This window comes from Sphaerisporangium sp. TRM90804, from assembly GCF_029846175.1.
GTDB lineage: Bacteria > Actinomycetota > Actinomycetes > Streptosporangiales > Streptosporangiaceae > Sphaerisporangium.
In genome coordinates, this window is the sequence record NZ_JARWAC010000011.1 from 56,635 (window position 1) to 113,412 (window position 56,778).

Genomic DNA, 56,778 nt, shown 5'->3' on the forward strand with positions numbered 1-56,778 from the left:
GGCTGATCCAGGCCGTCCGGCAGGCCAGGAAGACCTCCGACACCGTCATCGTGCACCTGCACTGGGGCACCGAGCTGCAGAAGTGCCCGAACCCCGCGCAGCGCGGCCTGGCGCCCAAGCTGATCGCGGCCGGCGCCGACGTCATCGTGGGCGGGCACGCGCACATCCTGCTCGGCAGCGGCTACCTCAAGGGCCGCTACGTCAACTACGGCCTGGGCAACTTCGTCTTCTACAACTCCGGGCCGCAGACCGGCGCCACCGGTGTGCTGACCCTCACGCTCGACGGGCGCAAGGTGCTCAAGGACCAGTGGACCCCCGCGCGCATCAACGGGGGCGTGCCGATCCCGCTGACCGGCGCCGCCAAGCGGCAGGCCATCACCAACTGGGACTCCCTGCGCGGCTGCGCGGGCCTGCGCGCCGAGCCCTGACCGGTTCCCTCCCGTCTCCCGCCGGCTCGCGGGCCGTCCGCGGCGGCCTTTCCGGCCGGGAGCGCCGCTTCCACGGCCGGAGCTGTTGCGCGCCCGATCTTCGGGGTAGGAAGTCGCCGTATGCGGACCATCGACGCGGGTGACGTGCGACTGGCGCTCTACGAGCAGGGTGACCCGGACGCGGCCACGGTGCTGCTCGTCCACGGCTACCCCGACACCCACCGGGTGTGGGACGACGTCGCCGGCCTGCTGGCCACCGACTTCCACGTGGTGCGGTACGACGTCCGGGGCGCGGGGCGCTCCTGCGCCCCGCGCGAGCGCGACGCCTACTCCCTGGACCGCCTGGTGGACGACCTGGCGGCCGTGCTAAGCACGCTCGGCGACCGGAAGGTCCACCTCGTCGGCCACGACTGGGGGTCGATCCAGGGCTGGGAGGCCGCGCACCGCCTGTCCGGGCGCATCGCCTCCTTCACCTCGCTCGGCGGCCCCGGACTCGACCAGTGGGCCGCCTTCATCAGGACCGCCCCCCGCGCGCACGTCGCGGGCCAGCTGCTCCGTTCGTGGTACATCGCCGCGTTCCAGGCGCCCGGCGTGCCGGAGTTCGCCTGGCGTGCGGTCGCCCCCCGCCTGCTCGGCCGGGCGCGGCGGCGGTCCGGCCGGGACGATCAGCACGCGGACGGCCCGGGCGCCACCCTGGTGCAGGACGGGACGAACGGCCTCAACCTCTACCGGGCCAACCTGTTCGCCGGCCGCGCACCGCGCCCCGAGCCCTACGTCGAGGTGCCGGTGCAGATCATCGAGTCGCGCAAGGACGTGTTCGTCTCCCCCCGGCTGACCGCCTCCCTGGAGCGCTGGGCGCCGCGCGTGTGGCACCGCGCCATCCCCGCCGGGCACTGGGCCCAGCGCAGCCACCCCCGGACGGTCGCCCGGATGATCGCCGAGTTCGCCCGGCACGTCGAGCACGGCACGCCGCCCTCCCGCGAGCTGGGACGCGCACTGGTGACGCCCGGGCGCAAGGCGTACGACCGGCGGCTGGTCGTGGTCACCGGCGCGGGGAGCGGCATCGGCCGGGCCACCGCCCGCGCCTTCGCCTCCCACGGCGCCGAGGTGATCTGCGCCGACCTCGACCCGGAGGCCGCCCGCCGTACCGCCGGGGAGATCGGGCGGCGGTACGGCCCCGCCCACGCGGCCGAGGTCGACGTCGCGAGCGCCGACCAGATGGAGCGCTTCGCGCGGGACGTGCTCGACCGGCACGGCACCCCCGACATCGTCGTCAACAACGCCGGCTCCATCGTCGCCGGGCCGTTCCTGGACCACGAGCTCGAAGACCTGCGGAAGATGGTCGACGTGAACATCTGGGGGGTCGTGCACGGGTGCCGGCTGTTCGGGCGGCAGATGGTGGAGCGCGGCGAGGGCGGCCACATCGTCAACGTCGCCTCGGTTGGCGCCTTCGTGCCCTCGCGCATCCTGCCGGCGTACTCCATGGCCAAGGCGGCGGTGAAGATGCTCGGCGACTGCCTGCGCGCCGAGCTGGCGGGCCAGGGCATCGGCGTGACGTCCATCTGCCCCGGCATCGTCTCCACCGCGGTCGCGCGCAACGCGGTCTACCGGAGCGAGGACCGTTCCCTCGCGGAGAAGGCGGTCGAGTGGCGCCGGTACCCGCCCGAGCGAGTGGCCGCGCACATCCTGCGGGCCGTCCACCGCGACGACGCGGTGGTCCCGGTCAACGCCGAAGGCAAGATCGGATACCTGCTCTCCCGCCTGTCACCGGGCCTGTTGCGCGGCACGGCCCGCCTGTCGGACCCCGCCCTGTTCCTGCGCGGGCGCGGGGGACGGCAAATACGGACAGGGGCGAAAAGGGACGACCGACCGGGAAGGGACTGACCGCCGGGCCGGGAAAGGGCAATATGAGTCTGTGCCCGGCCTGCCGACCGACCCGCCCAGCGACGACCAGCAGAACCCGCTGCGCCGAAAGCCGTCACAGCGCCGCAGCGCGCGGCGCGTCGAGCGCATGCTCGACGCCTGTGCCGAGCTGCTCGACGAAGTGGGTTACGAAGCGTTGTCGACCACGCGCATCGCCGACCGCGCCGACGTGGCGATCGGCTCGGTGTACCAGTTCTTCCCCGACAAGAGGGCGATCACGCTGGCGCTGACCCAGCGCAACGTCGAGCTGTTCATCGCCAGGGTGGGCCGGCGGTTCATGACCGAGGACTACTCCGGCTGGTGGCACGCCGTGGACGCCATCATCGAGGAGTACGTCGACATGCACAGGACCGTTCCAGGGTTCCGCTCCCTGCGCTTCGGCGACGCCGTCGACCTCAACCTGCTCGACTCCGTGAGCGAGAACAACACCGTGATCGCCGGCCGGCTGCGCGGCCTGCTCCTGGAGGAGTTCGGCATGGCCGACAGCGAGGGGCTCGACGTCACCCTCACCGTCGCCGTCGAGGCGGGCGGCGCGGTGCTCGCGCTGGCGTTCCGCCGCGACCCGCAGGGCCATCCGCCGCTGGTGAAGGAGGCCAAGCGGCTGATCCGCGAGTACGTCTCCAGCCGCCTGCGCTCCCGGGAGATCGTCCACGAGCCCGCCGCGCCGCCGTCGTCCTGACGGGCGGGTGCTCTGCGGGGACGGATCGGCGGAGGCGTCCGCGTCCCCGGGCCGCCGCCCGGCGGTTACGGGCGCGGGAACCGCTCGGCCCGCGTGCCGGGCGCGGAGGCCGCCGGCCACCACGGGCTCACGACCCACCCCACGGTGTTCGCGGCGCGGACGAGCGCGGTGCCGTCCCAGTGGGCGGCGCTCGGGGCGCGCCGTTCGGCGCCGTGGGGCATGGGGAGGCCGCCGAGCCGAGAGGCGCCGCCGGCCGGGGCCGCGCCCGCCCGGGACGACTCGTCGTCCGCGGGGTCCAGCCGGCAGGCGGTGTCGACCTGCCGCACCGCGCCGCGCGCCGCGTGGAGCTCCGCCCGCAGGCGGACCACCTCCTGCCGTTGCCGGTCGGCGCCCTCGACCCGTGCCGTGGCGTATCCGAGGGTTCCGGGGACGATCGCGGCGAAGACGGCGGCGCAGGCGAGGGCGAAGGACGTCTGCCAGGACAATTCCATCGCAGCTCCTCGAACGGCGTGGATGACCATCAAGGCGAGGTGAATATGCCCGCTCGTCTCGTGCGACACACGGTCTGTAGTCGACGATGAGCCAATCGTGGTCGAAGTAATGCCTGCGGTTGGCCACACAAAATGGAGCGCCGCTCGGTAACCTCATCTCGTGGCACATGTGACACGCGAGCAGCTTGACCGGCTACTCGAACAGGCTCTTCTCGATGACGACCACGCCTCGTTGGCCGACCGGCTCGACGGCCTGGCGCGTGGTTACGCGTCCGGAGAGGTGTCTCGTGCCGCGATCCTCGTGCTGGCCGCCGAGGAGTGGCGGCAGGCGGGGCAACCGGCGCGGGCGCTGGAATGCTTCCAGCGGGCACTGGACGACGGCGGCGAGGTGAGCGTCGACCCCCGGGCCGGCATCGCCGACACCCTCTTCGAGCTCGACCGCCCGGCGGAGGCCCAGGAGCTCGTCGGCTCAATCAAGGCCGAGGGCGGGGTGGACGCCGCGACCGCGCTGCACGTGGCCGAGACCCTGCTGGCCTACGGCGACCTCCGGGGCGCGCACGAGTGGGCCACCGAGGGCGTCGTCGCGGGGGAGGCCGCGGGCGGCACCCGCGACGCGCTGCTGCGCACCCGTTACCGCATCCGCGTCGACCTCGGCCTGCCCGAGGACGACCTCGACGCGCTGCTCGACCTCACCCGCTGAGCGCGCCGCCCCTCCGGCAGGGCCGGTGGGGCGGCGGGTGAGGGGGCCGGTCCGGGCCGGTTTCGACGCGCCCGGCGGCCGCCCCGGCGCGTCAGCGGACGCGCACGGAGGGCAGCCGGTCGAGGTCGACGCGCAGCACGTGCTCCCTGCCGCGTCCCAGCGCCGTGCCGCCCACCCTGAGTGACACCGAGCCGTCGCGGCGGCCCGCGCGCGCCCCGTCCACCGTCACGGCGGCGGTGGTGACCGCGGGCGTCACGTCGACCGGGACGAGCGTCTCACCGCTGCGCGGGGCCGGCGTTCCCGCGGGCGGCAGGTAGGCGGGCGCCGGGGAGCCCGTGTACGCGTCGGCGGGGACGGTCACCGGCTCGACGGGCAGGCCGCCCGGCAGCTCGGGCGTCAGGTCGAGCACCGAGGCGGGGTCGACGTCCACGACGGGAAGCGGCCCGGTCACGGTCGCGGGGTCCAGGACGGCGCCGGGGGCGCCCAGGACGGACACCGGCGGCACCTCGATCGGCGTGGTCGCGTCCGTGGCCGGGCGGTCGCCGTACCGGGCCTTGCTCCAGCTGATGCCGCTGGTGTCGCCGGGGTACGCCCGCGTCTCGCGCAGGCCGCCGCGCGGCAGGCGCGGCATCCCGGTGCTCCGCATGACGGCCGGCAGGTCGTACAGGCCCGCCATCGCGGTGGTGCTCCGCGCACCGGACGGGTGGGTGACCTGCCTCAGGGCGACGAGCAGGTTGCCGGTCGACTTACGGACTCCCTGGTGCGCGGCGCGGGCCGGGGGAACGGCGGCCCGCCCGCACTCGCCGGCCACGCCGGAGACCGGCTCGACCGTGCAGGAGGCGGGCGGCGCGTCCGCCGCCGCCGGCAGGCAGGCGCCCGCGGTGAGCGTGCCCGCGGTGACGGCGGCCGCGGCCAGCACGCCGCGGATCGGGGTTGAGGTGCGCATGAAGACTCCCTGACTACTTCTCGTGCTCGGACGAGCACCGAAGGTAGTCATGGAGGCATGCCCCGGGCGGGTCGTTAACCGAAAGCTGGCGAAGTCCTTACCATGCGGACGGCCGGGTGGATGGCGGCCCGGGCATGCCTCCGCGCCCGCCGGCGCCGGGCCCGGCGCCGGCGCGGACGCCGGACGGGCCCGAGCCGGAACCGCTCACCGCGCGGGGCCGACGGTCAGGGTGTCGCCGTCGGCGTCCAGGTCGACGACGACCTCCTGCCCGTCGTGGATCTCGCCGCCCAGCAGGCTCGTGGCCAGCTTGTCGCCGATCGCCGACTGCACCAGCCGCCGCAGCGGCCGGGCCCCGTACAGCGGGTCGTAGCCGGTGAGCGCCAGCCAGTCGCGCGCGGCCGTCGTGACGGTCAGCGTCAGGCGGCGGTCGGACAGCCGGCGGGCCAGCCGCGCCACCTGCAGGTCGACGATCTGCGACAGCTCCTCCGAGCCGAGCGCGTCGAACAGGATGACGTCGTCGAGGCGGTTCAGGAACTCCGGCTTGAACGAGCCCCGGACGGCCTGCATCACCCGGTCGCGTTTGGCGGAGGTGTCGAGCGCGGGGTCGACGAGGTGCTGCGACCCGATGTTGGACGTCAGGATCAGGATCGTGTTGCGGAAGTCGACGGTGCGGCCCTGCCCGTCGGTGAGGCGGCCGTCGTCGAGCACCTGGAGCAGGATGTCGAACACCTCGGGGTGGGCCTTCTCGATCTCGTCCAGCAGCACCACGGTGTACGGCCGGCGGCGCACCGCCTCGGTGAGCTGGCCGCCCTCCTCGTACCCGATGTAGCCGGGCGGGGCGCCGACCAGGCGCGCCACGCTGTGCTTCTCGCTGTACTCGCTCATGTCGATGCGGGTCATGGCGCGCTCGTCGTCGAACAGGAACTCGGCGAGCGCCTTGGCCAGCTCGGTCTTGCCCACGCCGGTGGGGCCGAGGAACACGAACGAGCCGGTCGGCCGGTCGGGGTCGGCGACGCCGGCGCGCGCCCGGCGCACGGCGCCGGACACCGCGCGCACGGCCTCGCGCTGCCCGACGATCCTGCGGCCGAGCTCGTCCTCCATGCGCAGCAGCTTGGCGGTCTCGCCCTCCAGCAGGCGCCCGGCCGGGATGCCGGTCCATGCGGAGATCACCTGGGCGATGTCGTCGGCGCCGACCTCCTCCTTGACCATGGGGTCCTCGGGCTGCGCGTGCGCGCTGGCCTCCTCCAGCTCCTTCTCCAGCCGCGGCACGTCGCCGTACATCAGGCGGGAGGCGGCCTCGAAGTCGCCGTCGCGCTGCGCGCGCTCGGCCGCCGAGCGGGCCTCGTCGAGCTGCTTCTTCAGCTCGCCGACCCGGTTGAGGCCGGCCTTCTCGCGCTGCCAGCGGGCCACCAGCGCGTCGAGCTCCTCCTGGCGGTCGGCCAGCTCCTTGTGCAGCCTTTCGAGCCGCTGGATGGCCGCCTCGTCGGTCTCCTTCGCCAGCGCCAGCTCCTCCATCTTGAGCCGGTCGACGGCGCGCTGCAGCTCGTCGATCTCGACCGGGCGGGAGTCGATCTCCATGCGCAGGCGGCTGGCGGACTCGTCGACGAGGTCGATGGCCTTGTCGGGCAGGAACCGCGCGGTGATGTAGCGGTCGGACAGGGTGGCCGCGGCGACCAGGGCGCTGTCGGAGATCTGCACCTTGTGGTGGGCCTCGTAGCGGCCCTTGAGCCCGCGCAGGATGGCGATGGTGTCCTCGACGGTGGGCTCGCCGACGTAGACCTGCTGGAACCGCCGCTCCAGCGCGGGGTCCTTCTCGATGCGCTCGCGGTACTCGTCGAGGGTGGTGGCGCCGATCATGCGCAGCTCGCCCCTGGCCAGCATGGGCTTGAGCATGTTGCCGGCGTCCATGGAGCCCTCGGCCGCGCCCGCGCCGACCACCGTGTGCAGCTCGTCGATGAACGTGACGACCTGGCCGTCGCTCTCCTTGATCTCGGTGAGCACGGCCTTGAGCCGCTCCTCGAACTCGCCGCGGAACTTGGCGCCCGCGACCATCGCGCCGAGGTCGAGGGAGACCAGGCGTTTGCCGCGCAGGCTCTCGGGGACGTCGCCGGCCACGATGCGCTGGGCCAGCCCCTCGACGACGGCGGTCTTGCCGACGCCCGGCTCGCCGATCAGCACCGGGTTGTTCTTGGTCCTGCGGCTGAGCACCTGGACGACGCGCCGGATCTCGTTGTCGCGGCCGATGACGGGGTCGAGCCGGCCCGCCCTGGCGTGCTCGGTGAGGTCGACGCCGTACTTCTCCAGCGCGCGGTAGGTGTCCTCGGGGCTCTCGCTGGTGACCCGGGCGTGCCCGCGCACCTTGTCGAACGCTTCGAGCAAGGCGTTCGGGCTCGCGCCCTGGCCCTTGAGCAGGGTGGCGACCGGGCCGCCGTCGGTGGCGAGGCCGACGAGCAGGTGCTCGGTGGAGACGTACTCGTCCTCGAGCTGCTTGGCCCGCGCCGCGGCGGTGTTCAGCACGACCAGGAGCTGGCGTGAGGTGCTGGGCGCGCTCACGGTGGCGCCCTGCGCCTTGGGGATGCCTTCGAGCTGGTTCTCGGCCTCGGCGCGCAGCTTCTTCCAGTCGGCGCCGACGGCCTCCAGCAGGTGCACGGCGGTGCCGTCGGTCTGGGAGAGCAGGCTGGTGAACAGGTGGGCCGGTGCCACCTCGGGGTGGCCCTCGGCGGCGGCGCGCCGGATGGCGGCGGACAGGGCGTCCTGGCTCTTCCGCGTCAGCTTGTAGTCCACGCTTGCCTTGCCTTTCTCGCATGACGGCCCGCCACGCCTCCGCCGGTCGGGCGGGCGTCGCCACCGCGCTGTGTATGTGTGCGCCGCGTCCGGGGACGGTTGCGCGCCCCCGCGCGCGGCGTGCGGCCCCGGTTTCGCGCGGCCGCGCGCCGGCGCTCGCCGCCGCGCGGCCGGTGCTCAGGCGGGGGGAAGCTGGTACTGGATGAGGGCCCTGATCATCGCCATCTCGCCCTTGAGGCGGCCGATCTCCTCGCGCATGCGGAGGTTCTCGGTCTCCAGGACCAGGATGCGCTTGATCCCCGCCAGGTTGATGCCCTCCTCCTGGGACAGGCGCTGCACCTCGCGCAGCATCACGATGTCGCGCGTGGAGTAGAGCCTGCCGCGGCCGGCCGTACGGCCCGGGCTGACCAGGCCGAGACGGTCGTACTGCCGCAGGGTCTGCGGGTGCAGCCCGGAGAGCTGGGCGGCCACCGAGATGACGTACACCGGAGTGTCGTCGGACAGGTCGAAATAGTGGGCGTCCATCGGCGTCGCCTCCCTTCGGGTTACTCGCTACCGGCCTGTTTGAGCAGATCGGCGCGGGGGTCCTCCGCGTCGGAGACGGCGCGGAACTCCTCCAGCGCGGACTTCGCCTTGTCGTCCAGGTGCTGGGGGACGGAGACCTCCACCGTCACCAGCAGATCACCCTTGGTGCCGTCCTTGCGAGTGACACCCCGCCCCCGCACGCGGAATGTGCGGCCGTTAGGGGTGCTCTCGGGGAGGCGCAGGGTGACCGGCATGCCGTGCAGCGTGGGCACCCGGATCTCGGCGCCCAGCGCCGCCTCGGTGAACGTGACCGGCACCGTGATGGTGAGGTTGTCGCCCGAGCGGCCGAAGACGGCGTGCGGTTTCACGTGGATCTGTACGTAGAGGTCGCCCGCGGGGCCGCCGCTCTCGCCCGGGGCGCCCTTGCCCTTGAGCCGGATGCGCTGCCCGTCGGCCACCCCGGCGGGGATGCGCGCGTTCAGCGTGCGGGTGCTCTTGCCGCGCCCGCTTCCCTCGCACACCGGGCAGGGGTCGTCGACCAGCAGCCCCCGGCCCTTGCAGTCGCGGCAGGGCTCGGAGAATGCGAAGTTCCCGAGGTTGCGGCTGGCGGCCCCCGTGCCCTCGCAGGTCGGGCAGACCCGCGGGGTGGTGCCGGCCTTGGCGCCGGTGCCGTTGCACCCCGCGCAGGCCGAGGAGCTGGTCAGCCGCAGGGACACCGTGGTGCCCTCGACCGACTCGCTGAAGGACATGGTGACCTCGGACTCGATGTCCTGCCCCCGGCGGGGACGGGTCGTGGCCGAGGTGCGGGTGCCGCCGCCGCGGTTGAACAGCCCCCCGAACAGGTCGCCGATGCGCTCGCCCGTGCCGCCCTGCGCGGTGCCGCCGAACAGGTCGCCGAACTCGAACGGGAACCCGCCGGCGCCCCCGCGCTGGGCGCCGGCGCCCGCGAAGCCGCCCAGGCCCGACCCGAACAACGTCCGCGCCTCGTCGTACTCCTTGCGGCGCTTGACGTCGGACAGGATGTCGTAGGCCTCCGAGACCTGCTTGAACTTGGCCTCGGTCTCGGTGTTGCCCTGGTTGGCGTCGGGGTGGTACTTCCTGGCCAGCTTGCGGTAGGCCTTTTTGATCTCCTCGGGGGTGGCGGTCTTCGACACACCAAGGACCGCGTAATAGTCCTTTTCGAGGTAGTCCTTGGTGCTCATCTATCGCTTCCTTCGCCACCAAAGGGATGTGTCGTCGGTCAATTTTCCTCGGGCTCGGCCGGCGCCTCGCCCGCCTCGGATGAGGACTCCGCGGGCTCGGCGACCGCCACCCGCGCCGGGCGCAGGACGCGGTCGCCGATGCGGTAGCCGGGCTGCAGGATCTCCACGCAGGTCGGCTCGGTGACCTCGGCCGAGTAGCTGTGCATCAGCGCCTCGTGCACCGTGGGGTCGAAGGCGTCGCCCTTGGTGCCGTAGGTGGTGAGGCCCAGCTTGCCGACCGCGCTCTCGAGCGCCTCGCTGACCTTGGCGAACCCGCCGGTGAGCTCGCCGTGGTCGCGGGCCCTGCCGATGTCGTCGAGCACCGGGAGCATCTCGGTGAGCACGTTGGCCACCGCCTGCTCGCGGACGACGACGCGGTCGCGCTCCACGCGCTTGCGGTAGTTGGCGTACTCCGCCTGCAGCCGCTGGAGGTCCATGGTGCGTTCGGCGAGCTGTGCCGCCAGATCGGCGGCGTAGCCGTCGTCGGCCGCGGGCTCCGCCGGGGCGGCGGGCGACGGCTCACCCGCCGCCTTCGCCGCCCCCTCGCGCACCTGCCCCGTCTCGGGGTCGATGCGCCGGTTGTCGCGGATGACCAGGCCCTCGTGCTCGCTCCCTGAGGTCGGGGACGTCACGCGGCACCGCCCTCCCGCTTCGGCTCGTCGTCGACGATCTCGGCCTCGACGACGTCGTCGTCGGCCTTGCCGGAGCCGGTGGCGTCGCTCGGGGCGCCGGTGGCGTCGGCCGGGCCGTCGGCTCCGGCGGAGGCCTGCGACTGCGCGTAGATCGCCGAGCCCATCTTCTGGCTCACCGTGGCGAGCTTCTCGGCCGCGGTGCGGATGGCGGAGGAGTCGGTGCCCTCCAGGGTCTTCTTCAGCTCGGCGAGCGACTCCTCGACCTCGGTCTTGACCTCGGCCGGGACCTTCTCGTCGTTCTCGCGCAGGAACTTCTCGGTCTGGTAGGCGAGAGCGTCGGCGTTGTTGCGCGTCTCGGCCTCCTCGCGGCGCTTCTTGTCGTCCTCGGCGTAGGACTCGGCCTCGCGCATCATGCGCTGGATGTCGTCCTTCGGCAGCGCCGAGCCGCCGGTGATGGTCATCGACTGCTCCTTGCCGGTGCCGAGGTCCTTGGCGCCGACGTTGACGATGCCGTTGGCGTCGATGTCGAAGGTGACCTCGATCTGCGGGATGCCGCGCGGCGCCGGGGCGATGCCGGTGAGCTCGAAGGTGGCGAGCTTCTTGTTGTAGGCAGCGATCTCGCGCTCGCCCTGGAACACCTGGATCTGCACTGAGGGCTGGTTGTCCTCGGCGGTGGTGAAGACCTCCGACCGCTTGGTCGGGATCGTGGTGTTCCGCTCGATGATCTTGGTGAAGATGCCGCCCTTGGTCTCGATGCCGAGGCTGAGCGGGGTGACGTCGAGGAGCAGGACGTCCTTGACCTCGCCCTTCAGCACGCCGGCCTGGAGCGCGGCGCCGATGGCGACGACCTCGTCGGGGTTGACGCCCTTGTTGGGCTCCTTGCCGCCCGTGAGCTCCTTCACCAGCTCGCTGACGGCCGGCATGCGGGTGGAGCCGCCGACCAGCACCACGTGGGCGATGTCGGCCACCTTGACGCCGGCGTCCTTGATGACCTGGTGGAACGGGCCCTTGCACCGCTCAAGGAGGTCGGCGGTGATGCGCTGGAACTCCGAGCGGGTGAGCTTCTCCTCCAGGTGCAGCGGGCCGTCGGCGGAGGCGGTGATGTAGGGCAGGTTGATCGAGGTCTCGGTCTGGGCCGACAGCTCGATCTTCGCCTTCTCGGCGGCCTCGCGCAGCCGCTGGAGCGCCATCTTGTCCCGGGACAGGTCGACCCCGTGGGCGTTCTTGAACCGGGTCACCAGCTCGTCCACGACCCGCTGGTCCCAGTCGTCGCCGCCGAGGTGGTTGTCACCGCTGGTGGCCTTGACCTCCACGAAGCCGTGGCCGTCCTCCTGGCCGACGTCGAGCAGCGAGACGTCGAAGGTGCCGCCGCCGAGGTCGAAGACCAGGATCGTCTGGTCCTTGTCCTTGTCGAGCCCGTAGGCCAGGGCGGCCGAGGTGGGCTCGTTGATGATGCGCAGCACGTTGAGGCCCGCGATGGTGCCGGCCTCCTTGGTGGCCTGCCGCTGGGCGTCGTTGAAGTACGCGGGGACGGTGATCACGGCGTCGGTGATCTTCTCGCCGAGGTAGGCCTCGGCGTCGTCCTTCAGCTTCTGCAGGATGAAGGCGCTGATCTCCTGGGGAGAGAGCTTCTTGCCGTCGATCTCGACCGACCAGTTGGTGCCCATCTCCCGCTTGACCGAGCGGATGGTGCGGTCGACGTTGGTGACGGCCTGACGCTTGGCCACCTCGCCGACGAGCTTCTCGCCGTTCTTGGCGAAGGCCACCACGGAAGGCGTCGTACGCGAGCCCTGCGCGTTGGCGATGACGGTGGGCTCACCGCCCTCGAGGATCGAGACGACGGAGTTGGTCGTCCCAAGGTCGATACCTACCGCACGTGCCATGAGTACGTCCTTGTAGTCAAAGTTGAGTCCTGATGACTCAATGGTGGAGAGCGCTGACGTCTTTGTCAAGCGACTTGAGTCTAACGGGCTCAACCCTAATGCGTGGCACGTTGTTCCCCCGCGCCGGGGGTCCGCGGCGGCGACGACCCGCCGGGTCAGGCCTTCGCGCCGTCCACCACCTCCCGGTCGCCCAGAGGCGCCTTCAGCTTCACCGTCGTGGACTTCTGGAAGGAGATCGCGATGCACGCGGTGTCCGCGGGCCCCTCGCGGCCCTCGTAGAGGGTCACGGTCACCTCGCGGGCGGTCTCGGCCACCTCGACGCGGTCGAGCACGAAGCACGGCTCCACGCCCGAAGACCAGACGACCGTCAGGGTGCGCCCGTCGGGGGAGGGCTCCACCTTGTCCCACTCGACCTTCCGCACCGCCCGCATGCCCGGCTTCGGGCGGACGGGGGAGGGCACGGGCGCCGCCTCCGGGGGCGCGCCGTCCGCGGGCGGGCTGATCTGCGTGGCCACGGGCGGGGCGGGGGTGGCGACGTCCGCTCCCGTGGAGGCGCCGCCGCAGCCGGCGGCGAGGAGCAGCATCGTGGTCCCGAGCACCGTCGTCGTCGTCATCCTCATATCCATACTCCTTTCCACGTATTCGATCTCACCGGGGTTCGGAGCGGCGACCTGTCGGGCGCGCCGCCGGGTCGTAGGCTTGGAGGTCTCCCCACCGTCTCCGTGCCGGGAAGGGTGCCAATGGTGGTGCGCCGGGTTCTGCTGGCAGCTTCGAGCAGCGACCGCGTCGAGAGCCTCGTCAGGTCGGCGAGGATGACACGCGAGCTGATGGGCCGTTACGTCGCCGGCGACGCCGCCGAGGACGCCGCCTCGGCCGCCGCCGCGCTCGCCGCCGCCAACGTGCCGGTGACGCTCGACCACCTCGGCGAGGAGGTCCACGCCCCCGGCCACGCCGTCCGCGCCGTCGAGGCGCACCTGGCGGTCCTCGACGCCCTGGTGCGGCGCGGCGTGGCGAAGGGGGCCGACATCACCGTGCGGCTGCCCGCCATGGGGCTCCACCTCGGCGAGAAGGTCGCCCGGGAGAACGCCGCGCGCGTCTGCCGCGCCGCCGACGACGCCGGCGCCACCGTCACGCTCGACATGGAACGCCCCGCGCACTCCGAAGCCGCCCTCGCGCTGCACGCCGGGCTGCGCACCGAGCATCCCGCCACCGGCGTCGTCATCCCGTCGAGCCTGCGCCAGGCCGTCGAGCACTGCCGGTCGCTGGCCTCGGCGCGGGTGCGGCTGAGCCGGGGCCCGGCCGGCGACGACGACCCCGCCGCCTACGCCGACGCCGGCGACGTCGACCGCTCGTACGTGCGATGCCTCAAGGTGCTCATGGCCGGCCAGGGCCACCCCACGGTGGCCACGCACGACCGGCGGCTCATCGAGGTCGCCGCGGCGCTGGCCGTCCTGAACGAGCGCGAGCCCGACGGCTTCGAGTACCTGGTGGCGTACGGCGTGCGCACGCCCGCCCAGCGCAGGCTGGCCGGGCCCGCCGCACGCGTGCGGGTGCGCGTCCCGTTCGGGCCCGGCTGGTACGGCCACCTGGTGCGCGATCTGGCCGAGCGCCCCTCTCACCTGCCCCTCCTCACGCGGTCGCTCATCGGCCGCCGGGCCTGACTCCGCACGGGAACCGGCCGGTGGGAAGTCGGTAGGCTGCGCATGTCTCCCGACTCCTACCCGAGGTGCCCCTGAGATGATCGCGATTCTGGGAACCGGCAAGATGGGCGAGGCCCTGCTGTCGGGGCTGCTGCGGGCCGGCGTGGAGCCGGGCGGCATCATGGCCACCGCGCGGCGCGAGGAGCGCGCGCAGGCCCTCCGCGACCGCCACGGGGTGCGGGTGGTGTCCAACAACGAGGCCGCCGAGACCGCCGACACGCTGATCCTCGCGGTCAAGCCGCAGGACATGGCGGCCCTGCTCGACGAGATCGCCGGCCACGTCCCGGCCGGGCGCCTGGTGGTGTCGGTGGCGGCGGGCATCACGACGTCGTTCGTCGAGGCGCGCCTGGGCGTGGACGTCCCGGTGGTCCGCGTCATGTCCAACACCCCGGTTCTGGTCGACGAGGCCATGAGCGTCATCTCCGCGGGCGCCCACGCCTCCGAGGAGCACCTCAAGCAGACCGAAGAGCTGCTCGCGCCGGTCGGCAAGGTGCTGCGCATCCCCGAGTCCCAGCAGGACGCCGCGACGGCCCTGTCGGGCAGCGGCCCGGCCTACTTCTTCTACCTGGTCGAGGCCATGGTGGACGCCGGCATCCTGCTCGGCATGCCGCGCGCGGCCGCGCTCGACATGGTCACCCAGTCGATCGTCGGCGCCGCCATCATGCTGCGCGACTCCGGCGAGCACCCCGTGATCCTGCGCGAGGCCGTCACCTCGCCCGGCGGCACCACCATCTCCGCCATCGCCGAGCTGGAGCGGCACAGCGTGCGTGCCGCCTTCCTCGCCGCCATCGAGGCCGCGCGCGACCGCAGCCGCGAGCTCGCCTCGGGCTGACCGTCCGCCCAGCCGCCGCACGCGGGACGGACCTCCCCCCGTCGGCCGGTGCCGGGCGGGGCCGGGGGGATCCGGTCGTCGCCGTGCCCTTTAATGGTCAGGAAACTTTCCAGTAAGGCGCGGCTTCCTTCGCAGGTGGGACGCCCGCGCCGGCACGGGGACATGGGGGTATCCGTGGCCGACGACCTACAGCCGGTGGGGCAGCCGTACCCGGGGGTCTCGCCGGAGCGAGAGGCGGAACGGGCCGGGCCTGGCCGCGTCGGGCCGGAGCCGGAGCCGGGGCGGCCCGCGGCGGGGCCGGCCGTCTGGACACGGGACTTCCGGCTGTTCTTCGCCGCCCGGTCGGTCTCGACGCTCGGCACGGCCATGGTGCCGGTGGCGATGTCGCTCGGCGTCCTGCAGGCCGGGTACGGGGCCAGCGGCGTGGGCTTCACCCTCGCGGCCTCGCTGGCTCCGATGGCCCTGCTGGTGCTGTTCGGCGGCGTGCTCGCCGACCGGTTCGGGCCGCGGCGGATGATGGTGGGCGCCGACACCGTCCGCGTGCTCTCCCAGACGCTGACGGCGGTGCTCTTCCTCACCGGCACCCCCGCGCTCTGGCAGCTCCTGGTGATCTCCGCGGTGAACGGCACGGCCGCCGCGATGTTCCAGCCGGGCCTGGCCAGCCTGGTCCCGAGGATCGCCTCCGACGTGCAGCGCGCGGTGGCGACGCAGCGGACGTCCGAGTCGCTGATGCTCCTGCTCGGCCCCTCGATCGCCGGCCTCCTGGTCGCGTTCGCCGACGTGGGCCTGGTGTTCCTCGTCGACGCGGCCGGGTTCGGCGTCAGCGCGCTGTGCCTGTCGCTCCTGCGCCTCGCGCCCGTGGCCCGCGGCGCAGGCGGGGGCTCCATCTGGACGAACCTGCACGAGGGCTGGCGCGAGTTCAGCTCGCGCCCCTGGATGTGGGGGGTGATCGTCGTCTGGGCCGTCATGGGGATCGCCGTCTTCGGCCCCGTGCTGCCGCTGGGGGTCGAGCTGGTCAGCGCCTCCCACCGGGCCACGGGCTACGGGTTCGTCACCTCGGCCTTCGGCGCGGGCACGATCGCCGGCGGCATCCTGGCGATGAGGGTCAAGCCGTCCCGGCCGCTGGCCGCGGGCGCCGCGGTGATGTTCCTGTTCGCCCTGCAGCCGCTGTCGATCACGCTCGACCTGCCGCTGGCGCCGATGATGGCGGCCCACCTGTTCGCGGGGACGGGCTATGCCTTCTGGGGGGTGATGTGGATGACCAGCGTCCAGACCCAGGTGCCGCCCGAGGTGCTGAACCGCGTCCACGCCTACGAGGTGGCCGGATCGGTCATGGCCGTGCCCGTCGGCCAGGCCCTCGCCGGGCCGGTGGCGCTGGTGTTCGGCGCGCGTGAGGTGCTCGCGGTCTCCTCCGTCGTCGCGGTCGTGTGCTGCACCGCCATGCTGGCGATCCCCGCCATCCGCGGCCTGCGCCGCGTCCCGTCCGCCCCGTAGCGGGCCGAGGGCCGCCTCCACCACGGGCCGGAGGGCCGTCCTCGCCTACAGGCAGGGGTTCCAGAGCGGGCGGGACCCTGCCCTCCTACGATGGGCCGGGTGACGATTCGTCGCGGTATCCCCCCGCTTCTCCTCGGGCTGACGTTGCTGCTGGCGTCCTGCACGGGTGACGAGACCCCCGCCGTGCAGATCGTCGCGGCCGGGCGCGCCCCGGTCAGCGAGGTCGTCGAGGCCCCGGCCACCGTGGGCGCCCGGGCCACGGCCACGCTGCGCTCCCCGGCGGCGGGCACGGTGACCAAGCTCTACGTGCGGGACGGCGACAGCGTCGACAAGGGGCAGATCCTCGCCCGGATCGGCTCCCCGCAGGCGAAGGAGCAGCTCAAGCAGGCGCGCAAGGCCCAGAAGCAGGCGTCACGCCCGGTGCGGCTCGGCGGCGCGGTCGCGGCGCCGAGCATCCGGCTGGCGGGCCTGAGCCCGGCCTCGTCCCTCGACAGGAAGGCCGCGCGGGGCTTCGCCGACGCGCGCTCGGCGGCCAGGAAGGTCGGCGACCGGCGGGTCAGGCAGCGGCTCCTCGCCGCGATCGACTCCGCCGCCGCGCGGCATCGCGCCCAGCGGGCCGAGCTCAACAAGATCACCCAGAGCCTCACCCGGTCGCTCAACCAGGTGCTCGCCCAGGTCACCGGTCAGATCGGCGCGGGACTCGGCGGGCTGGCGTCCTCCATGTCCTCCCTGCAGGCCGCCTCGGCGACCCAGGCCGGGGTCGCGGTGCGCGCCGCCGAGTCCACGGTCGACGGGCTGGTGATCAAGGCTCCGTTCGACGGGATCGTCACGCTGGGCGGGCCGGCGGGCGGCGCGGCGCCGGGCCTGGGCGCTCTGCTCGGCGGGCTGCCCGCCGGCCTGGCGGGGCAGGCGGGCGCGGCCACCGGGCCGTCCGGCGCCGGGGCGCCCACCTCGACGGGCCCCATCGCGACGGGCGTGCCGGTCGCGGCCGGGGACGCCGTGGTGACCGTCACGGACGTGTCGGAGCTGACGCTCTCCGCCGACGTGGACGAGACCGACGTGCTGCTGGTCACCCGCGGGGTGAAGGCCGAGGCCGAGATCGACGCGGTCACCGGGGCCTCCTACCGCGCCCGGGTGACCGGCGTCGGCGTCACCCCCAAGGAGGGCACCACCGGCGGCGTCAGCTATCCCGTGCGGCTCACCCTCGGCGACGGCCTGTACGACGACGGCGGCGAGGCCCCCGTCCCGAAGCCCGGCATGAGCGCCGTCGTCCGGCTGACCGTGCGCGAGTCGCCCGACGCGGTGGCGGTGCCCGCCTCCAGCGGTGCCGAGACGGTGGTGTGGGTGGTCCGCCGCGACGGCACGGCCGAGCGCCGGGTCATCAGGCTGGGCGCCCAGGGCGACGCCGCCGTCGAGGTGACGCGGGGGCTGTCGGTGGGCGAGCGGGTCGTGGTCAAGGGCGCCGACACCGTGCGGCCCGGCCAGAACCTGACCGGATGACCGTCCCCGAAGGCACGGCGCCCGCGACGGGCGCGGCGGGGCCCGGCGCGGCCCCGGGGACGCCCGCGAGACGGGCCCCAGCCCCCGTGAGAGACGACGGCGGGGCCGGAGTGAGCCCCGGACCGCCGGCGGGCCCCGCGACGCCGCAGCGGGCCGATGGCGTCGCGGCCTTCGAGGCCGTGGACCTGGCGCGGTCGTATCGGCTCGAAGGCGTCACGGTCGACGCTCTGCGCGGGGTGAGCCTGCGCATCGAGCCGGGCGAGTTCGTCGCCATCGTCGGCCCCTCCGGGTCGGGCAAGTCGACGCTGATGCACCTGCTGGGCTGCCTCGACCGGCCCACCGCGGGCACGCTGCGCGTCAACGGCGTCGACGTCTCCACGCTGGACGACGGCGGCCTCGCGGAGCTGCGCAACCGGGTCGTGGGCTTCGTGTTCCAGTCCTTCCACCTGCTCGGCCGCACCTCGGCCCTGGACAACGTGGCGCTTCCCCTGGTGTACCGGGGCGTCGGCAGGGCCGAGCGGCGCGAGCGGGCCAGGGCGGCGCTCGAGGCCGTCGGGCTCGCGCACCGGCTGGACCACCGGCCCTCCCAGATGTCGGGAGGCGAGCAGCAGCGGGTCGCCATCGCCCGCGCGCTGGTCGGCGACCCGAAGGTCGTCCTGGCCGACGAGCCGACCGGCAACCTCGACACGCGCAACGGCGAGGAGGTCATGGGCATCCTGTCGCGCCTCAACGCCGACGCCGGGGTGGCGGTCGTCCTGGTCACCCACGAGCCCGAGGTCGCCGGCCGGGCGCGGCGCAGGATCAACGTGCGCGACGGCCGGGTCGACGCCGACACCGGGGAGCCGCGATGAAGGGCGCCGAGGCGCTGCGCATGGCGCTGGAGGCCCTGCGCGTCAACCGGCTGCGCAGCGCGCTCACCATGTTCGGCGTCGTGATCGGCGTGTCGGCCGTCGTGGTCCTGGTGGCCATCGGCACCGGGGCCAAGGAGGCGATCGAGGGCGAGATCGCCGGGCTCGGCAGCAACATCATCCTGGTCGTCCCCGGCCAGGTCGGGCTGGGGGCGGCGCCCACCCAGAGCCGCCTGGACCTCGGCGACGTCGCGTTCGTGCGCCGCGTGGTCGGCGACCCCGGCAAGGTCACCGTCGCGGTCAACTCCGGCGAGTCGGTGCGGGTGGGCCGCAACGAGGTCTTCGCCACGATCACCGGCACCGACGAGAACCTGCCCAACATCTTCGAACGGCCGCTGCGGCGGGGCCGCTACCTCAGCGCCACCGACGTGGACACGCGGCGGCGGGTCGCCGTGCTCGGGTCGGAGGTGGCCGACAAGCTGTTCGGCGACGTCGACCCGATCGGCCGCCAGGCCACGATCGCGGGTGTGCGCTTCCGCGTCGTCGGGCTGTACGAGCCGGTCGGGGCCACGTTCGGCGTCGCCCGCGACCAGGAGGTGCACATCCCCGTGACGACGGCCCAGCGGCTGGTCGGGCTGTCGCGCATCAACGGCATCGCGGTCGGCGCCTCCGGGCCCGACGAGATCGAGCCGCTGCGCCAGCGGGTGCTCCAGGGCCTCAGCGGCCGTTATCCCGGTGAGCGGTTCAGCGCCGTGACCCAGACCCAGCTCCTCGGGACGATCGGCAGCGTCCTCGGCATGCTCACCGGCGTGCTGGCGGCCATCGCGGGCATCTCGCTGCTCGTCGGCGGGGTCGGGGTGTCGAACATCATGCTGGTGAGCGTGCGCGAGCGCACCCGCGAGATCGGCCTGCGCAAGGCGCTCGGCGCCCGCGGCGGGGACGTGCTCAGGCAGTTCCTCATCGAGGCGGTGCTGCTCACGACGATCGGCGGCGTGCTCGGCATCCTGCTGGGCGTCGGCGGCTCGCTGCTGATCGAGGCGCTGTCGCCGGTGCCCGCCGCCATCACCTGGTGGTCCATCGCCCTGGCGTTCGGCGTCTCGGCGGCGGTCGGGGTCTTCTTCGGCGTCGCCCCGGCTCGCAGGGCGGCCGCCCTGGACCCCGTCATCGCGCTGCGCGCGGAGTGAGCCGCCCCGCACGCCCCCGTCGAACCTCAGGCAGGCCACCGGGGTCTACGGGTGATCGAAACACGTGCGGTACGGTCGGAATCATGAGGGAGCGTGGCGAGCCGGTGATCGCGCACCCGCAAGCCGTACGCGAGGTGAGCGTGTGAGCCGGTCCGTGCGGGTCGTCTGGGACGACAAGCTGATCTCCTACGACTTCGGGCCCGGCCATCCGCTCGCGCCCGTCAGGGTCGAGCTGACCATGGCGCTGGCCCGCGACCTCGGGGTGCTCGACAAGGTCGAGATGACCGGCTGCGACCCCGCGACCGACGACGAGCTCGCGCTGGTCCACGAGCGCGGCTACGTGGAGGCGGTCAAGCGCGTCTCGCTCGCCGGCGCCCCCGACCTGGCCTACGGCCTGGGCACCTCCGACAACCCCGCCTTCGCCGGCGTGCACGAGGCGTCCGCGCTGGTGGCGGGCGCGACGCTCGCCGCCGCCCGCGCCGTGTGGAACGGCGAGGCCGAGCACGCGCTCAACGTGGCGGGCGGGCTGCACCACGCCATGCCCGGCATGGCGAGCGGGTTCTGCGTGTACAACGACCCGGCGATCGCCATCGCGTGGATGCTCGCCCAGGGCGCGAAGCGCGTCGCCTACGTCGACGTGGACGTCCACCACGGGGACGGCGTCCAGGCGGCCTTCTACGACGACCCGCGCGTCCTCACGATCAGCCTGCACGAGAGCCCGCGCACGCTGTTCCCCGGCACGGGCCTGCCCGGCGAGTCAGGCGCGGAGGGCACGGCCGTCAACGTGGCGCTCCCGGCCGGGTGCCCCGACGCGGGCTGGCTGCGCGCCTTCCACGCGGTGGTGCCGCCTCTGCTGCGCGCGTTCGAGCCCGAGGTGCTCGTCACCCAGCACGGCTGCGACAGCCACGCGCTCGACCCGCTGGCGCACCTCATGCTGAGCCTGGACGGCCAGCGGCGGGCGTACGCGGCGCTGCACACGCTCGCCCACGAGACGGCGAACGGCCGTTGGCTGGCCACCGGGGGCGGCGGGTACGAGCTGGTCCAGGTGGTGCCGCGCGCGTGGACCCACCTGATCGCCGAGGCGGCGGGCGACCCGGTCGAACCGGCCACGCCGACGCCGCAGAGCTGGCGCGGATTCGCCCGAGACCGCACCGGTGAGGCGCCCCCGTTGACCATGACCGATGGGCGTGACGCGGAATTCCGGGATATCTCCGGTGGTTACGACCCAGGGGACGCCGTGGACCGGGCGATCATGGCGACACGGCAGGCGATCTTCCCTTTTCACGGGCTCGACCCACAGCCCTGACCCCGAGCCTCTCCGGGGGTGCCGCGCCGGGTCCGGCACCATGACGACCGCACGCGACCCGTGTATTGGAGTGAACGATGAACACCGCGACCGCGCCTTCGCGGGAAGAGCTGAGGGACCATCTGATCCGGACGAAGATCGCCGGGGACGTGGCCACCAGCCGGGAGAACAACCTCGACCACTACCGATCGCTCGCCGCGCGCGACCCCCACTACATGTTCGGGCTCACCCTGGAAGGCGAGTGGTCCTACCGCGACATCCTCGCCCTGATGGCGAAGTCCGCCGGCGTGGTCGCCGATCCGGGTCACCGCTCCGGGCAGGACACCATCGACCCCGACCGCACCATCGACGCGCTCGACGCGATGGCCGACCGCGTCGCCGCCGTGCTCGGGCGCGACGACCCCCGCGTCCTCGTCGCCACCGGTCACCCCACCGGGCTGCTCACCACGCACCTGGCGCTCGCGCGGCTCGCCAACGAGCGCGGCGCCACGCTCCTGAGCCCGGGCGAGCAGCGCGCGTTCGCGAGCAAGGGCCTCGGCCGCAAGCGCCGGATCCGCTACGTGGACGACGTGGCGATGCTGGACGACGGAGGCGCCCTCGTCCACACCCACGACGCCGCCCCGATGCAGGCGATGCTCGCGGAGCTGTCGGCCCGCGGCGAGGGCGCGCCCGATCTGGTCATCGCCGACCACGGCTGGGCCGGCGCCGCCGGGGAGGCGGGGGTGGAGACCGTCGGTTTCGCCGACAGCAACGACCCCGCGCTGTTCGTCGGCGAGGCCGAGGGCAAGATCGCGGTGACCGTCCCCCTCGATGACAACGTGCTACCACGCCACTACGCACCGATGACCCGCTACCTGGTCTCACGGGTCCTGAGTGGCCTGTGAGGCGGGTGTCGCCGATCCGGTTCGCCCATAACCCGGGTTAGTTCCGGGTATTCGGACCAGGGCGTCGACCGTTTGCCAACTTTTTTGTGATCCTGAGCGACTCTAATGGGACACAAGTTGGACCGTGTACAAGATCGGAGTTGGCGTCGGCAGGCGGCTGGCCAGCGACTTTTCCGATTCCGGTGGCAGGCGTCTCCGCGTGCTGATGGAATAGGGGGTTTGCGCGATCGGAGTCGCGTTCTACGCTGACAGCAGTACACGTGCGTGAGCAATGGCACCAGTGGGGATAACCCGGAAACACGTGCGGAAGAGGCGTCCGATGGGTGCAGGCGAAAGACCTCTCAGCGAGGTGAAGTTCCTGACGGTGGCAGAGGTCGCCACCGTCATGCGGGTGTCCAAGATGACGGTGTACCGGCTCGTCCACTCAGGTGAGCTGCCGGCCATCCGGGTCGGTCGTTCCTTCAGAGTGCCCGAGCAGGCGGTGCACGACTACCTCAGGGACGCGTTCATCGAAGCGGGTTGAACGGACCGGTAGCGACATCGCCGGTCGCGCGCGGAGACCGCTCGACGACGAGCGCACCCTCCGCCGGAGCAGGAGCGCGACCGGAAACGGGGTGGGCGGCCGGCCGCCCGCGCCGTCGCCGGCCGAGGGGCGCGACCCCTCGGCGGGCCACGCGGGTTCCCCCCGGGAGCGATCGACCGTGAATCGCCGGTAGGCTGTTGGACCGGTGTGCTTCTCGGCGAGTCGCCGTTCCCACGCCCGCGGCGTGCCGTCCCCACGGCGCGCCCGAGCCGACGGGACGACACCTCGCCGTCCGACGCACGCCGTCGTCGACCAACACCTACCTTCACCTGGGGGTCCCGTGGGCTCTGTGATCAAGAAGCGTCGTAAGCGCATGGCCAAGAAGAAGCACCGCAAGCTTCTGAAGAAGACCCGCATCCAGCGGCGTAACAAGAAGTAGCGCGCCGACCGACGACGCAGAGCGGCGGGCCGGGTACGAGGGGACCACGACCCATGTGTGCACCCCGAACCGGCTCCACCCACCCATGTGATCCTGCGAGGCTCCGATGACACACACCGTGCTCGTCACCGGGGTCTCACGCCACATAGGTGCCCGGGTGGCGAGCGTCCTCGCGGCTGACCCGGACATCGGCCGGGTCATCGGGGTGGACACCGTGCCGCCGCCCTCGCTCGCGCGAGGCGGCGCCGGCGTCGCGCTCGGCCGCACCGAGTTCGTCCGGGTCGATCTGCGCAGCCCCGACATCGCACGGGTGATCGCGGCCGCCGACGTCGACACGGTCGTGCACATGAGCCTGGTCACCGCCCCATCGAAGAACGCGGGCCGCTCCTCGATGAAGGAGCACAACCTCATCGGCACCATGCAGCTGCTGGCGGCCTGCCAGCGGTCGGCGACGGTGCGCAGGGTGGTGGTCCGCTCGACGACGGCGGTGTACGGGTCGTCCTCCCACGACCCGGCGGTCTTCACCGAGGAGGCCGAGCCCGTCGAGGTGGCGAGCTCCGGCTACGCCAAGGACGCCACCGAGGTCGAGGCCTACGTCCGGGGGTTCGCCAGGCGGCGGCCCGACGTCAGCGTCTCGACGCTGCGCTTCGTGAACTTCATGGGCCCCGGCGTCGACTCCCCGCTGACCCGCTACTTCTCCCAGCCGGTGGTGCCCACCGTGCTCGGGTTCGACCCGCGCCTGCAGTTCGTCCACGAGGACGACGGCGTGGAGGTCCTGCGCCGCATGGCGCTGGAGGACCACCCCGGCACCTTCAACGTCACCGGCGAGGGGGTGCTGCTGCTCTCGCAGTGCGTGCGCAGGAGCGGCCGCCCGGCGGTCCCGGTCCCCTCCCTCACCTTCCGCATGCTCGGCGACCTCGCCCGCGGCCTCGGCCGCGTCGACTTCTCACCCGAGCAGCTCGCCCTGATGGTCTACGGTCGGGCCGTCGACGCCGGGCGGCTCGCCGTCGAGCTCGACTGGCGGCCCAAGTTCTCCACCGCGACCGCGTTCGACGATTTCCTCCACTCGCGTGGCATGTTTGCCGGTACGCCACTCTCTGTGATCGACTGGATGTCGACAGTGCTCGGCGGGGGCGTGAGACGGTGAATCGATCAGACACATCGCGCGGCTTGCGCGACGAGGAGCCCGGGGACGCCCAGGTGATCCCCATCACGGCGGCGCGCGGCCGCGCGAGGCCCGGCGCCGGGTCACGAACGCTGGAGGACCGCCTGGCCGAGGCGGCGGCGTTCCTGCGCCGCCGGCTGGCCGGGGAGTACGAGGTCGACGAGTTCGGGTTCGACCCCGAGCTCAACGACAAGGTGCTGATGGAGTTGATCCGCCCGCTCTACCGGCACTGGTTCCGGGTCGAGACCACCGGTCTGGAACACGTTCCCGCGGAGTCGGGGGCGCTCGTGGTGTCCAACCATTCGGGCACCGTGCCGCTGGACGCCCTCATGCTCCAGGTCGCGTTGCACGACGAGCATCCGGCCCACCGCCCGCTGCGGCTGCTCGGCGCCGACCTGGTCTACCAGCTCCCGCTGCTCGGGCACCTGTCCCGCAAGTCCGGCCACACGCTGGCCTGCCCCGAGGACGCCGACCGCCTGATGCGCAAGGGCGAGCTGGTGGGCGTCTTCCCCGAGGGCTTCAAGGGCGTCGGCAAGCCGTTCACCGACCGCTACAAGCTCCAGCGGTTCGGCCGGGGCGGCTTCGTGGCCTCGGCGATCAGGGCCCAGGTGCCCATCATCCCGTGCGCCATCGTGGGCGCCGAGGAGATCTACCCCAAGATCGGCGACTTCCCCACGCTTGCGCGGCTGCTGGGCCTGCCGTACATCCCGATCACGCCGCTGTTCCCCTGGCTCGGCGCGCTCGGCCTGGTGCCGCTGCCGTCCAAGTGGATGATCGAGCTCGGCGAGCCCGTGCGCACCGACACCCTCGACCCCGAGGAGGCGGACGACCCCATGCTGGTCTTCAACCTCACCGACCAGGTCCGCGAGGTCATCCAGCAACAGCTCAACCGCCTCCGCCTGCATCGCGGCCACGCCTTCCCGCCGTTCTTCTGAGGCGCCCGCCGCCCGTCCGCTCCGGATCCCGTCGCGGCCCCGGAACGAGCCCGCGCCTCCACGGGCGCAACCGCGGCAACGCGCCGATTCCCCCCCTCGCCTCCGCCAGCAGCACGGCCACCAGCATGATCGCGGCGCCCGCCCAGCCGAGCGCGTGGAGCCGGTCACCGGCGAGCCAGTAACCGAAGATCCCCGCGAACACCGGCTCGGTGGCGAGGATCAGGGACGCTCGGACGGGAGAGGTGCGTCGCTGCGCGTACGACTGGATGAAGTAGGCGACGGCGCTGGCGACGATCGCCGTGAAGGCGAGAGCCCCCCACACCGTCGACCCCCTGGGCACCGCGAGATCGCCGGTGGCGGTGGCCACCACGAGGGCGGCCAGCCCGCAGACGCCGAGTTGCAGCGCCACCAGGGGCCCCACCGGAAAGCTACGAATCGCCCGGTCCGTCACGATGATGTGCAGCGCGAAGGAGAGGCTGCACCCCAGCATCAGCGCGTCGCCGAGGGGATTCCAAGCCCCGCCGAACCCGGACAGCAGCAGAAGGCCGAGCGCCGCCATCGCGATGCAGCCCCATACCCAGCCGCTGATCTCCTGGCGGAGGAACAGCCAGGCCAGTACGGGGGTGAACACGACGTAGAGGCCGGTGATGAACCCCGCGTTCGAAGCGGTCGTGTACAGCAGTCCGATGGTCTGGAACGCGTACCCGCTGATGAGCAGCAGCCCGAGCACCAGGCCGGCCCGCCACCCCGCCGCCGGCAGCCGCCGGATCCCGCGCCCGTACGGGAGCAGCAGCACACTCGCCGCCAGGAGGAAGCGGAAGGCGATGAACGACCAGGGCGGCAGGTCCCGGATCGCGTCCTGGATCAACGTGAAGGTAAGACCGAAGGCAAGGGCCACGCCGACGAGCCCGAGCTCGGCGACGCGCCTGCCGCCGGTCTCGGTGTCGTGGCCGGGAACGGATGTCACCAACGTGAACTCGCTTTCGGAGGAATGTGTGCCCGCACGGTGCCGGGCCGTCGTGCGGGCACGGGAGACTGCCGCTGACCGGTGTTCAGACGGTGAACCGAGTCTCGACCACCCGGCCCCCCAGCCGCCGGTGCTCGGCCGAGTCGAAGGGGCTGCGTAACACGCATGTCCGCTGCAACCATCGGTCCAGGCCGTCATATCGGGCCGTGAACTCCGACCGCGCGTGCACGGCCTTGCGGTTGTCGACGATGAGCAGGTCACCGGCGTCCAGCCGGACCCAGCGCTGCACCTTTCTGGTCGCCGCGGCGAGGTTCCGCAGCGCGGCCAGCGCGTCCGCCGTGAGGCCGGTCATCAGGTCGAGGTCGAACGTCAGGTACGGGTCGTACGGGTCCCCCGACAGCACGGGCAGCAGAGGGCCGTTCCCCTGGAGCCCGTTCACGCTGCCGAAGGAGTAGTCGATCCCGGTGCGGTAGAGGGGCTCGAAGAGCAGACCGCGGTCGCGGAGCGAGAGCTGGGACAGGACCATGCGCACCCCCGCGCCGATGGTCCTGGCGACCCGCTCGTGATCCGGCCGGAGACAGTAGAGCAGCACGTAGTCGGGCACATGAGGATGGAACGCCGTCTCGGTGTGGAAGTCGAGCAGGAGGGCGGAGCTCTCCGACGAGAGCTTCATGGCGTTGTGGCGGGTGGGCGCGACGTTCTGGAACAGCTGGCCGCGCTTCTCCTGGTGGTAGGCGAACGGGAAGCCCAGCGCGCCGCCGAAGGCCGCCAGCCAGAACTCGCTCAGCCAGGTCTCCTTCTCGGCCCTCGCGCCGGGATCAGCCGGCGTCCTCGGGGTCACGGGATCCCTGGGAAGGCCCTTGATCAGCAGGACCCCGTAGTCGTTGGACCTGAGCCGGAACCGGCTCACGGCGTGCCGCATCTGCCGCGGCATCTCGTGGTAGGCGAGCTCCGCCTCCGTGAGGAACGTGGACTCGTCCTCGTACGGATGGGGCAGCCGCCGAAAGGCCAGATCGGACAGCAGGGTCTCGAACGGACGAGCGTCGACACGGTGCGGGCCGGGCACGTGCTCGAGATCCTCCTCGTCCGCGAAGGCGCGCGTCGGGTGCGGGTGCCTGGTGGTGACGTCTCGGGCGGCGTACCCCGTGGCGCAGGTCACCGTCCCCTTCGCCAGCCACTGGAGGAGGTTGAGCAGCAGCGCGGCGTTCGACTCCCGGCCGAGGAACGGCAGCGAGAACATCTCGCCGTTCCCCACGACGGCGAGTCGTCCCTCACCGTGCCGCGCCACCCCGATGAGGGTGGCCTCCCCGCGCCGGACGATGGGGACCAACGCGGCGCCGTCGTCGGTGATCTCGCGCGGACGGTGCAGGAACACCTGGGTGAGACCCCGGGTGACCGGATGCCCCTGCTGGACGTCCAGCACGAGATCCTGGACGAGGACGTGCGACTCCGGCTCATGGCAGGGGATCCCGATCGCCTCGTCGCCCAGACGCAGGTGGGGGAGAGGAAGCGGGGACGCCTGCCCGGGGCTCACCGGCGGGTCGCCGTCTCCGAAGACGAGCACGCCGCCGCCCCGTCGCAGAAAACGGCGGATGCCGGAGGTCTCCTCCGCGGACCACCGGCTGGCCGAGTCCACCGGCAGGATGAGGGCGTCGAATTCGGCCAGCGACTGCGCCCACGAGCCTTCGTCGAGGAGGGACAGGTGTGCGCCGCAGGACTCGCGAACGACGTCGGCGAGGTGGCCGAGGTATCCGAACTCGGCGTACTCCTCCGACCGGTCCGCCAGCGTCTTGTCGCCCGGAACCGTGACCCATTGCGTTGAGTGATTCAGATCGATGCCGACACGCATGGCCTACTTGCCTTTCCGTGAGATGGCTACTTTCGTCGCCGCAGGCGGAGCGGCTCGGCTGGAGAAAACGTGCCCGTCGTTACGGGTGTGTATCGACGAGCGGTCAGAACCCTAACACCCGCCGCCGGGCGGGTTGTTATACGCGTCGTATATAAAAATATGGCCGGCGGACTCGGGTCCTTCTGCGCCGTTTTCCCGGGGTGGAGGGTAACGTCGCGCGAGCCGGATCGGTTTTCATGAACGGTGTATCGGCGAATCGGGATCGCGGGTGCGCAGCCCCGTCATCCGAACGGCAGCGGAGGCGCCGCATGCCAGATGACCTGGGATTTTGTTCCCGAACCGCGGACAATTCGACAATGGCGCGCGATCCGGAATCGTGCGGCGTTGGGCGGGTCCGCGCTGATCCGGCCAGCCCGGAGTATTCCTATGCCGCGGTCGCGGAAGGATTCAGTGCGCCGGTTCCGCCGATGTCGTTCGACGGTCCCGGCCGGTCGCGAGATTTCCGCTTCGCCGTAACCGATCCCCGTGCCCGGCGAAGACGTCGGTGTATTTCCGCCGCCGGGCCGAAAACGGCAGCCACGCCCGACGAGAATATTCTCCGCCGGCGTCGTGCCGTACCCCCGTGCTCTGTCAATGCGTGTCGGGTCGGTGGCCCCTCCGTTCAGTAGGTCGAGAGCAGTCGGTGAAGAACGCGCGCTCCGAAGCGCAACGCGGACTCGGGAACGCGTTCGTCGACTCCGTGGAACATGGCCCCGAAGTCCATCTCCGGCGGCAACTGGAGCGGGACGAACCCGTACCCGTGTATGCCCATCCGGTGGAAGGTCCTGTTGTCCGTGCCGGCGGACGAGCAGTAGGGCACGACGCACGCCGCCGGATCCTCCCTCCGGAGCGCGGCCAGCATGGACTCCACCAGCGGGGTGTCGAACGGCGCCTCGATCGCCTCCTCGTAGTCGATGTGCTCGCGGGACACCCTCGGACCGGCGAGCCGGTCGAGGGTCGCCAGGAACTCGTCCCTCAATCCGGGCAGGAAGCGCCCGTCGACCTCGGCGACCGCCTGCGCCGGCACGACGTTGGTGGCGTATCCCGCGTGGAACTGCGTGGGGTTGGACACGTGGCTGAGAGACGCGCCGATCACCCGGGAGACCGGCCCGAGGGCGCCGAGCGTGGCGTCGAGATCGTCCTCGTCGAACGGGACGCCGCACGCGTCGCAGATGTCGCGCATCATGCGCCGGGTCGTGGGAGTGAGCCGGCGAGGCCAGGAATGCGCGCCGATCCTGCTCACGGCGGTGGCCAACTCCGTCACCGCGTTGTCGGGATGCAGCAGGGAGCCGTGGCCCGCTCTGCCCTCGACGGCCAGCCGGAGCCACGCCAGGCCCTTCTGCGCGGTCTCCACCAGGTAGAGCCGCAGCGCGGGATCGACCTCGACGCTGTAGCCGCCGACCTCGCTGATCGCCTCCGCGCAGCCTTCGAAGAGGCCGGGGTGCTTGTCGACGAGGAACCGCGCCCCGTGGTCGCCGCCCATCTCCTCGTCGGCGAGCCAGGCGAAGACGAGATCCCGCCGCGGGGCCTCACCGCGGCGGGTCATGTGCCGGACGACGGCGACCATCATCGCGTCCATGTGCTTCATGTCGACGGCCCCGCGCCCCCACACGTGGCCGTCGACCAGCTCGCCCGACAGCGGGGGGAAGCGCCAGTCACGCGGATCCGCGGGCACGACGTCGAGGTGTCCGTGGACGAGCAACGCGGGCAGGTCCGGCCGGCGGCCCGGCACCCTGAGGATCACGTTGCCGCGGCGGGGAGCGCTTTCCAGATAGAGGGGGGTGAGACCCACGGCGGCCAGCCACTCCATGACCCGCTCGGCAGCCGCGCGCTCGCCCGGACCCCGCCCGTCTCCGCTGTTGCTCGTGTCGATGCGGATCAGCTCGGCGCACATCCACACGGTCTCATCCTCGAAGGACGTCATCGGGGCTCCTCGTCAGTCGACCGTCCTTGAGCAGGTGACCGCGTTTGTAGGCGCGGGTGATGAAGGCCATGTCGACGTCGACGACGTCCGGCAGGCCCCCGATCACCTGGGTGATGAACCGGTACAACTCCAGCTCGTGGGTCAGGCAGACCTCGACGAGCAGGTCACGGCCGCCGGCGATGGCGGCGCAGTATCGGACGCCGGGATGCCGGGCGAGCGCCGATCCGACCGCGTCCAGCCCCGCCGGACGCACCTCCAGGCCGAGCTGCACCTCCACGCGAAGGCCGAGCAGCGCGGGTTCGGCCTCCACCCGCAGGTGGACCAGCCGCCGCTCCAGCAGTGACGCGACCTTCCGTCGCGCGGTCGGCACCGAGACGCCCAGTTCCTCGGCGATCTGGGTGTAGCTCATGCGGCCGTCCCTGATGAGGAGTTCGGCCACCTCTCGTTCCACGGAGCTGAACTCCACCAGGTCCGGAAGGTCGGGCAACGGCGTGGGGGAGAGGCCTCTCAGGCCCGCGACCTCGGCGTCGCTCAGCAGCGGAGCATGCCAGTTGGCGACGGTGGTGAACGTCCTCAGCACCACCTGCGCCTCGGTGGCGCGCACGCCGGGTATGGCGGGCACCTCGTTGGCGAGGATCTCGTGGAGCTGCCGGAGGTGGTCGTCCCCGGACGCGATCAGTTCGCACCACACGTCGGCCGCTCCGGTGATCGCGAACACCCCGCGCACGTCGGGCCGGGCGGCCAGGGACCGTGCCGTGGTGTCCACCGAGCCGGGGTCGGTCCGCACGCGGATGTGCACCGGGTGCCCGACGCCGCTGCGCAGGTCGTCGTAGGTGGCGGTGATGCGGATGGCGCCGGCCGTGATCAGGCGCTGGACGCGCCGCGCCACCGTGCGCTCGTGCTCCCCGAGGATCTTGCCCAGGTCTCCCCAGGGCGCCCGCGCGCTGACTTGGAGCGCCGCGACCAGACGACGATCTATCTCATCCAACATGTCGGAATCTAACATCCTGACGCCATCGATGACGATTACAAAAAGCTTTATATCGCGTCTTGCCGCTATATGTCACGCGGGTCCACACTTCTTCGTGTCGAGACCTCACAGGACGAAGGAGGCCAGTGTGACGGTCGAGTCCGCGGTCATCGCCGCACCCCGTAGCCGCACACGTCAGCTGCTCGCCACGTCGGCCGGAAACCTGGTCGAGTGGTACGACTGGCTGGCGTACGCCTTCCTCGCGACCTACTTCGCCGACCAGGTGTTCGCCCGCTCCGAAAACCGCCTGGTGCCGCTGCTGAGCGCGTTCGCCGTGTTCGCGGTGGGCTTCGTCATGCGTCCGGTGGGCGGGCTGGTCATCGGCGCTGTCTCCGACCGTCTGGGGCGGCGCACGGCCATGACGCTCACCATCGGGCTGATGGGGGTGGGCCAGGTGCTGATGGCCGCCCTGCCGACGTACGCCCAGGTCGGCCTGCTGTCGCCGCTGCTGCTGGTGCTCATCCGCCTCATCCAGGGCTTATCCGTGGGCGGGGAGTTCGCGGTCTCGTCGGTCTTCCTCGTCGAATCCGCGTCGCCCAGGCGACGTGGCCTGTTCTCCAGCTTCAGCTATTTCAGCTCGAACCTGGGTCAGCTCCTGGCCGCCGGGGTCACGGCCCTGCTCAGCAGCATGCTCTCCTCCTCGGAGATGACCTCGTGGGGATGGCGGCTGCCCTTCGCCCTGGGCGCCGTGGCGTGCCTGGCCGGCCTCTGGATCCGTCACGGGACGGACGAGACGTACCTGCAGGCGAAGGCGATCAGGGAGGGCCGGGTCGCCAGGCCGGGCCTGTTCGACTTCCTGCGCCTGCACCCCAGGGAGTCGCTGCTGGTGGCCGGCATGACCGTGGGGGCGACCGTCAGCTTCTACACCTGGTCGATCTACCTGCCGACGTACGCCGAGATCACCGTCGGCGCGGATCCGGGAACGGCGCTCACCGCGAGCACCGTCGCCCTGGCGTTCTTCACGGCGATCCAGCCGCTGGGCGGCCTGCTGTCGGACCGCATCGGCCGCAAGCCGCTGCTCATCGTCTTCGGAGGGGGCTTCACGGTGCTCACGGTTCCCCTGCTGGCGCTGCTGCAGAACTCGTTCTGGAACCTGTTGCTGATCATGTGCGTGGCGATGGTGCTGCTCACCGGCTATACCGCCGTGTGCTCGGCCGTCATGGTCGAGCTGTTCCCCGCCCGCGTCCGGACGACCGGCATCGGGTTCCCCTACGCCGTCACGGTCGCGGCGTTCGGCGGCACGGCGCCGTACATCGCCACCGCGCTGGCCGACAACGGCCATGGATCGCTGTTCGGCTGGTACGCCACCGCGTTGACGCTGGTCTCCACCATCGTCTACATCAGGATGCGCGAGACCCGAGGCACCCCGCTGGGCTGAGGGTCGCCCGGCGCGCACCGCCGGTACGAGCCTTCAGGGGGACGGGCCCGCACGGGCGGTGCGCGCCGGGGAGACGTTCAGGACGAACGGTAGATCTTGCGCAAGGCGATGGCGGCGGCCACGCCGCCGGCGATCGCGCCCGCGCCGGCGGCGATGGGCAGGCCGGCCATGGTGGCGCGGCGGCCGGTGCGGAAGTCCTTGACCGTCCACTCGTTCTTCCTGGCGTGCTCCAGCAGCTCGGAGTCGGGGTTGACCGCGTAGGGATGCCCCACGAGCCGCAGCAGCGGAAGGTCGTTGGAGGAGTCGCTGTAGGCGGTGCAGCGCGACAGGTCGAGCCCCTCGCGGCGGGCCAGCGCCTTGACGGCCTCGGCCTTGGCGGGGCCGTGCAGCAGGTCGCCGACCAGGCGGCCGGTGTAGACGCCGTTCTCGGTCTCCGAGACCGTGCCCAGCGCGCCGGTCAGACCCAGGCGCTGCGCGATCACCCGGGCCAGCTCGACGGGGGTGGCGGTGACCAGCCAGACCCGCTGCCCGGCGTCCAGATGGCTCTGGGCGAGGGCGCGCGTGCCGGCCCAGATGCGGTCGGCCATGACCTCGTCGTAGATCTCCTCGCCGAGCCGGACGACCTCGTCGACCTTGATGCCGACGACGAAGGCGAGCGCCATCTCCTTGGCGCGCACGATGTGGTCGGGGTTCTCGTTGCCGAGCACCCGGAACAGCGCCTGGCCCATGGCGAACCGCAGGAGGTCGGCCGTGGTGAACAGGCCGCGGGAGGCCAGCCCCCTGGCGAAGTGGTAGATCGAGGCGCCGCGCATCATCGTGTTGTCGACGTCGAAGAAGGCCGCCGCGGTGGTGTCCGGTGCTGCGACCGGAGCCGATATGGCGGCCGCGGCCGCCACCTCACCGGCCAGCTCAGCTTCGGTGCGCCGTCGCATTAACCGCCTCATAGCACATCAGCTTAACCGGGAGACAGGGATGAGGTCGGTGTACGCGGCGTTAGCGTGGCGTGACGTCTGGCGCACCTGACGCCGACCAGCGGGGGACGTCCCAGGTGGCGGGCGTGTCACGGGGTGAGATCGTCGATCATGTCCAGGTAGGCGCTGGCCTTCACGCGGTCGTCGCCGCCGAGCTGGGGGATCATCGGCTCCACCACGTCGCGCTGCTGCTCGGTGAAGCGCTTGAGCTCGGGACGGTGCTTGTCGGGCTTCTTCACGTGCTTCAGGGCCGAGAGCGCCGAGCGTGTCCTGGAGGTCATCTCGTCCAGGGTGGGGCCGATCAGGCGCTCGCGCGCCGAGTCGGGGTAGCCGAGCAGCGCCGCGGCCTCCGTGGCGCGCGAGTGGGCGGCCGTCAGCTCGCGCTGGGCCCGCTGCTCGTCGTCGGGGGTCAGGCTGAGCAGGGTGGCCTCCGCCGCGCGCTTGATCGCGTACAGGTGGTCCCCGGGGACCGAGGCGTAGGTCTCGACCCCGGTGAACAACATCAGCCCGGTCACGGCCATGACCAGCGCCGCGGGGCGCAGCCGCGCGAGCCGGGGGGGACGCCGCCGGTGCCGCCCCGCCTCGGCGCCGGCGCTCTCGCGGGCGCTCGCCTGGGCGGCGAGCAGCTCCTCGCGGAGCCGGGACCGGAAGTCGTGCGACGGGCCGGTGCGGGGTTCCGCGCCGATCCGCCTCAGGCGACCGATGATGGTCGTTCGGCGCAGCGTGACGGCGGCCCAGAGGTCGCGCAGCCACCGCGAAGGCCTCCACCAGCCCATGAAAGCTCCCTGCCGCCCGCACTACGATGATCCATAGGTGCTACATGCCCAACGAGGCGAGGCGCCCTCAGGTTACGGCCGCGGCGATGATCGGTGACACCCGGTGGCCGGCCGCCCTCATCCGAGATCCTCCGGGAGCGCCCGGGCCAGCGCGCGGATCGCGCGGAACTGCAGCGCCTTGACGGCGCCGCTCTTCTTGCCCATGATCAACGCGGTCTCCGCCAGGCTCATGCCCTGCAGGAAGCGCAGCACGATGCACTCCTGCTGCTCGGGGCCGAGGTCGCGCACGGCCCGCAGGATGCGGTCGTTCACCATCGTGGTGACCACGGCGTTCTCGGGGATGTGCGGGCCGTCCAGCGGGGTGTCCAGCACCTCGGCGGTGGACACCTCCATGCGGTACCTGCCCGACTTGTAGTGGTCGGTCACCAGGTTCCTGGCGATGGTGACCAGCCAGGCGCCGAAGTCCCTGCCCTGCCAGGTGAAGTCGGCGATGCGGCGCAGCGCGCGCAGGAACGTCTCGCTGGTGAGGTCCTCGGCCAGGGCGTGACATCCGACCCTGAAGTAGACGTACCTGTAGACCAGCTCGACGTACCGGTCGTACAACGACGCGAAGGCTTCCACGTCGCCGGTCTTGGCGCGGAGAACCACCCTCCGGAGCTCATCGATCTCCGGAGAGGGGCGCTCTCGCTGGTCAGCGGCGCGCGAGTTCACTGTGTCGGCCGATCCAGGAGGGGGAAGCCCGGCGAGCGACCATGAGTTCGACATCCGGTTATCCCTGGGAGGCGAGGGAAGGGCGCGTGCGTGCTCGAACACTCTAGAAATCATCGGGAAATTGCACAATCCACTTTGCCTCAGTAACTACTTCGCGTAACAGCAGTCAGGCGGCACTTCGGGCACCGGCTACCGGTTTGGAGGTAATGTCCGGCAGAGTTGGGAGCATCATGGAAGCCCTCGTAGCCGTCACCGCCTTCGCCGGTGCGCTGTTCGCCGCCATCACGACCGGCATCCTGGTCGGACGCCTCCGGGACGAACGGAGCGGCTGGCTGGTCGCCTGGACCATCACGACCACGGCCGTGTGCCTCGCGCTGGGCGCGGTCGCGATCGGGCACCTGATCGGGTTCGGGCCCGCGACGTTCCGCGTCTATCAGATCACCGGAGCGTTCCTGGCGCCCTTCTGGCTGGCCATCGGCATGGTCCAGATGCTCGCGGAGAAGACGCCCGCGAAGTTCGCCGCCTGGCTGTTCGGCATCGCGTTCACGGTCATCACCGCGGTCATCCTCGTGCTCGACCCGGTCAGCCAGCCCGACCGCTTCGGCAAGGCCCTGCCGCTCGGCGAGACGCACTGGACGATCATCCCGTCGATGCTGCTGAACGCCGCGCACGGTGTCACGTACCTGATCCTCATCGGCTGCCTCATCGTCGCGGTGCTGCGGTGGCGCGGCGGCGACGACTTCGACGCCGACAACATGCACGCGGGCGTGGTGCTGGCCCCCACCGGGCTGGCCCTGGTCGGCGCCGTGCGGTTCGCCATCCCGGGCGTCTTCGCGGCGCTGGTCATCACGCTGATGGCGGGCGCCGTCTGGTACGCCGTCGCCCGGCCGCTCGCGCCGTACGACGAGGAGCGCGACGGCGCCGACGACGACTGGGACGAGGAGCCGCGCCAGGCGGCCGGCCGCCGCCGCGCCCCCGAGCCCGAGCCCGAGCCGGCGCGCTCGCCCGACACCGGCCCCATGCCGGTCGCCCCGGCCAAGCCGCCACAGCGCCGCTCGGGCCTCGGCGACCTGGTCGCCGAGTACCGGGCCGCCGACCACGGCGACGTCGACTACGCCGCCCGCATGCAGCCGTCCGGCGGCTTCGAGGGCGCGCCGGTCAGGGACGACCCCTTCGGCGACCGCGGCATGGACGTCTTCCGCGAGCGCGGCGCCGACCCCTCCCACGGCCCGGGCGACCGCCGGGTCGCCGGGGGCTCGCCCGCGACCGGCGACCACGGGTTCGACAGCTCCCGCAACTTCGTGAGCCCCCGGGACGTCGACCCCGCCCGCGCAGGGGAGGCGGCCGCCTTCAACAGCTTCGCGGGCCCGGCCACCGGCGAGTTCATCGCACCCGACGTCGCCGGCGGGCCGGCCCCCCAGGCCGCCTCGGGCTTCTTCGGCGCCGACCCGGCGGGGTACGGCGCACCCGGCTCCCGCGGCCAGCACGCGCAGCCGTCCTACGACGACTACGGTCGTACCGGCCAGCACGGCCGGCAGGGGCCGCCCGGCGACGACCCGTCCGGCTACGGGGCCCGCAACGGCGTGCCCGGCCTCGACCGGGGCTACGGGGCGGGGGACGCCGGCCCCGGCTACGCCGGCCGCGACAGCCTCCCCGGCCTCGACCGGCCGGGGTACGGGCAGGAGCCGGGCGTCGACCCGCTGGGGTACGGCGCCCAGAACGGCGCCCACCGCGCCCCGGCCGAGCAGCCGTTCACCATGCCCGCCACCGGCGCCCTGTTCCGGGGGGCCGACCTCACCCGGGCGATGGCCCACGAGGCCCCCCAGCCCGCCTCCGGCTCGGTCAGGCCCTCGCCCAGCATCTACGGGCTGCTCACGGTGTTCACGCTCATGGACGGCGCCGGGGAGGCGTTCGACCGGCTGGCCGAGGAGACCATCGAGGCCGTGCGCCGCAGCGAGCCCGACACGCTGGTGTTCATCTGCCACGCGGTCAAGTCGGCCCCGCTCCAGCGCATCGTCTACGAGCTCTACCGCGACGAGGTCGCCTACACCGAGCACCAGCGACAGGCGCACATGGAGCGGTTCGCCCGCGAGCGGGTGGCCCATGTGCTGGCCGCCAACGTGATCGAGCTGAACGTCAACGCCGCCAAGGTCGTCCCGCTCCCCACGGCGTTCCTCTAGGAGCCGGCGGGGCCGGGACGGCCCCGTACGGAGGTCGCGGCGAGGCGCGGCGGCCTCCGGCGCGCGGTGAGGGCCGGACCGGGGGCGGGCGGTGAGGCCGGACTGGGTCAGGCGGTGAGGGCGGCGCGCAGGCGTGACTCGTCCACACGCCAGAAGTCGTGCTGGACCCCGTCGATCAGGGTGACCGGGATCATCTCGCCGTAAGCCTTCTGGTCCTCCTCGGAGCCGCTGATGTCGCGCTCCTCCCAGGCGACGCCGAGATCGTCGGCGACGCGGGTGATGACGGCGCGGGCGTCGTCGCAAAGGTGGCACCCCGGCTTGCCCAGCAGGGTGATGGTGTGGTCTCGCGGAGCCATATGGCCAGCTTAACGAGACGCGGGAGTGCCATGCCTCACATTCCGGAGGGCCGAATCAAGGACCGGCGCCCCTACCTGCGAAGGTAGGGACCCGAGGGCGCCCCCAGTCTTTTGTGCATCGCTTCACAAAGGTACTAACCTGGAGGCCTGCGTCTCTCCTCGACAACCGCGAGCGCGGCCGGGGCGCTCCGGCCGCCCGTCCCCTGGAGTACCGGCCAAGTGATCCGCCGCATGTCCCGAGCGCGCGAACGTGGCATCCCCGATGCGACCGTCGCGCGGCTGCCGCTTTACCTGCGGGCGCTCAACGGGCTCTCGGAGCGGAGCACCGCCACCGTCAGCTCCGAGGACCTCGCCCTGGCGGCGGGGGTGAACTCCGCGAAGCTCCGCAAAGACCTGTCGCACCTCGGCTCGTACGGCACCCGCGGCGTGGGCTACGACGTGCAGTACCTGATCTACCAGATCTCCCGCGAGCTGGGCCTGACGCAAGACTGGGCCGTGGCGATCGTGGGGGTCGGCAACCTCGGCCGCGCCCTCGCCAACTACGGCGGGTTCGTCTCCCGCGGCTTCCGGGTGGCGGCCCTGCTGGACGCCGACACGGCCGTCGTCGGCGAGCACCTCGTGGGCATGGCCGTCGACCATATAGACCAGCTCGAAGAAGTCATCAACCAGCGGGGTGTGTCCATAGTGGTCATCGCGACCCCCGCGTCGGCGGCCCAGCAGGTGGCCGATCGCGTCATCGCCGCCGGGATCACGAGTATTTTGAACTTTGCCCCCGTTGTGCTGAACGTGCCTGACGGGGTGGATGTCCGCAAGGTCGACTTGTCGACCGAACTGCAGATCCTTGCGTTCCATGAGCAGCGCAAAGCCGAACGTGAAACAGGGAGCCCCATGATGGCCGACGACTGGGCCGAGGCGATGGACGCATGAGCCTTCTCACGGTTGGTCTCAGTCACCGCACGGCGCCGATGGCCCTCCTCGAGCGCGTCGTGGTGACCGGGGACGCGCTCGCCAAGATGCTCCAGGACGTCCTGAACGACGCCCACGTGTCCGAGGCCATGATCATCTCCAGCTGCAACCGCATGGAGGTCTACGCCACGGTCGACCGCTTCCACGGCGGCGTGACCGCGGTGACCGACCTGCTGAGCGCCCACTCCGGCGTCCCCCAGGAGCAGCTCACCCGCCACCTGTACGTCCACTACGAAGACCGCGTGGTCGAGCACCTGTTCACCGTGGCCTGCGGCCTCGACTCCATGGTGGTCGGCGAGGGCCAGATCCTCGGCCAGGTGCGCCGGTCGCTGAAGCTGGCCCAGGAGCACGGCTCGGCCGGCACCACCCTGAACGACCTGGCCCAGCAGGCGCTGCGGGTCGGCAAGCGCGCCCACACCGAGACCGGCATCGACCGCGCCGGCGCCTCCCTCGTCGGCGTCGGGCTCACCCTGGCCGAGGGCGTGCTCGGGCCGCTGCCCGGCAAGCGCGCCCTGGTCGTGGGCGCCGGCTCGATGAGCGCGCTGTCGGCGGCGACGCTCGCGCGCTCCGGGGTCACCGACATCGTGGTCGCCAACCGCACCTTCGACCGCGCCGCCCGCCTCGCCCAGACCGTCGGCGGGCGCGCCGTGGAGCTGGAGGACGTCGGCCGCGAGTTCGCGGGCGCCGACCTCGTCATCTCCTGCACCGGCGCCGTCGGCCAGGTCATCGACGCCGGCATGGTGGCCGCCGCCGTGCGCGACCGGCCGCTGTTCCTGCTCGACCTGGCGCTCCCGCACGACGTCGACCCGGGCGTGCGCGCCATCCCCGGCGTCACGCTCGTCGACCTGGAGACCATGCAGGAGGCCGGGGTCGCCGACCCCGACGGCGCCGAGGCCGACCACGTGGCCGCCGTGCGCGCCATCGTCGCGGCCGAGGTCTGCGAGTACCTCAGGGCCGAGCGCGCCGCCAAGGTCACGCCCACCGTGGTGGCGCTGCGCGCCAAGGCCGCGGACGTCGTCGACAACGAGCTCGGACGCCTGGCCGCGCGCATGCCCGAGATCGACGAGCGGGTGCGCGGCGAGATCGCCCAGACCATGCGCAGGGTCGTGGACAAGCTGCTCCACGAGCCCACCGTGCGTGTCAAGCGGCTCGCGGCGTCCCCAGCGGGCGATCATTATGCCGAGGCGCTGCGCGAGCTGTTCGACCTGAACCCGAAGGTGCCCGAGGCAGTCACCCGAGCCGACGTGGCGCAGGTGGAGACGGACCCGGCGGGTCGGGCCGGCGAGGAGGACGCATGACCGCCGCCCAGACTCTGGACACCAGCCGCGGCGTGCTGCGTCTCGGCACCCGCAAGAGCCTGATGGCGACCACCCAGTCGCGCCTCGTGGCCGAGCGGCTCACCGCGCTGACCGGGCGCCCGGTGGAGCTCGTCGGCATCACCACCTTCGGCGACGTCACCAAGGCCCACCTCGCGCAGCTCGGCGGCACCGGCGTCTTCGTCAGCGCCCTGCGCGACAAGCTGATCGACGGCGAGATCGACTTCGCCGTCCACTCGCTGAAGGACCTCCCGACCGCGCCCGAGCCGCGCGTCGTGATCGCGGCGACGCCGCCCAGGGACGATCCCAGGGACGCCCTGGTGGGCCCCGCCACGCTGGCCGAGCTTCCCTCGGGCGCCCTGGTGGGCACCGGGTCGCCGCGCCGCGTCGCCCAGCTTCGTCTGCTCCGTCCTGATCTGCAGTACGTTCCCGTCCGCGGCAACGCCGACACCCGCGTCGGCAAGGTCGCCTCGGGCGAGCTGAGTGCCGTCGTGCTCGCCGCCGCGGGCCTTCGCCGCATCGGAAGGGAGGCCGGCATCTCCCAGCTGTTCGAGTGCGACGAGATGCTGCCCGCCCCCGGCCAGGGCTCGCTCGCCGTCGAGTGCCGCGCGGGCGACGCCGGCCTGATCGAGCTGCTCTCCGTGCTCGACGACGCCCGCACCCGCGCCGCCGTGACGGCCGAGCGCGTCGTGCTGGCGACCCTTGAGGCCGGTTGCAGCGCGCCGGTAGGTGCGTACGCCGTCCATGACGGGAACATTCTCAACCTGACCGCCGCCGTGGTCGCCATCGATGGCACACGGTCGGTGCGCACGTCCACCGCCGGGGATCCCTCGGCCGCCATGGAGCTCGGCCGCGAACTCGCGACCGCCATGATCGCCGAGGGGGCCGGCATGTTGATGGGGGAGCGGACCCATTGAGCTCCGGAAGCCAGACCAGCAAGACCGCCGAGACCGGCCACGCCGCCGAGAGCGGCGCGGCGCCGATCAGGGCGCCGTCCGGTGAGGGCGGCGGCGGGCGGCCGCGCGTCACGGGCTTCGTCGCCTTCGTGGGCGCAGGTCCCGGCGACGAGAACCTTCTCACCCTGCGCGGGGCCGACCTGCTGTCGCGCGCCGACGTCGTGGTCCTCGACCAGGAGGCCTACGGCGCGCTGCTGCGCCACTGCCGCGCGGACGTGAAGGTCGTCGACGTCGCCGACGAGGCGGGCACGGTGTCGCTGAAGGCCGTCCAGCAGGCCAAGACCGGGTCGAGGGTGGTGCGCCTGTGCCCGGGCGACCCCGGGTTCTTCTCCTCGGTCGCCGAGGAGGTCGCGGCCTGCGCGAAGGCCGAGGTCGACTTCGAGATCGTCCCCGGCGTGACCCCGGCCACGGCGGTGCTCACGTACGCGGGCATCGCCCCGGCGCTCGGGGTGCCGGAGTTCCGCGTGGTGGACGCCGGCCAGGTCGCCGACTGGGCCGTGCACGCCTCCTCGGCGGGCACCCTGGTCGTCTACAACGGCGTCGCGGACGCCGTCCCCATCGCCAAGGCGCTGGTCGCCGCGGGCAAGCCCGACACCACGCCGGTCGCGGTGACCCAGAGCGGCACCACCACCGAGCAGTACACCGTGGTGTCCTCGCTCGGCAGGCTCGCCGCCGACCTCAAGCACGCCGGCATCGCCGAGCCCGCCGTGATCGTCGTCGGCGAGGCCGTCGGCACCCGCGACCGGCTGTCGTGGTTCGAGAACAAGCCGCTGTTCGGCTGGCGGGTGCTGGTGCCCCGCACCAAGGAGCAGTCGGCCCGGCTGTCCGACCAGCTCCGGTCGTACGGGGCGGTGCCCGAGGAGGTGCCGACGATCTCGGTCGAGCCGCCGCGCACCCCCCAGCAGATGGACCGCGCCATCAAGGGCCTGGTCACCGGACGCTACGAGTGGGTGGCCTTCACCTCGGCCAACGCCGTCAAGGCGATCAGGGAGAAGTTCGAGGAGTACGGCCTGGACGCCCGGGCGTTCGCCGGGCTGAAGGTCGCGGCGGTCGGCGAGGCCACCGCGAACGCCCTGGTTCAGTTCGGCGTCAAGCCCGACCTCGTGCCCGTGGGCGAGCACTCCTCCGAGGGCCTGCTCGCCGAGTGGCCGCCGTACGACTCCATGCTCGACCCCATCAACCGGGTGCTGCTGCCGCGCGCCGACATCGCCACCGAGACGCTCATCGCCGGGCTCACCGAGCTGGGCTGGGAGTGCGACGACGTCACCGCCTACCGCACCGTGCGCGCGGCGCCGCCGCCCGCGCCGATCCGCGAGGCGATCAAGGGCGGCGGCTTCGACGCGGTGCTGTTCACCTCTTCGAGCACGGTCAGGAACCTGGTCGGCATCGCCGGAAAGCCGCACAACGTGACGGTGATCGCGGTCATCGGGCCGCAGACCGCCAAGACCGCCGAGGAGTTCGGCCTGCGGGTCGACATCATGGCCGACAGTCCTTCGGCTTCGGCGCTGGCGGCGGCGCTGGCGGAGTACGGTGCCAAGCAGCGCCAGGCGGCGCTCGCCGCCGGAGACGTCCCCCGCAGGCCCTCGCAGACCCGCAGGGGCGCCCGCCGCAGGGCGAAGTAGGCCACGGGGCAGGCAAGCCGATCGAATCCAGGCCCGCCGCCGTCCGCGCCCCCCGGCGCGGCGGCGTCCGGTCGTGGAGGGGGAGGACCCAGATGAGCAACGCAGGTTTCCCGGCAGTGCGTCTTCGCCGGTTAAGGCGCACGGCGCCGATGCGCCGCATGGTGGCGGGCACCCGGCTGCACCCGTCAGAGCTGGTGCTGCCGATGTTCGTCAAGGAGGGCATCGAGCAGGCCCAGCCGGTCGCGTCGATGCCGGGCGTCGCCCAGCACACGCGCGACTCCCTGCGCAAGGCCGCGCACGAGGCGGCCGAGGCCGGCGTCGGCGGGCTGATCCTGTTCGGCGTCCCCGCCGTCAAGGACGCCAGGGGCTCGGCGGGCGACGACCCCGACGGCATCGTGCAGCGCGCGCTGGCCGACCTGCGCGGCGACCTCGGCGACGCACTGGTGGTCATGACCGACACCTGCCTCGACGAGTTCACCGACCACGGGCACTGCGGCATCCTCACCCCCGAGGGCGAGGTGGACAACGACGCCACGCTGGAGCGCTACGCCTCGGTGGCCGTCGCCCAGGCCGCCGCCGGGTCGGCGTGCATCGCGCCGAGCGGCATGATGGACGGCCAGGTCGCCGCCATCCGCGCCGCCCTCGACGGCGCCGGGTTCTCCCACATCCCGATCCTGGGCTACTCGGTGAAGTACGCCTCTGCCTTCTACGGGCCGTTCCGCGACGCCGCCGAGTGCGCGCCGCGGTTCGGCGACCGCGCCGCCTACCAGCAGGATCCCGCCGGGCCGGTCGGCGAGGCGCTGCGCGAGGTGGCCCTCGACCTCGCCGAGGGCGCGGACGCCGTCATGGTCAAGCCCGCCATGGCCTACCTGGACATCCTGCGCCAGGTGCGCGACACCGTCGACGTGCCCGTCGCCGCCTACCAGGTGAGCGGGGAGTACGCGATGATCGAGGCCGCGGCCGCCAACGGCTGGATCGACCGCGAGCGCGCCATCGACGAGTCGTTGATCGCCATCCGGCGCGCGGGGGCTGACATGATCCTCACCTATTGGGCTACGGAAGTGGCCAGGAGACTATCCTGACGGGCCATTTCCGGGGGTCGAGTCCCCTCGGGCCGCCGCCATCAGGCATCATCGGACAAAGGCCGGGTGGGGGAGGAACGTCATGGTGGGGGTACCGCTTGCGGCTCGCCGAGCGAAAAGGCGAGGGCGATCTCATGGGAAGACGACCACGATCGCGTCGGTGCTCGGGTACGCCGAGCTGGGGTGGGCGAGCGTCGTAGGCGCGCATCCGCTGCGTGAGGGCGCCCGGGCCTGTTCGTGCGACCGGGTCGGCTGTCCCGACCCGGGGGCGCATCCGCTCTCGCCCGCGTGGCAGATGATGGCCACCACGGACGCCGCGTTGCTCAAGCGCTGGTGGGAGCGCGAGCCCGACGCCAACGTGATCCTTCCCACCGGCAGGGTGTTCGACGTCTTCGACGTACCGGGCGCCGCCGGCAGGGCCGCGCTCACCGCGATGGACGTCTCCGGTTTCGCCACGGGCCCGGTCGCCGCCAACGGCGACCGGGTCCTTTTCTATGTCGCCACCCGCGGCGCCCCGGAGGACGAGGACGAGTGGTGGTCGTGCCACCTCGACTTCGCCCCCGAGACGATCGACGCCACCCCCGGCCTGCGCTGGCACTGCCGCGACAGCTACGTGCTGGCCCCGCCCTCGGTGCTCTCCGACGGCACCCAGGCGGGCTGGCTCAGGCCGCCCGACGGCCGTCTCCTGCCCGACCCGCTCCACGTCCTCGACCTTCTCGCCGACGCCTGCGACTGACCTCCCGCCCCGCCCGGGGACTAACCTGGGACGCGTGAGCCGTACGAAGATCTCAGAGGACCTGTTCGAACGCGCCCGCGCCGTCGTGCCAGGCGGTGTCAACTCTCCCGTCCGCGCCTTCGGCGCCGTGGGCGGCACTCCGAGGTTCATGCGGTCAGGCGAGGGCCCCTACATCGTCGACGTCGACGGCAACCGCTACGTCGACCTGGTGTGCTCGTGGGGCCCGATGATCCTCGGGCACCGCCACCCCGCCGTGGTGGAGGCCCTCACCGAGGCGGTGTCGCGCGGCACCTCCTTCGGCACGGCCACGCCCGGCGAGGTCGAGCTCGCCGAGGAGATCGTCGCCCGGGTGGGCCCGGTCGAGAGGATCCGGCTGGTCAACTCCGGCACCGAGGCCACGATGTCCGCCGTCCGGTTGGCGCGCGGCTTCACCGGCCGCTCCCGCGTGGTGAAGTTCGCCGGGTGCTACCACGGCCACGTGGACGCCCTGCTCGCCTCCGCCGGCTCCGGCGTGGTCACCTTCGGCCTGCCCGACACCCCGGGGGTGACCGGCGCGTCGGCCGCCGACACCATCGTGCTGCCGTACAACGACAGCGAGGCGGTGCGCACGGCGTTCCAGGCGTTCGGCGGCGAGATCGCCTGCGTGATCACCGAGGCGTGCCCGGCCAACATGGGGGTCGTGCCGCCCGCCCCGGGCTTCAACTCCCTGCTGCGCGACCTGTGCACGGGCGCCGGCGCGCTGTTGATCCTCGACGAGGTGCTCACCGGCTTCCGTGTCTCGGCCTCCGGCTGGTACGGCCTGGACCCCGTGGAGGCCGACCTGATGACGTTCGGGAAGGTCATGGGCGGCGGCCTGCCCACGGCCGCGTTCGGCGGGCGCGCCGAGGTCATGGCCAGGCTGGCGCCCGAGGGCCCGGTCTACCAGGCGGGCACCCTCTCGGGTAACCCGCTGGCCTGCGCCGCCGGCCTGGCCACCCTGCGGGCCTGCGACGACGAGGTGTACAGCCGGGTGGACGCCGCGGCGCTGGCCGTCGGCACGTCCGCCTCGGAAGCCCTGGCCGCGGCGGGGGTGCCGCACCGGCTCCAGCGCGCGGGCAACCTGTTCTCGGTCTTCTTCACCGACGCCCGGGTCACCGACTTCGCCGCCGCCCAGACCCAGGACACCGCGGCGTACCGCGCGTTCTTCCACGCCATGCTCGACCACGGCGTCTACCTGCCGCCGTCGGCGTACGAGGCGTGGTTCCTGTCGGCCGCGCACGACGACGAGGCGCTCGCCCGCATCGACGACGCCCTGCCCGCCGCCGCCAAGGCGGCGGCCGCCGCCTCCACCGCCTGACCCTCTGCTCTCCGGCCGCCCCTGAGTTCAGCTCGGGGGCGCCCCGCGGCGGTCGATGATTTAGCATCGCTTACATGCTCGATCTCCACCGCCTCAAGGCGCTGCACGCCGTCGCCGTCTACGGTTCGGTGGGCGCCGCCGCCGAGGCGCTCATGGTCACCCCCTCGGCGATCTCCCAGCAGCTCGCCAAGCTGGAGCGCGAGACCGGCGCCACGCTGATCGAGCGCAGCGGGCGGGGCGTCAGGCTCACCGACGCCGCCGGGCTGCTCGCCCAGCACGCCGAGCGCATCCTGGCCCTGGTCGAGACCGCCGAGGCCGACTTCGAGGCGCTGCGCGGCACCGTCGTCGGGCGCCTGTCGATCGCCGCGTTCCCGACGGCCGCGCGGGGGCTGATGCCGGCGGCGCTGCGCGAGCTGAAGAACCGCCACCCCGACCTCGACCTCCTGCTCTACGAGCGCGAGCCCGAGCGTCAGATCCGCGAGGTCAACCGCGGCGAGATCGACCTCGTCGTCGTACAGGACTGGCTGAACCGGCCGATCGCCATCCCCGAGGGCCTCGCCCGCGCGCCGCTGTTCGACGACGTGGCCGACGTCGTGCTGCCCGCCGGTCACCCGCTGGCCGGGCGGCGCGAGCTCGACCTGGCCGAGCTGAGCGGCGAGCGGTGGATCAGCGGCTCCCCGGGCACCATCTGCCACGAGTGGCTGGTGGTCACGCTGCGGACGGCGTCGCTGGAGCCCGACTTCTCCTGCGTGGCCGACGAGTACCCGACCCAGATCGCCCTGGTCGCCGCCGGGCACGGCTGCGCCATCGTGCCCAGGCTCGGCCGCGGAGCGCTGCCGGACGGGGTGCGCGTGGTGCCCGTCCGGCCCCGCCCGACGCGGCGCATCTTCGCGCTGTGGCGCGCCGACGCCGCCCGGCGCCCGGCGATCCGCGCCGCCGTCGAGGTGCTGCGTCAGCTCAGCCCGTCGCTGGAGCCTGGGACGCTTGTGAGCGCCGCCACGCCGTCAAGCCACGCCCCGCACCATTCGGGCCAGTAGGCTGGTGTCCGTCATGACTGAAAGCACCGTCGTCCACCTGCTCCGGCACGGAGAGGTGCACAATCCAGAGGGCCTGCTGTACGGCAGGCTGCCCGGGTACCACCTCTCCGACAACGGCCGGTCCATGGCCGACATGGTGGCCAAGGCGCTGCAGGGCCGCGACATCGTCGCCGTCCACAGCTCCCCTCTCGAACGCGCCCAGGAGACCGCCGCGCCGGTCGCCGGGTCGCACGACCTGCCGATCCAGACCGACGAGCGGCTGACCGAGGCCGACAACGTCTTCCAGGGCCTCGTGCTCGGCACCATGTTCCGCATGCCCCGGCACTACCGGCACATGTGGAACCCCCGGCGCCCCTCCTGGGGCGAGCCCTACGCCGTGATCATCGAACGCATGCGCTCGGTGATCGACGACGTGCGGGTGGCCGCGCGCGGGCACGAGGCGGTCCTGGTCAGCCACCAGCTCCCGATCTGGATCATCCGGCTGGCCGCCGAGCGCCGCCGGCTGTGGCACGACCCCCGCCGGCGTCAGTGCGCGCTGGCCAGCCTGACCACCTTCACCTTCGACGGCGACCGGCTCACGAGCGTGGGTTACAGCGAGCCCGCGGGCGCGCTGATCAAGCCCATGCCGAGGCCCAGGAAGAGCGTCGGCGAAGGCGCCTGAGGCCCCGGCCGTCCCGGCGAACCGCCCCCGCGGTGGCGTCGCCGGGCCCGGCGGCGAGGCCGGGCGGGCCCGCGGCCTGAGGCCCGGGCGGCGACGCCCCGATTTCGAGGGGGAGGCCCGTGCTCGGTAGGGTTGGGCTCTACCGAGCGTAGTGCAAGGAGATCTCACCGCCGTGTCCGCGAAGTCACGCGCCCTCGCCATCGTGCTCGCCGTGACCGTCCTCGCCGGTTGCGCGGGCAGCCAGGGCGCCCAGCCGCAGTCGGGCGACACCCGCTTCGTCGCGGGTGACGGCACCGTGCGGATGTTCGCCGCCTCCGAGCGGCAGGCCGCCCCCGCGATCTCCGGCGAGACGCTGGAGGGCACCCCGGCGAGCCTGGCCGCCCACCGCGGCAAGGTCGTCGTGCTCAACTTCTGGGCCTCCTGGTGCGCGCCCTGCCGCAGCGAGGCGCCGGTGCTGAAGGACGTCGCGGCCAAGACCAGGCCACGCGGGGTCGAGTTCCTCGGCGTCGACTTCAAGGACGACCGCGCGCAGGCGCTGGCCTTCCAGCGCACCCAGAAGCCCGGCTACCCGAGCCTGTTCGACCAGCCGGGCAAGGTCGCGCTCGCGTTCCACGGCATGGTCAACCCCGCGGCGATCCCCTCCACGCTCGTCATCGACCGACAGGGCCGGGTCGCCGCGCGCGCCCTCGGCGAGGTCAGGTACAGCGACCTGCTCGACGCGGTCACCAAGGTCGCCGATGAGAGCACCGCCGTAGGCACGCGGTGAGCGGCGACCTCGCGGGGACGATGGCGGCCGGCTCGCTGCTGCTGGCGGTGCCGGTCGCGGCGGCCGCGGGGCTGGTCTCCTTCCTGTCGCCGTGCGTGCTGCCGCTGGTGCCCGGCTACCTGTCGTACGTCACGGGCATGAGCGACGACCCCCGGCGCGGGCGCATGGTCGCCGGCAGCGGGCTCTTCGTCCTGGGCTTCTCGCTGGTCTTCGTACTGGGCGGCGCGCTGTTCGGCGGCCTCGGCGCCGCGCTGCTCGGCAACGCCGAGGTGGTCACCCGGGTGCTCGGCGGGCTCACGATCGTGCTCGGGCTGGCGTTCGCCGGCCTGGTGCCCGGCCTCCAGCGCGACCTGCGCATCCACCGGTTCCCCGCCGCCGGGCTGGCGGGCGCGCCGCTGCTCGGCGTGGTGTTCGGCCTCGGGTGGACCCCCTGCATCGGCCCCACGCTCTCGGCGGTGCTCGCGCTCTCGCTCGACCAGGCCAGCGCGGCCCGGGGCGCCACCCTGGCCTTCGCGTACGCGCTCGGGCTGGGCCTGCCCTTCGTGCTGGCCGCCCTGGCCTACCGCAAGGCCCTGCGCACGTTCACGGCGGTGCGCCGCCACACGCCCCTCATCACCCGGGCCGGCGGGGCGATGCTGGTCCTCGTCGGGGTGCTGCTGGTGACCGGCCTGTGGGGGCAGTTCATCGCGAGCCTGCAGGGCTGGGTGGGCGGATTCGAGCCGGTGATCTGATGACCTCCACCGAAGAGCTCCGGCCCGACCCCGCGAGCCCCGCCGGCCTCGGCCCCCTGGGGTGGATGCGCTGGGCCTGGCGGCTGCTCACCTCCATGCGCACGGCGCTGATCCTGCTGTTCCTGTTCGCGCTCGCCTCCGTGCCCGGGTCGTTGTACCCGCAGCGGTCGATCAGCCCCGAGAAGGTCACCCAGTACTTCACCGACAGCCCGGAGCTGGCCCGCTGGCTCGACCGGCTGTGGCTGTTCGACGTCTTCACCTCCCCGTGGTTCGCCGCGACCTACCTGCTGCTGTTCCTCTCGCTCGCCGGGTGCGTCCTGCCGCGCGCCTCCGTCCACCTGCGCGAGCTCAGGCGCAGGCCCCCGGCGGCGCCGCGCAACCTGTCGCGCCTGCCCCGGCACGCCTCCTTCGCCGCCGAGGGCGCCACCGTCGAGAGCGTGGCCGCCGTCCTGCGGCGCAGGCGGTTCAGGACGGTCACCGGCCCCGGGTGGGTCGCCGCCGAGAAGGGCTACCTCCGCGAGACCGGCAACCTGCTCTTCCACGCCGCGCTGCTCGCGCTGCTGGTCGCCGTCGGCGCCGGCGGGCTGTACGGCTACCGGGGCAACGTGCTGGTCGTGGAGGGCAACGGCTTCGCCAACACCGTCGCCGCCTACGACAGGTACATCCCCGGGGCCCAGGTGTCGGCCGAGGCGCTGGAGCCGTTCCACTTCACGCTGAAGGACTTCCAGGCCTCCTACATCGCCACCGGGGAGCGGCGCGGCCAGCCGCTCGACTTCACGGCCCGGCTCGCGGTGAGCGACCGTCCCGGCGCGCCGGAGCGGACGCACGTCCTGAAGGTCAACGAGCCGCTCGACGTCGCAGGCACGCAGACCTACCTGCTCGGGCACGGCTACGCCCCCACGTTCAAGATCCTCGACGGCAAGGGGCAGGTCGCCTTCGAGGGGCCCGTGCCCTGCCTGCCGGTCGACCAGGTGACCTACACCTCCGAGTGCGTGATCAAGGCCCCGGACGCCGAGCCCGATCAGCTCGGGTTCCTGGTGCGCTTCCTGCCGACGGCCCTGCCCGCCGCCGACGGCACGTGGGTGTCGGTCTTCCCCGGCGCCGCCAACCCGACGGCCCAGGTCTTCGCGTTCTCCGGCGACCTCGGCATGAGGTCGGGGGAGCCGCAGTCGGTCTACCGGCTTGAGACCACCCACCTCAAGCCGCTGGTCATGGGAGACAAGACCAAGCCGCTGGCCGTCGGCGAGAAGCTGGAGCTGCCGGGCGGCGCGGGGTCGATCCAGCTCACCGGCGTGCGCGAGTGGATCAGCCTGCAGATCGCCCACGACCCCGGACGGCTCCCGGCCCTGCTGGCCGCCATCCTGTCCGTCGTGGGGCTGGTGCTTTCGCTGACCGTCCGCCGCCGCCGGGTCTGGGTGCGGGTCGGCGAGCCCGGCGACGACGGCGTCACGACGGTCGAGGTCGGCGGGCTGACGCGCACCGAAGGCGGTCCCGCCTTCGAGGAGGAGTTCGACCGGGTCGTCACGGCCCTTCAAAGCCCCGGGGCCGCCGAGGCGGCCGCGCGGGAAGGAGTGAGGAATGCCCACTGAGGTCGATCCAGGGCTCGCCGGGCTCAGCGACACGCTGATCCTGGCGACGGTTCTGCTGTACGTCGTGGCGATGGTCGCCTACGCGCTCGACCTGGCCTTCGGCCGGGCGCGCACGGCCGATCCCGAGCGACGGCTGGTCGCGGCCGGCGGCGTCGACGCCGCCGACGCCGCCACCGGCACCGCCGAGGCCCCGGCCGCGGGTGGCGAGGGCCGGGAGCGGCCCGCCTGGGCGGCCAGGGCGGGCGCCGTCGCGGTCGCGCTGAGCTGGCTCGGCTGGGCCGCCAACGCCGGCGCCGTGGTCACGCGGGGCGTCGCGGTCGGCCGCTGGCCGTGGGGCAACATGTACGAGTTCGTGGTGGCCATCTGCCTCGCCGCCGTCACCGCCTTCCTGCTGATGCAGGCGCGCCAGCCCGTGCGCTTCCTCGGCGCCTTCGTGTCGGCCGCCGCCGCGCTCGGCATCGGCTTCGCCGTGCGCTACCTGCACGTCCAGGCGGGCCCGGTGGTGCCGGCGCTCAACTCCTACTGGATCGCCATCCACGTGTCCGCCGCCATCATCGCCAGCGGGCTGTTCATCATCGCCGGGACGTCGGGCATCCTGTTCCTGGCCCGCAAGGACGGGCCCTCGCGGCTGCCCGGCCGTGCCGAGCTGGAGAGCCTCGCCCACCGCGCGATCGTGCTCGCCTTCCCCGTGTGGACGTTCGCGGTGATCGCGGGCGCCCTCTGGGCCGACAAGGCGTGGGGCCGCTACTGGGGCTGGGACCCCAAGGAGGTGTGGGCGTTCATCACGTGGGTCGCCTACGCGGCCTACCTGCACGCGAGGGTCACCGCGGGATGGCGGGGCAAGGCGGCCACCATCGTGCAGCTGATCGCCTTCGCAACCCTGCTGTTCAACCTCGTCGGGGTGAACATCTTCATCTCGGGTCTGCACTCCTACGCGCAGGTGCCCTGACGCGCGGAGGGCCTGGTCCGCCGGCCGGCGCTCGTGGCCGTACCGGCGGGGAAGGGGTCAGTCGTCCTCGCGGCGAAGGCGCCGGTCGAGGTCGCGCAGGAAGTCGGGGTCGTCATCGGGGCCACGGGGGACGGAGGGGCGGGGTCGGCCGGCCGTGCGGCGACGGGTCACGGTCTGCTCGCTCAGCGGACGGCCGAGCATCATCCACAACAGGCCCCCGAGGACGGGGATCAGCACGACGATCAGCACCCACAACATCTTGGGTACGTTTCGCACGTCTTCCTCGGGTGTCGTGATCGCGTCGAACAGACAGTAGAGCCAGAAGGCCAACAGCGCCAGGCCGATAAGCACGCTAGGCATGTCCGCAGCGTAAGCCATCCGACGCTAGATCGTGTCCTCGGGGCGTGCGCGGGGCGCTCCGGCTGGGGTGCATCCCTTAGGCATACCTGGTGACTTCCCCCGTGCCCTCAACGTACGGTGGACCGTGACCACGGCCGGCCGAAGGGAGAGACGCGTGCGCGTTCTCACACTCGCACGGGCCCTCTGGCCGTCGCGTTGACGGCGTTCTCCGGCGACCGCGGTCGCCACCGCAGAGGGTCGCGCTGGCGGCGTCGCGGGTCCTACGGCACGCCGTACCGCCCCGAGGCCCCGCGCGAGGGGGCGGCTGAGGCTCCCGACGCCCGGCGCGCCGAGACGCCCGGTGAGCGCCGCGGGGAGGTTCCCCGCGAAGGGCGCGCCGACCGCCGCGACGGCGGCCGCAGGCCGAACCGCCGCGAGAGCCGGGCCGACTCCTTCTGGAAGGGCGAGCAGCCCCGGCCCGACTCCGTGGGCGCGGTCACCGCCCCCGTGGTCGACCGGCCGCAGTACATCTGGCGCGACTTCGAGCTCGACGACGAGCCGCCGCTGGCGCAGCCCAACTCGCCCGACACCCCCGACCAGCGCGACGGGCTTCGGCACTGCGGCCCGCTGGAGCGCATCCTGTACCGCCAGTGGGACGCCGCCGACGGCCCGCCGTCGGCCGACGCCGTCCGCGCCGTCGACAGCCTCGCCCGGCTGCCCGAGCGGCTGAAGAAGCTCCTGGCGGTCGGGCTCGACGGCATCTACGTCGGCCCCGGCGGCGTGCCCGACCTGGACGACATGGGCTACCTGCGCGGCGCGCCGCTCCCCTCGGGCCGGGCGACGTGGGACGTCTGCGCGGGGGCGTACGGTGACCGCAAGATCGTCGTGGGCGACCGGCCGTCGCCCACCCCCGACGTCATGATGCACGAGACCGGCCACGCGCTCGACGACATCGACGCCCCTCCGGGCGACTGGGTGTCCGACTCGCCGGAGTTCGTGGCCCTGTACACGCGGTGCGGGCCGCTGTTCGCCTCCACGTTCCACCAGCAGCCGGGCGGCCTGGGCCGCAAGGAGTTCTTCGCCGACGCCTTCGCGGCCATCGCGTCGCGGCAGCGTCCGGCGCTGGTCGACATGCTCGGCGGGGACACCCGCGCCGCCCTCGACGTCATGCTGTTCTTCAACCGGCGCTACGGAATCTAGGTGGTCCGCCATGTACGTCATCCGGCTCGCGGACGGCACGCTGCGGATCCCGCGCACGCTCACCAGCGGTGACGGCCGCCTGATCGGCAACGCGTACGTGGAGGTCGCTCCGAGCGACCCCGACTACGAGAGGTGGCTGCCGGAGTCGGTGACCGAGGAGCAGGACGCCGAGCGGCGCAGGCGCTGGCGGGAGGAGAACGACGACCTCGAACGGGAGTTCCTGGCGTTCAAGGAGTCGCAGGCGGAGTCCGACCGGTGAGCCGGTCGCGCGCCCGCTTCGCAGGCGCCGCGCGGGCGGGCCCAATGCGAGAGAGCGCTCCGCCGGAGCTGCACCGTAAAACCATTAAAGGACATGCAAAAATTAAACAGTGACCCTGCGGCTTCCGGGGGCGCGCAGGATCACCGGGTTGTGCGTCGGCTGGAGTTCACCGGACCGTGCGTCGTGCGCCTGGCGCGGATGGCTCTGACCTGCACATCAGACACGCGGCGAGTCGCCGTTCGGCCGATCGGCCGTCAGGACTTCCTCGCCGCGCAGGAGAGCGTGCACCTCCGACTCACGGAAGCGACGGTGCCCTCCGGGAGTACGGATGCTGCTGATGCGCCCTGCCGCTGCCCAGCGTGTCACCGTTTTCGGATCGACCCGGAAGAGGGCGGCAACCTCTCCGGGGGTCAGCAGACGTTCGCTGCTACTCTCCACAATCTCTCCCCCTCGCATCCCGCATCCTGAAGCGGGCGGACAGGTATCCAGTTTGCCGAGCAAAAACTGATATATCCGTGATTTACCGGGAAAGATCACGGGTTGTTATCAGCTGACTGCCCGTTTGTTATATGATAGAGCCTCTTTGGGGCGCTCGTGGGTGTTTCTTTACAAAAGCGCTGTCTTGGGAACACTAGCAGTGCTCGCTCCCGATGCGAAGCGAGCACGTGTAATGGTCACGCGCCATAACGCCGGCCGGCCGCGGGCGGGCGGTAGACCGCTCCATGGGCCGGTGACGTACTCTCGTCGGTGTGCGTCCGTTTCTGGTTTACAGCGCGTCACGCCTCGGCCTGTTCGCCGTCACTCTCGGTGTGCTCTTCGTGGTCGGCCTGCGCGATCTCTTCTGGCTCCTCGTGATCAGCCTGGTGATCAGTGGGGTGGCCAGCTTCGTGCTGCTGTCGAAGCAGCGCGACGCGGTGAGCAGGCAGATCAGCAGGGAGCGCGAGAGTTAGGGGAGCGGGAACATGCCGACCCGGGCATGGTACTCGCGTCCGAGGCGCGTGGTGTCGCTTCCGACGAGAAGGCCGCCTTTGTGAGGCAGGAACGCTTTGACGCCGATGCCCCGCTCACGCGTGGGGTTCCAGGCGAGCGCTTTACCGGTCGCGGGGTCGATCGCGCCGATGCCCGGCCGCGCCTTGGCGCCCGGGCCGGCGGTGTCGGAGCCGCCCGGGTTGTCCAGCCAGCGCTGGTGGCCGCCGACGTAGACGGCCGACCCCGTAACGGCCACTGAGTACAGCGAGTCGCCCCCTGTGTAGTTGATCCACGCGGGCTTGACGGGCCCGCGGGAATAGGTGCCGAACCGCGCCGCCGAATCGCAGAGCTTGCGCGTCCCCTTGGCGCCCCCTGTCGTCACCACGACGAAATACTGACCATCGGGTGAGAAATCCAGGCCGCGGACGTAAGAGGGGAACGCTTCCTTACACGCGGCGGCGTACGACTCGGTGCGCCAGGCGTCCACTCGCGGGCGGGCGGCGCCGATGTCGATCAGCCCGACCTGGGGCCTTCGCAGGCCGTCAAGGGTGGTGAAAGAGCCGTCGACGGCCAGCCGGTCGCGGGAGGCGGCCATCGCGTACACCTTGAGGTCGCCGCCGAGCGCGCCGCCGGGCGTGACGGTGAAGGCGGGGTCGGCCTCGCCGGTCGCGGCGTCCAGGCGGGCCAGGGCGGGCCGCGCCGCGCGGCCGATGCCGGTGAAGTCGCCCCCGGCGTACAGATGACCGCCCCGCAGCACCAGGCTGGAGACGCCGCCGCCGCGCACCGCCGCCGCGAACCCCGGCACGGGCGAGCCGTCGGCGAGGGAGAGCCGGACCAGCCCCCGCCCCTCGCGCGCCCCCGCGGCCGAGTAGAAGGCGCCCCCGGCGTACACCGAACCGTCGGGCCCGGCCGCCAGCGCGTGCACCGGGCCGTCCAGGCGGGGGGCGAAGCGGGGGTCGACCCGCCCGGTGCGCAGGTCGAAGGCGAACAGGTTGCTCCTGGACAGCGACCGGGAGCCGCCCGCCTCGCGCACCTGGCCGAAGTCGCCGCCGACGATCACGGTGGTGCCGGCGAGGGCGAAGGCGTTGACGATGCCGTCGAGCACGTGGGGCGTGGTGTCCACGGGGTCGGCCGACACGACGCCGGCGTGCGGGACGCCGCCGGCCGACGCAGCGGCGGGGGGGAACAGGAGGAGGGCGCCTGCGAGGAGGGAGGCGGTCGCGACCGCCGGCCTCGGCGACTTTCTGGCGAACATTTCATAATTCCTAGCAGACACAGGGTGACGTGACGGCTACTTTCGGTTGATCGCCCAGGTCGCACTAAGCTGGCGCCATGACGCGTGCATCCCTGGACAAACAGCCGCACGAGGTCGCGGCGATGTTCGACCGCACGGCCGAGCGCTACGACCTGGTCAACGACGTCCTGTCCCTCGGGCAGGACCGCCTGTGGCGCAGAGCGGCCGCGGCCGCGGTGGACGCCGGCCCGGGCGAGCTCGTCCTCGACCTGGCCGCCGGCACCGGCACCTCCACCGACGCCTTCACCGGCCTGGGGGCGCGGGCCATCGCGTGCGACTTCTCGCTGGGCATGCTCCGCACCGGCGCCCGCAGGCGCGGCGGCTCGGGCCTGTCCGGCGGCGGGGTGCGCGGGGTGACCTTCGTGGCCGGCGACGCCCTGCGGCTCCCGTTCGCCGACGGCGCCTTCGACGCCGTGACGATCTCCTTCGGGCTGCGCAACGTCCACGACACCGACGGCGCGCTGCGCGAACTGCTGCGGGTGACCCGCCCCGGCGGCCGGCTGCTGGTCTGCGAGTTCTCCCGCCCCACGGTCAAGCCGTTCGACCTCGTCTACACGCAGTACCTCATGAAACTGCTGCCGCCGGTCGCGCGGGCCGTCAGCTCCAATCCCGACTCCTACGAGTACCTCGCCGAGTCGATCCGCGAGTGGCCCGATCAGGCCGCGCTGGCGGGGCTTCTCCAGCGGGCCGGGTGGGAACGGGTGGCGTGGCGCAATCTCTCCCTGGGCATCGTGGCGCTCCACCGCGGTGTCCGACCGACCTCGGGAGAGTAGGTAAGCTCCAACTGACATCGGGCAGGGGAAAAGGGCTAGACTTCCGCAGACATGTTTGTGAAGTAGTTCACAAAGGCACGAAGGCCCCAAACCCCGAGGCCCTCGACACCCAGGACAGGACAGGTCCCGTGAGCGAGTCAGCCCCCGCGGCGGACGCCGACGTCATCGTCGTCGGCGCAGGTCCCGCGGGTTCGACCACGGCCTTCTATCTCGCACAGGCCGGCCTCGACGTGCTGCTGCTGGAGAAGACCCGCTTCCCGCGCGAGAAGGTGTGCGGGGACGGTCTGACGCCCCGTGCCGTCAAGGAACTGATCGCGATGGGCGTCGACATCGACGCCCCCGGATGGGTCAGGAACAAGGGGCTGCGCGCCGTCGGCGGCGGCCACCGCCTGGAGCTCGCCTGGCCCGAGCTGTCGAGCTTCCCCGACTTCGGCCTCGTGCGCACGCGCATGGACTTCGACCAGATCCTCGCCGCCCACGCCGAGCGGGCCGGCGCCACCCTGCTGCAGGGCGTCAACGTCACCGCCCCGGTGCTCGACCCGCGCAGCGGCCACGTCGTCGGCGTGCGGGCCAGGCGCGACGGCGAGCCGGTGACCTACCGCTCGCGCCTGGTCGTCGCCGCCGACGGCAACTCCACGCGGCTGTCGGTCTCCATGGGCCTGCACAAGCGCGCCGACCGGCCGATGGGCGTGGCCGTGCGCACCTACTTCACCAGCCCCCGGCACGACGACGACTGGCTGGAGACCTGGCTCGAGCTGTGGGACACCGACGAGAACGGCGGCTCGCGCCTGCTGCCCGGCTACGGCTGGGTGTTCGGGGTGGGCGACGGCACCAGCAACGTCGGGCTGGGCCTGCTCAACACCAGCGAGGCCTTCCAGAACATCGACTACCGCGACCTGCTGCGCCGCTGGGTGAAGAACATGCCGTCGGAGTGGGGGTTCTCCGAGGAGAACATGACCGGGCCGATCCGGGGC

The 56,778-nt window shown here is 72.4% G+C and carries 54 protein-coding genes and 1 pseudogene (2 of these 55 cut by a window edge); 36 read left to right on the top strand and 19 right to left on the bottom strand.

Annotated features, from left to right (window positions below):
• From PYR91_RS15080 to PYR91_RS15090, 3 genes are all read left to right on the top strand, one after another.
• A protein-coding gene (locus tag PYR91_RS15080; RefSeq protein ID WP_279780429.1) for a CapA family protein crosses the window boundary here: on the top strand, positions 1–428 show its 3' portion. Its footprint begins 757 nt before the window's first position; the window shows 428 of its 1,185 coding nt (coding positions 758–1,185); its start codon lies beyond the left edge, outside the window; it ends in the stop codon at positions 426–428.
• 120 nt (positions 429–548) lie between these two features.
• Entirely contained in the window at positions 549–2,312 is a 1,764-nt protein-coding gene (locus PYR91_RS15085; protein ID WP_279780430.1) for an SDR family oxidoreductase, read from the top strand.
• A 31-nt stretch (positions 2,313–2,343) separates the two neighbouring features.
• The gene (locus tag PYR91_RS15090) at positions 2,344–3,030 is read left to right on the top strand and encodes a TetR/AcrR family transcriptional regulator (protein WP_279780431.1); all 687 of its coding nucleotides are present in this window, start codon (positions 2,344–2,346) and stop codon (positions 3,028–3,030) included.
• Positions 3,031–3,095: 65 nt separating this feature from the next.
• Here the strand turns inward: PYR91_RS15090 and PYR91_RS15095 are convergent, their stop codons facing one another.
• Positions 3,096–3,521 (bottom strand): hypothetical protein, encoded by a 426-nt coding sequence (locus PYR91_RS15095; RefSeq protein ID WP_279780432.1) that lies wholly within the window; start codon positions 3,519–3,521, stop codon positions 3,096–3,098.
• 160 nt (positions 3,522–3,681) lie between these two features.
• Between PYR91_RS15095 and PYR91_RS15100 the strand changes: the two genes are divergently transcribed.
• A complete protein-coding gene (locus PYR91_RS15100; RefSeq protein WP_279780433.1) occupies positions 3,682–4,221 on the top strand; it encodes a tetratricopeptide repeat protein in 540 nt (179 codons plus the stop codon).
• Between the two features lie 91 nt (positions 4,222–4,312).
• Here the strand turns inward: PYR91_RS15100 and PYR91_RS15105 are convergent, their stop codons facing one another.
• The 7 genes and pseudogenes from PYR91_RS15105 to PYR91_RS15135 form a co-directional block, all read right to left on the bottom strand.
• Positions 4,313–5,167: a hypothetical protein gene (locus PYR91_RS15105; protein ID WP_279780434.1), complete on the bottom strand. Its 855-nt coding sequence runs from the start codon at positions 5,165–5,167 to the stop codon at positions 4,313–4,315.
• Between the two features lie 204 nt (positions 5,168–5,371).
• Entirely contained in the window at positions 5,372–7,951 is a 2,580-nt protein-coding gene (gene clpB, locus PYR91_RS15110) for an ATP-dependent chaperone ClpB (RefSeq protein WP_279780435.1), read from the bottom strand.
• A gap of 243 nt (positions 7,952–8,194) precedes the next feature.
• Positions 8,195–8,476, bottom strand: a pseudogene (locus PYR91_RS15115) (helix-turn-helix transcriptional regulator); the annotation flags it as partial.
• 20 nt (positions 8,477–8,496) lie between these two features.
• Positions 8,497–9,678 (bottom strand): molecular chaperone DnaJ, encoded by a 1,182-nt coding sequence (dnaJ, locus tag PYR91_RS15120; protein WP_279780437.1) that lies wholly within the window; start codon positions 9,676–9,678, stop codon positions 8,497–8,499.
• Between the two features lie 38 nt (positions 9,679–9,716).
• Positions 9,717–10,349: a nucleotide exchange factor GrpE gene (gene grpE / locus PYR91_RS15125; RefSeq protein ID WP_279780438.1), complete on the bottom strand. Its 633-nt coding sequence runs from the start codon at positions 10,347–10,349 to the stop codon at positions 9,717–9,719.
• The gene (gene dnaK, locus PYR91_RS15130) at positions 10,346–12,232 is read right to left on the bottom strand and encodes a molecular chaperone DnaK (protein ID WP_279780439.1); all 1,887 of its coding nucleotides are present in this window, start codon (positions 12,230–12,232) and stop codon (positions 10,346–10,348) included. The genes grpE and dnaK overlap by 4 nt, the downstream gene beginning before the upstream one ends.
• 155 nt (positions 12,233–12,387) lie before the next feature.
• Positions 12,388–12,852 (bottom strand): hypothetical protein, encoded by a 465-nt coding sequence (locus PYR91_RS15135; RefSeq protein WP_279780440.1) that lies wholly within the window; start codon positions 12,850–12,852, stop codon positions 12,388–12,390.
• 123 nt (positions 12,853–12,975) lie between these two features.
• On the opposite strand from PYR91_RS15135, the gene PYR91_RS15140 reads away from it, so the two are divergent.
• The 12 genes from PYR91_RS15140 to PYR91_RS15195 all read left to right on the top strand — a co-directional run bounded on the left by PYR91_RS15140 (position 12,976) and on the right by PYR91_RS15195 (position 25,042).
• Positions 12,976–13,893 (top strand): proline dehydrogenase, encoded by a 918-nt coding sequence (locus PYR91_RS15140; RefSeq protein ID WP_279780441.1) that lies wholly within the window; start codon positions 12,976–12,978, stop codon positions 13,891–13,893.
• A gap of 76 nt (positions 13,894–13,969) precedes the next feature.
• Positions 13,970–14,764 (top strand): pyrroline-5-carboxylate reductase, encoded by a 795-nt coding sequence (gene proC / locus PYR91_RS15145; protein WP_279780442.1) that lies wholly within the window; start codon positions 13,970–13,972, stop codon positions 14,762–14,764.
• A 174-nt stretch (positions 14,765–14,938) separates the two neighbouring features.
• Positions 14,939–16,258, top strand: coding sequence for an MFS transporter (locus PYR91_RS15150; protein ID WP_279780443.1), 1,320 nt, complete (start codon positions 14,939–14,941; stop codon positions 16,256–16,258).
• 99 nt (positions 16,259–16,357) lie between these two features.
• On the top strand, positions 16,358–17,758 hold the full coding sequence (locus PYR91_RS15155) for an HlyD family efflux transporter periplasmic adaptor subunit (RefSeq protein ID WP_279780444.1): 1,401 nt from the start codon (positions 16,358–16,360) through the stop codon (positions 17,756–17,758).
• A gap of 110 nt (positions 17,759–17,868) precedes the next feature.
• The gene (locus PYR91_RS15160; protein ID WP_347943140.1) at positions 17,869–18,609 is read left to right on the top strand and encodes an ABC transporter ATP-binding protein; all 741 of its coding nucleotides are present in this window, start codon (positions 17,869–17,871) and stop codon (positions 18,607–18,609) included.
• The gene (locus tag PYR91_RS15165; protein WP_279780445.1) at positions 18,606–19,790 is read left to right on the top strand and encodes an ABC transporter permease; all 1,185 of its coding nucleotides are present in this window, start codon (positions 18,606–18,608) and stop codon (positions 19,788–19,790) included. Before PYR91_RS15160 ends, PYR91_RS15165 begins: the two co-directional genes overlap by 4 nt.
• 142 nt (positions 19,791–19,932) lie before the next feature.
• A complete protein-coding gene (locus PYR91_RS15170; RefSeq protein WP_279780446.1) occupies positions 19,933–21,096 on the top strand; it encodes an acetoin utilization protein AcuC in 1,164 nt (387 codons plus the stop codon).
• 77 nt (positions 21,097–21,173) lie between these two features.
• Positions 21,174–21,980, top strand: coding sequence for a phosphatase (locus tag PYR91_RS15175; RefSeq protein WP_279780447.1), 807 nt, complete (start codon positions 21,174–21,176; stop codon positions 21,978–21,980).
• A 319-nt stretch (positions 21,981–22,299) separates the two neighbouring features.
• On the top strand, positions 22,300–22,503 hold the full coding sequence (locus PYR91_RS15180) for a helix-turn-helix domain-containing protein (protein WP_030456159.1): 204 nt from the start codon (positions 22,300–22,302) through the stop codon (positions 22,501–22,503).
• A 340-nt stretch (positions 22,504–22,843) separates the two neighbouring features.
• Positions 22,844–22,942 carry an AURKAIP1/COX24 domain-containing protein gene (locus PYR91_RS15185; RefSeq protein ID WP_018654693.1) on the top strand — a complete coding sequence of 33 codons (99 nt, stop codon included), beginning with the start codon at positions 22,844–22,846 and terminating at the stop codon, positions 22,940–22,942.
• 106 nt (positions 22,943–23,048) lie between these two features.
• Positions 23,049–24,089, top strand: coding sequence for an NAD-dependent epimerase/dehydratase family protein (locus PYR91_RS15190; RefSeq protein WP_279780448.1), 1,041 nt, complete (start codon positions 23,049–23,051; stop codon positions 24,087–24,089).
• Between the two features lie 110 nt (positions 24,090–24,199).
• Entirely contained in the window at positions 24,200–25,042 is an 843-nt protein-coding gene (locus PYR91_RS15195; RefSeq protein ID WP_347943188.1) for a lysophospholipid acyltransferase family protein, read from the top strand.
• Here the strand turns inward: PYR91_RS15195 and PYR91_RS15200 are convergent.
• The 4 genes from PYR91_RS15200 to PYR91_RS15215 all read right to left on the bottom strand — a co-directional run bounded on the left by PYR91_RS15200 (position 24,993) and on the right by PYR91_RS15215 (position 30,812).
• A complete protein-coding gene (locus tag PYR91_RS15200; RefSeq protein WP_279780449.1) occupies positions 24,993–26,009 on the bottom strand; it encodes a DMT family transporter in 1,017 nt (338 codons plus the stop codon). The genes PYR91_RS15195 and PYR91_RS15200 overlap by 50 nt on opposite strands.
• An 85-nt stretch (positions 26,010–26,094) precedes the next feature.
• Positions 26,095–27,858 carry a DUF4350 domain-containing protein gene (locus tag PYR91_RS15205; protein ID WP_279780450.1) on the bottom strand — a complete coding sequence of 588 codons (1,764 nt, stop codon included), beginning with the start codon at positions 27,856–27,858 and terminating at the stop codon, positions 26,095–26,097.
• 661 nt (positions 27,859–28,519) lie between these two features.
• Complete coding sequence (locus PYR91_RS15210) at positions 28,520–29,821, bottom strand: M20/M25/M40 family metallo-hydrolase (RefSeq protein ID WP_279780451.1); 1,302 nt, start codon at positions 29,819–29,821, stop codon at positions 28,520–28,522.
• A complete protein-coding gene (locus tag PYR91_RS15215) occupies positions 29,802–30,812 on the bottom strand; it encodes an Lrp/AsnC family transcriptional regulator (protein WP_279780452.1) in 1,011 nt (336 codons plus the stop codon). The genes PYR91_RS15210 and PYR91_RS15215 overlap by 20 nt, the downstream gene beginning before the upstream one ends.
• 127 nt (positions 30,813–30,939) lie before the next feature.
• On the opposite strand from PYR91_RS15215, the gene PYR91_RS15220 reads away from it, so the two are divergent.
• Positions 30,940–32,229, top strand: a complete 1,290-nt coding sequence (locus tag PYR91_RS15220; RefSeq protein ID WP_279780453.1) for an MFS transporter — start codon at positions 30,940–30,942, stop codon at positions 32,227–32,229.
• Between the two features lie 77 nt (positions 32,230–32,306).
• Here PYR91_RS15220 and PYR91_RS15225 read toward each other — a convergent pair whose 3' ends face one another.
• From PYR91_RS15225 to PYR91_RS15235, 3 genes are all read right to left on the bottom strand, one after another.
• Positions 32,307–33,173, bottom strand: coding sequence for an HAD-IB family hydrolase (locus PYR91_RS15225; protein ID WP_279780454.1), 867 nt, complete (start codon positions 33,171–33,173; stop codon positions 32,307–32,309).
• A 116-nt stretch (positions 33,174–33,289) separates the two neighbouring features.
• Positions 33,290–33,976, bottom strand: a complete 687-nt coding sequence (locus PYR91_RS15230) for a DUF5667 domain-containing protein (protein ID WP_279780455.1) — start codon at positions 33,974–33,976, stop codon at positions 33,290–33,292.
• Positions 33,977–34,093: 117 nt separating this feature from the next.
• On the bottom strand, positions 34,094–34,624 hold the full coding sequence (locus PYR91_RS15235; RefSeq protein WP_279780456.1) for a sigma-70 family RNA polymerase sigma factor: 531 nt from the start codon (positions 34,622–34,624) through the stop codon (positions 34,094–34,096).
• A gap of 293 nt (positions 34,625–34,917) precedes the next feature.
• Between PYR91_RS15235 and PYR91_RS15240 the strand changes: the two genes are divergently transcribed.
• Positions 34,918–36,867: an antibiotic biosynthesis monooxygenase gene (locus tag PYR91_RS15240; RefSeq protein ID WP_279780457.1), complete on the top strand. Its 1,950-nt coding sequence runs from the start codon at positions 34,918–34,920 to the stop codon at positions 36,865–36,867.
• A 107-nt stretch (positions 36,868–36,974) separates the two neighbouring features.
• Here the strand turns inward: PYR91_RS15240 and PYR91_RS15245 are convergent, their stop codons facing one another.
• Positions 36,975–37,223: a glutaredoxin family protein gene (locus PYR91_RS15245; protein ID WP_279780458.1), complete on the bottom strand. Its 249-nt coding sequence runs from the start codon at positions 37,221–37,223 to the stop codon at positions 36,975–36,977.
• A 219-nt stretch (positions 37,224–37,442) separates the two neighbouring features.
• On the opposite strand from PYR91_RS15245, the gene PYR91_RS15250 reads away from it, so the two are divergent.
• The 13 genes from PYR91_RS15250 (at position 37,443) to ccsA (ending at position 50,970) form a co-directional block, all read left to right on the top strand.
• Complete coding sequence (locus PYR91_RS15250) at positions 37,443–38,150, top strand: redox-sensing transcriptional repressor Rex (RefSeq protein WP_279780459.1); 708 nt, start codon at positions 37,443–37,445, stop codon at positions 38,148–38,150.
• On the top strand, positions 38,147–39,487 hold the full coding sequence (locus PYR91_RS15255) for a glutamyl-tRNA reductase (RefSeq protein WP_279780460.1): 1,341 nt from the start codon (positions 38,147–38,149) through the stop codon (positions 39,485–39,487). The genes PYR91_RS15250 and PYR91_RS15255 overlap by 4 nt, the downstream gene beginning before the upstream one ends.
• Positions 39,484–40,422 (top strand): hydroxymethylbilane synthase, encoded by a 939-nt coding sequence (gene hemC / locus PYR91_RS15260; protein WP_279780461.1) that lies wholly within the window; start codon positions 39,484–39,486, stop codon positions 40,420–40,422. Before PYR91_RS15255 ends, hemC begins: the two co-directional genes overlap by 4 nt.
• Positions 40,423–40,550: 128 nt before the next feature.
• Positions 40,551–42,083 carry a uroporphyrinogen-III synthase gene (locus PYR91_RS15265; protein ID WP_279780772.1) on the top strand — a complete coding sequence of 511 codons (1,533 nt, stop codon included), beginning with the start codon at positions 40,551–40,553 and terminating at the stop codon, positions 42,081–42,083.
• Between the two features lie 92 nt (positions 42,084–42,175).
• Positions 42,176–43,165, top strand: coding sequence for a porphobilinogen synthase (gene hemB / locus PYR91_RS15270; RefSeq protein ID WP_279780462.1), 990 nt, complete (start codon positions 42,176–42,178; stop codon positions 43,163–43,165).
• Positions 43,166–43,247: 82 nt separating this feature from the next.
• A complete protein-coding gene (locus tag PYR91_RS15275; protein ID WP_279780463.1) occupies positions 43,248–43,901 on the top strand; it encodes a bifunctional DNA primase/polymerase in 654 nt (217 codons plus the stop codon).
• Positions 43,902–43,935: 34 nt separating this feature from the next.
• Complete coding sequence (hemL, locus tag PYR91_RS15280) at positions 43,936–45,237, top strand: glutamate-1-semialdehyde 2,1-aminomutase (protein ID WP_279780464.1); 1,302 nt, start codon at positions 43,936–43,938, stop codon at positions 45,235–45,237.
• Between the two features lie 74 nt (positions 45,238–45,311).
• The gene (locus PYR91_RS15285) at positions 45,312–46,274 is read left to right on the top strand and encodes a LysR family transcriptional regulator (protein WP_279780465.1); all 963 of its coding nucleotides are present in this window, start codon (positions 45,312–45,314) and stop codon (positions 46,272–46,274) included.
• A 13-nt stretch (positions 46,275–46,287) separates the two neighbouring features.
• Positions 46,288–46,935, top strand: coding sequence for a histidine phosphatase family protein (locus tag PYR91_RS15290; RefSeq protein WP_279780466.1), 648 nt, complete (start codon positions 46,288–46,290; stop codon positions 46,933–46,935).
• A gap of 172 nt (positions 46,936–47,107) precedes the next feature.
• A complete protein-coding gene (locus tag PYR91_RS15295) occupies positions 47,108–47,701 on the top strand; it encodes a TlpA disulfide reductase family protein (protein ID WP_279780467.1) in 594 nt (197 codons plus the stop codon).
• Between the two features lie 20 nt (positions 47,702–47,721).
• Positions 47,722–48,432: a cytochrome c biogenesis protein CcdA gene (locus tag PYR91_RS15300; RefSeq protein WP_279780773.1), complete on the top strand. Its 711-nt coding sequence runs from the start codon at positions 47,722–47,724 to the stop codon at positions 48,430–48,432.
• Complete coding sequence (locus tag PYR91_RS15305; protein WP_279780468.1) at positions 48,432–50,021, top strand: cytochrome c biogenesis protein ResB; 1,590 nt, start codon at positions 48,432–48,434, stop codon at positions 50,019–50,021. Before PYR91_RS15300 ends, PYR91_RS15305 begins: the two co-directional genes overlap by 1 nt.
• Complete coding sequence (gene ccsA / locus PYR91_RS15310) at positions 50,011–50,970, top strand: cytochrome c biogenesis protein CcsA (RefSeq protein ID WP_279780469.1); 960 nt, start codon at positions 50,011–50,013, stop codon at positions 50,968–50,970. Before PYR91_RS15305 ends, ccsA begins: the two co-directional genes overlap by 11 nt.
• A gap of 57 nt (positions 50,971–51,027) precedes the next feature.
• Here the strand turns inward: ccsA and PYR91_RS15315 are convergent, their stop codons facing one another.
• Entirely contained in the window at positions 51,028–51,330 is a 303-nt protein-coding gene (locus PYR91_RS15315) for a PLD nuclease N-terminal domain-containing protein (RefSeq protein ID WP_279780470.1), read from the bottom strand.
• Positions 51,331–51,525: 195 nt separating this feature from the next.
• Here PYR91_RS15315 and PYR91_RS15320 point away from each other — a divergent pair, with 195 nt between their 5' ends.
• Both PYR91_RS15320 and PYR91_RS15325 read left to right on the top strand, forming a co-directional pair.
• The gene (locus tag PYR91_RS15320) at positions 51,526–52,509 is read left to right on the top strand and encodes a hypothetical protein (protein WP_279780471.1); all 984 of its coding nucleotides are present in this window, start codon (positions 51,526–51,528) and stop codon (positions 52,507–52,509) included.
• Between the two features lie 10 nt (positions 52,510–52,519).
• Positions 52,520–52,768, top strand: coding sequence for a hypothetical protein (locus PYR91_RS15325; RefSeq protein ID WP_279780472.1), 249 nt, complete (start codon positions 52,520–52,522; stop codon positions 52,766–52,768).
• Between the two features lie 216 nt (positions 52,769–52,984).
• On the opposite strand, the gene PYR91_RS15330 is transcribed toward PYR91_RS15325, so the two are convergent.
• The gene (locus tag PYR91_RS15330) at positions 52,985–53,224 is read right to left on the bottom strand and encodes a BldC family transcriptional regulator (RefSeq protein ID WP_155338405.1); all 240 of its coding nucleotides are present in this window, start codon (positions 53,222–53,224) and stop codon (positions 52,985–52,987) included.
• Positions 53,225–53,517: 293 nt separating this feature from the next.
• On the opposite strand from PYR91_RS15330, the gene PYR91_RS15335 reads away from it, so the two are divergent.
• Complete coding sequence (locus PYR91_RS15335) at positions 53,518–53,718, top strand: DUF4229 domain-containing protein (RefSeq protein WP_279780473.1); 201 nt, start codon at positions 53,518–53,520, stop codon at positions 53,716–53,718.
• Here PYR91_RS15335 and PYR91_RS15340 read toward each other — a convergent pair.
• A complete protein-coding gene (locus tag PYR91_RS15340) occupies positions 53,715–54,992 on the bottom strand; it encodes a hypothetical protein (RefSeq protein ID WP_279780474.1) in 1,278 nt (425 codons plus the stop codon). The two genes, PYR91_RS15335 and PYR91_RS15340, sit on opposite strands and share 4 nt — an antisense overlap.
• A 77-nt stretch (positions 54,993–55,069) precedes the next feature.
• Between PYR91_RS15340 and PYR91_RS15345 the strand changes: the two genes are divergently transcribed.
• Both PYR91_RS15345 and PYR91_RS15350 read left to right on the top strand, forming a co-directional pair.
• On the top strand, positions 55,070–55,804 hold the full coding sequence (locus PYR91_RS15345; protein WP_279780475.1) for a demethylmenaquinone methyltransferase: 735 nt from the start codon (positions 55,070–55,072) through the stop codon (positions 55,802–55,804).
• Positions 55,805–55,932: 128 nt separating this feature from the next.
• Positions 55,933–56,778: the 5' portion of a geranylgeranyl reductase family protein gene (locus PYR91_RS15350; protein ID WP_279780476.1), read on the top strand. It continues 429 nt past the right edge of the window; only the first 846 of its 1,275 coding nucleotides appear in the window; its start codon is at positions 55,933–55,935; its stop codon lies off the right edge, out of view.

Bases quoted from the DNA above. Each gene is read 5' to 3' on its own strand.
- PYR91_RS15095 (WP_279780432.1), bottom strand. From the start codon at position 3,521: ATGGAATTGTCCTGGCAGACGTCCTTCGCCCTCGCCTGCGCCGCCGTC.
- PYR91_RS15225 (WP_279780454.1), bottom strand. From the start codon at position 33,173: ATGAGGCGGTTAATGCGACGGCGCACCGAAGCTGAGCTGGCCGGTGAG.
- PYR91_RS15085 (WP_279780430.1), top strand. From the start codon at position 549: ATGCGGACCATCGACGCGGGTGACGTGCGACTGGCGCTCTACGAGCAG.
- ccsA (WP_279780469.1), top strand. From the start codon at position 50,011: ATGCCCACTGAGGTCGATCCAGGGCTCGCCGGGCTCAGCGACACGCTG.
- PYR91_RS15325 (WP_279780472.1), top strand. From the start codon at position 52,520: ATGTACGTCATCCGGCTCGCGGACGGCACGCTGCGGATCCCGCGCACG.
- PYR91_RS15330 (WP_155338405.1), bottom strand. From the start codon at position 53,224: ATGCGAGGGGGAGAGATTGTGGAGAGTAGCAGCGAACGTCTGCTGACC.
- PYR91_RS15105 (WP_279780434.1), bottom strand. From the start codon at position 5,167: ATGCGCACCTCAACCCCGATCCGCGGCGTGCTGGCCGCGGCCGCCGTC.
- PYR91_RS15275 (WP_279780463.1), top strand. From the start codon at position 43,248: ATGGTGGGGGTACCGCTTGCGGCTCGCCGAGCGAAAAGGCGAGGGCGA.
- PYR91_RS15305 (WP_279780468.1), top strand. From the start codon at position 48,432: ATGACCTCCACCGAAGAGCTCCGGCCCGACCCCGCGAGCCCCGCCGGC.
- PYR91_RS15230 (WP_279780455.1), bottom strand. From the start codon at position 33,976: ATGGGCTGGTGGAGGCCTTCGCGGTGGCTGCGCGACCTCTGGGCCGCC.
- PYR91_RS15315 (WP_279780470.1), bottom strand. From the start codon at position 51,330: ATGCCTAGCGTGCTTATCGGCCTGGCGCTGTTGGCCTTCTGGCTCTAC.
- dnaK (WP_279780439.1), bottom strand. From the start codon at position 12,232: ATGGCACGTGCGGTAGGTATCGACCTTGGGACGACCAACTCCGTCGTC.
- PYR91_RS15190 (WP_279780448.1), top strand. From the start codon at position 23,049: ATGACACACACCGTGCTCGTCACCGGGGTCTCACGCCACATAGGTGCC.
- PYR91_RS15340 (WP_279780474.1), bottom strand. From the start codon at position 54,992: ATGTTCGCCAGAAAGTCGCCGAGGCCGGCGGTCGCGACCGCCTCCCTC.
- PYR91_RS15300 (WP_279780773.1), top strand. From the start codon at position 47,722: ATGGCGGCCGGCTCGCTGCTGCTGGCGGTGCCGGTCGCGGCGGCCGCG.
- hemC (WP_279780461.1), top strand. From the start codon at position 39,484: ATGACCGCCGCCCAGACTCTGGACACCAGCCGCGGCGTGCTGCGTCTC.
- PYR91_RS15205 (WP_279780450.1), bottom strand. From the start codon at position 27,858: ATGCGTGTCGGCATCGATCTGAATCACTCAACGCAATGGGTCACGGTT.
- PYR91_RS15135 (WP_279780440.1), bottom strand. From the start codon at position 12,852: ATGAGGATGACGACGACGACGGTGCTCGGGACCACGATGCTGCTCCTC.
- PYR91_RS15345 (WP_279780475.1), top strand. From the start codon at position 55,070: ATGACGCGTGCATCCCTGGACAAACAGCCGCACGAGGTCGCGGCGATG.
- dnaJ (WP_279780437.1), bottom strand. From the start codon at position 9,678: ATGAGCACCAAGGACTACCTCGAAAAGGACTATTACGCGGTCCTTGGT.
- PYR91_RS15285 (WP_279780465.1), top strand. From the start codon at position 45,312: ATGCTCGATCTCCACCGCCTCAAGGCGCTGCACGCCGTCGCCGTCTAC.
- PYR91_RS15175 (WP_279780447.1), top strand. From the start codon at position 21,174: ATGAACACCGCGACCGCGCCTTCGCGGGAAGAGCTGAGGGACCATCTG.
- proC (WP_279780442.1), top strand. From the start codon at position 13,970: ATGATCGCGATTCTGGGAACCGGCAAGATGGGCGAGGCCCTGCTGTCG.
- PYR91_RS15245 (WP_279780458.1), bottom strand. From the start codon at position 37,223: ATGGCTCCGCGAGACCACACCATCACCCTGCTGGGCAAGCCGGGGTGC.
- hemB (WP_279780462.1), top strand. From the start codon at position 42,176: ATGAGCAACGCAGGTTTCCCGGCAGTGCGTCTTCGCCGGTTAAGGCGC.
- PYR91_RS15290 (WP_279780466.1), top strand. From the start codon at position 46,288: ATGACTGAAAGCACCGTCGTCCACCTGCTCCGGCACGGAGAGGTGCAC.
- PYR91_RS15240 (WP_279780457.1), top strand. From the start codon at position 34,918: ATGGAAGCCCTCGTAGCCGTCACCGCCTTCGCCGGTGCGCTGTTCGCC.
- PYR91_RS15215 (WP_279780452.1), bottom strand. From the start codon at position 30,812: ATGTTGGATGAGATAGATCGTCGTCTGGTCGCGGCGCTCCAAGTCAGC.
- PYR91_RS15180 (WP_030456159.1), top strand. From the start codon at position 22,300: ATGGGTGCAGGCGAAAGACCTCTCAGCGAGGTGAAGTTCCTGACGGTG.
- PYR91_RS15210 (WP_279780451.1), bottom strand. From the start codon at position 29,821: ATGACGTCCTTCGAGGATGAGACCGTGTGGATGTGCGCCGAGCTGATC.
- PYR91_RS15255 (WP_279780460.1), top strand. From the start codon at position 38,147: ATGAGCCTTCTCACGGTTGGTCTCAGTCACCGCACGGCGCCGATGGCC.
- PYR91_RS15165 (WP_279780445.1), top strand. From the start codon at position 18,606: ATGAAGGGCGCCGAGGCGCTGCGCATGGCGCTGGAGGCCCTGCGCGTC.